A 41,754-nucleotide genomic window follows, 5' to 3' on the forward strand; every position below is an offset into this window, starting at 1 on the left:
CGCGGGCGCCCCCCCCCCCGCCGAACCGCCCGCCCCGGCGGCGCCCACCCCCCCGCCCCCGCCCGCCGCGGCGACGAACCCCCCGACCCCCGCGGCATCCGCCCTCAAGCCGATCGACCCGGCCGCCTTCCAGGCCGCCGCGGCCCGCGCCGCGAAGAAGCTCTCGGTGCCCGGCGCGGTCGTCCTGTTGCGGACCCCCCAGGGAACCTTCCGGGCGATCGTCGGCACGAGCGAACTCGGCGAGAACACCCCGCCGGACACGCGCGACCACTTCCGCATCGCCTCCAATACCAAGACGATGACGTCCGCACTGATCATGCTGCTGGCCCAGGACGGCGCGCTCCGGCTCACCGACCCGGTGTCCGACTACGTCCCGGGCGTGCCGAACGGCGCGCACATCACCCTCGCCGACCTGCTGAGGATGCGCAGCGGGCTCTACAACTACACCGACGCTCCCGAGCTCGCGGCGACCCTCGACGCCGACCCGGGGAAGGCGTGGACCCCCCGGGAGGTCCTGGACATCGCCTTCAGGCATCCGCCGAACTTCGCGCCCGACGCGTCCTTCGAGTACTCCAACACCAACTACGCCCTGCTCGGACTGGTCGCCGAGAAGGCCGGCGGTCGGCCCCTGGCCGAGCAGTTCCGGGACCGGCTGTTCGCCCCGCTCGCACTGGAGGGCACCAAGCTGCCGGACATCCACGACCGGTCGCTGCCCGCCCCCTTCGCGCACGGCTACATGTACGGCGGATCGTCCTACGCGCTGGTCGACAAGCCCTACCCCGCCGAGATGCGCGAGGCGGCGACGACGGGCAGGCTCCGGCCGATCGACTACACGTTCCAGAACCCCTCGTACGCCACCGCCGCCGGTGGGGTCGTGTCCACGGCGCGGGACCTGGCCAACTGGATCCGGGCACTGGTGTCGGGCAAGGTCCTGAACGCCGCGACTCAGAAGCAGTGGCTGGGCGGCCCGCGGTCCGAGGGCCCGGACGCGCACGGGCAGGAGTACGGCTACGGCATCGCGCACCAGCGGTTCGCCCCGAACGCCGCCATGTACTACCACGGCGGTGAACTCCCGGGGTTCAACTCCTTCATCGGGCACGACCCGGACAACGACGTCACGCTCGTGATCTGGACGAACCTGACCGTGGCACCCGACGGGCGGGCCACGGCCATCGCCCTGCTGCCCACGGTCCTCGACCAGGTCTACGCCGGGCTCGACCTGCCGACCGGCTAGCCCCGGGTCCGTGTGCGGCCCGCGCCCTAGTCCTTGTCCCGGTCCCGGTCCGTGTCCTTCTCGCGGTCCGCGTCCTTCTCGGCGTCCTTCTCCTCGTCCCGCCCCCTGGTGCGGTCCTGCTCCTCGCGCAGCGAGTTCAGGAACTCCGGGTTGTCGTCGGGCGCGACCCACTGCGTGCGGCGGGCCCGGCCGGCGGACGCCTGCCGCTTCTTGCCCGAGTACAGCCAGACGATCGCCCCGACGATCGGGAACAGCAGGATGATGAGGACCCAGACCACCTTCTGCAGGTGCTTGACCTCCTCCTCCGGCGTGTTCAGACAGTCGATGAAGGCATAGACGGTCAGCGCGATGAGAAGCAGGAACGGCAGATAGCGCAGCACGGTGCGGGACCGACTCCCAGGCAGTGGCGGCGGGGCCGCGTCGGGCCCCGGTGACGCTCCCAGGGTAGAGGGTGACGGATACTGGGCCCCATGGCTTACGACGATCTCCGCTCGCTGCTCCGGGCTCTGGAGCGGGAGGGCGACCTCAAGCGCATCAAGGCCGAAGTCGACCCGTATCTGGAGATCGGGGAGATCGTCGACAGAGTGAACAAAGCGGGCGGGCCCGCGCTGCTCTTCGAGAACGTCAAGGGCTCGGCGATGCCGCTGGCCATGAACGTCTTCGGCACCGACCGCCGGCTCCTGAAGGCCCTCGGCCTGAAGTCGTACGCGGAGATCAGCGAGAAGATCGGCGGACTGCTCAAGCCCGAGCTGCCCCAGGGCTTCATCGGCGTCCGCGAGGCCTTCGGCAAGCTCGGCTCGATGGTGCACGTGCCGCCGCGGAAGGTGAAGGGCGACGCGCCCGTCCAGGAGGTCGTGCTCACCGGCGACGACGTGGACCTGGACCTGCTGCCGGCCCTCTTCACCTGGCCCAAGGACGGCGGGTCCTTCTTCAACCTCGGTCTGACGCACACCAAGCACCCGGAGACGGGCGTGCGCAACCTCGGCCTGTACCGCCTCCAGCGCCACGACAAGCGCACCATCGGCATGCACTGGCAGATCCACAAGGACAGCCGCAACCACTACGCGGTCGCCGCGGCCCGGGGCGAGCGGCTGCCCGTCGCCATCGCCTTCGGGTGCCCGCCGGCCGTGACGTACGCGTCCACCGCGCCGCTGCCCGGCGACATCGACGAGTACCTCTTCGCCGGCTTCGTGGCGGGCAAGCGCATCGAGATGGTGGACTGCAAGACGGTCCCCCTCCAGGTGCCGGCCAACGCCGAGGTCGTCATCGAGGGCTGGTTGGAGCCGGGCGAGATGCTGCCCGAGGGCCCCTTCGGCGACCACACCGGTTTCTACACGCCGCAGGAACCGTTCCCCGCGCTGACGATCGACTGCGTGACGATGCGCAAGCGTCCGCTGCTCCAGTCGATCGTCGTCGGCCGTCCGCCGACCGAGGACGGTCCGCTCGGTCGTGCCACCGAACGCTTCTTCCTGCCCCTGCTCAAGATCATCGTGCCGGACATCGTGGACTACCACCTCCCCGAGTCGGGCGGCTTCCACAACTGCGCGATCGTCTCGATCGACAAGAAGTACCCCAAGCACGCGCAGAAGGTCATGCACGCCATCTGGGGCGCCCACATGATGTCGCTGACCAAGCTGATCATCGTGGTGGACAAGGACTGCGACGTCCACGACCTCCACGAGGTCTCCTGGCGGGCCCTGGGCAACACCGACTACTCCCGCGACCTGACCGTCGTCGAAGGACCCGTCGACCACCTCGACCACGCCTCCTACCAGCAGTTCTGGGGCGGCAAGGCGGGGATCGACGCGACGCGGAAGCTGCCCGAGGAGGGCTACACCCGGGACGGCGGCTGGCCCGACATGGTGGAGTCCGACCCGGCGACGGCGGCTCTCGTGGACAGCCGCTGGAAGGAGTACGGACTGTGAGCCCGATCGCGGTGGGCGGCCCCGAGCTCTTCATCGGGAACGACACCACCTACGTGGCGCTCGTGCGCCCGGAACTCGACGCGGCGGACGAGGCAGTCCGGGCGGCGGCCGAGCAGGCCGGCGTCTCGCCGGAGGAGTTCGCCGGCCCCGGGAACGTCTGGGCGCTGCTCACCGACGTCGAGGACGGCGAGGGCGACGGCTTCGAACTGCCGGGCCTGCGCGACATCGAGGCCGAGGACTTCGCGGAGCGGCTCCTCGCCGGCCTCGCCGGGGCCGCGCCGTTCACCGTCGAAGCGGGCGACGTGCTGCGCCTGGAGGGCCGCCCGACGGGCGACGACTGGGCCTTCACCGCCCACGTCACCCCGCCCGAGGGCCACGACGGGCCGGCGCAGACCCTGGAGACCGGGCCGCTGCCCGGCGCACGACTGCTGGCCGACATCGAAGCGTTCCGGAGGAGTCTCGTATGACCTCGGCAGCCGAAGGCGTCGTCGGCCCCGGCCCGGCGCCGCAGACCGGCAACAAGGCGAAGGCCTTCCTGCGCCTCGTGATGATCGAGCACTCGGTCTTCGCGCTGCCCTTCGCCTACATCGCCGCCCTGACCGCGATGTTCGAGCTCGACGGGACCGTGCACTGGGGCAGGCTGCTGCTCGTCACCGTCTGCATGGTGGGGCTGCGGACCTTCGCGATGGCCGCCAACCGGATCATCGACCGGGAGATCGACGCCCGAAACCCGCGCACCGCCGGGCGTGAGCTCGTCACCGGCGCCGTGTCGGTGCGGACCGCCTGGACGGGGGCCGGCGTCGCGCTGGTCGTGTTCCTCGGCTCGGCGGCGCTGCTGAACCCGCTGTGCCTGATGCTGGCACCGCTCGCGGTGGTCCCGATGGTGGTCTACCCGTACGGGAAGCGCTTCACGGACTTCCCGCACGCCATCCTGGGCCTGGCCCAGGCGATCGGGCCGATCGGCGCCTGGCTGGCGATCACCGGCGAGTGGTCCTGGGACGCGGTGATCCTCGGCCTCGCGGTCGGCGTGTGGATCGGCGGCTTCGACCTGATCTTCGGCTGCCAGGACGTGGCGGCCGACCGTGCGGAGGGCGTCCGCTCGGTCCCGGCCCGCTTCGGCATCCCGGCGGCCCTGTGGGGCGCGCGCGGGGCGCACGTGGTGACCACCGGCCTGCTGGCCTGGTACGCGGTGGCGACGGACGCGGGCCCGATCTTCTGGTTCGGCCTGCTGATCGTCGTCGCGGCCTTCGTCTACGAGCACACCATCGTGAAGCCGCACGACCTGTCCCGCCTGAACCGGGCCTTCTTCACGGTGAACGGCTTCATCGGCATCGCGCTGTTCGTCTGCGCGCTGCTGGACCTCGTGGTGCGGGGCCTGACGCTCTAGACCGCCTGGGGGAGCGCCGCGTGGCGGTCGGGGCGGCGGAGGAACAGGGCCGTGACCACGCCCGCCACGAGGCCGCAGAGGTGTCCCTGCCAGCTGACCCCGGGGGTCATGGGCAGGACGCCGGACAGGGCGGTGGCACCCCAGTAGAGGCCGATCGCCAGTCCCACCGCGATGCCGAGGACCCTGCGTTCGACGAAGCCGCGGACGACGACGTAGCCGAAGAGCCCGAAGACCACGCCGGAGGCGCCGGCGGTGAGGGTGTTCGGCGGTGAGATCAGCCAGGTGCCGAGGCCGTCGGCCGCGATGATCAGGGCGCAGACGGCCAGAAAGCGACGGATGCCCCCGAGGGCGGCGACGAAGCCGAACACCAGCAGCGGAACGCTGTTGGCCGCCACGTGATCGAAGCCGAAGTGCAGGAACGCCGCCAGGGGGACCCGCAGCAGGCTCCCCGGCTCGCGTGCCTCGATCCCGTACGCGTCGAGCGCGTGACCGGTGGCGAAGTCGACCGCCTCTATCAGCCAGAGCAGCGCCACCCATCCCAGCATCAACTGGGCGGCGGCCTTGGCCCGGTCGGTCCGGGTCCATGTCTCGTCCACGCTCGTGCTCACCGCTGCCCCCTCGTCCGCGCATCCCACCCCCTGGGACGTGCGGACACCTTATCGAGTGCCCGCGTGCCGTGGCCGGATAGTCTCGGAGGTATGACTGAGGGCAAGCGCACCCCGTGGGTGGTCGGGGTTTCCGGTGCGTCCGGGACGCCGTACGCGGCGGCGGTGATCCGGGGACTCCTCGCGGCGGGCGAGGGCGTGGACCTGGTGGTGAGCCGGGCCTCCCGGCTCACCCTGTTGGACGAGACCGGGATCGCCTTCCGCGACGCGCACTGGCGGGCCGATCTGGCCGAGTGGCTGGAGCGCGGGGCGGACGGCAAGCCGGGCACCTTCGCGGGGATCGACCTGGACGGCGTACGCCACTGGGCGGCGGGGGACCTGGCGGCCGGACCGAGCTCGGGCTCGTACCCCGTCAAGGGGATGCTGATCGTGCCGGCGTCGACGGCCTGCGTGGCGGGGGTCGCGCTGGGGCTGTCGAAGGACCTGCTCCAGCGGGTCGCGAGCGTGACGCTCAAGGAGCGGCGCCGACTGGTGGTCGCGGTGCGCGAGACCCCGCTGAGCGGACAGACGTTGAAGCAGTTGGTGGCGCTGGACGAGGCGGGCGCGATCGTGCTGCCCGCCTCTCCGGCCTTCTACGCGGGTGCGACGCACATCCAGGATCTGGTGGACTTCGTCGCGGGGCGAGTGCTGGACGCGGCAGGGGTGCCGCACCGGCTGTATCGCCGTTGGGAGGGGGAGCTGGGAGGCTCCCGCGCTCCCCAGGGGGCAGGCGGCGGTGACTAGCGCTTCTTGGCGCTGCGCGGCTTGCGGGTCTTGTCCACGCGGTGTGCGGCGGACGGCTGGTCGGTGCGGGATCGGTTGGCCAGCTCCTGGAGCTGTCGCATGTGCGCGTAGGCCATCTCGATCGTGTACACGGTGAAAACCACTCCTGAAGATCGTCATTGATCTGTTGAAAAGATTCACAGGGTGTTGACCCTGTGTGCCTTAGATTCTATACCTAGACTTGCAGGATCGCCGAATAATGGAAGGCTCCATACAAATGGACACGGTGGACAGGCAGCTCATCCAGGCACTCCGGGAGAACGGGCGTGCCTCGTACGCGGAGCTGGGCCGTCTCGTGGGTCTCTCCGGCCCCAGCGTCACCGACCGGATCAACCGCCTGGAGACCGCGGGCGTGATCACGGGCTACCGCGCGACCGTGGACTCGGCCTCGCTCGGTCTCGGCGTCACGGCGCTGATCGGCATCTCCCTCTCCGACGCCGCCGACCACGAGGACGTGGCGCGCCGGCTCAAGGACCTGCCGGAGATCGAGGACTGCTGGTTCATCGCGGGCGACGACTCCTTCATGTTGAAGGCGCGCGCCAGCGACGTGGACGGCCTGGAGAAGATCATCCGGAGGCTGTCCGGCACCAAGGGCGTCTCCCGCACCCGCACCACGATCGTGCTCTCCACGAAGTGGGAGAACCGGGTCGGGGAGCTGCCCGAGGAGGCCTGAGAGTACGGTGGGTCGCGGCGGTTGCAGGCAGTGCGGGACATGTAGTGCAGTGCAGGACACGTAGAGGAGACGACCGGGATGGACGCTGGGCTCAAGCGCGAGCTGGAGGAGAAGGTCCGCTCCGGCGAGCGGCTGACGCGTGAGGACGGCATCGCCCTCTACGAGTCGGACGACCTGGCCTGGCTCGGCGGCCTCGCCCACGAGGTGCGCACGCGCAAGAACGGCGACGTCGTCCACTTCAACGTCAACCGTCACCTCAACATGACGAACGTGTGCACCGCGTCCTGCGCCTACTGCTCGTTCCAGCGCAAGCCGGGCGAGAAGGACGCGTACACGATGCGCATCGAGGAGGCCGTCCGCCTGGCGAAGGCCATGGAGAACGACAACCTCACCGAGCTGCACATCGTCAACGGCCTGCACCCGACCCTGCCGTGGCGCTACTACCCGCGCTCGCTCTCCGCGCTCAAGGAGGCGCTGCCGAGCGTCTCGCTGAAGGCGTTCACGGCCACCGAGATCCACCACTTCGAGACGATCTCCGGAATGTCGGCCTCCGACATCCTGGACGAGCTGATCGAGGCGGGCCTGGAGTCGCTGACCGGCGGCGGCGCCGAGATCTTCGACTGGGAGGTGCGGCAGCACATCGTCGACCACCGCACCCACTGGGAAGACTGGTCTCGCATCCACCGACTGGCGCACTCCAAGGGGCTGAAGACCCCCGCGACGATGCTCTACGGGCACATCGAGGAGCCGCGCCACCGGGTGGACCACGTGCTGCGACTGCGCGAGCTCCAGGACGAGACCGGCGGTTTCCAGGTCTTCATCCCGCTGCGCTACCAGCACGACTTCGTGGACATGAAGGACGGCAAGGTCCGCAACAAGCTCCAGGCGCGGACGACGATGGCGACGGGCGCCGAGGCGCTGAAGACCTTCGCCGTGTCCCGACTGCTCTTCGACAACGTGCCGCACGTCAAGGTGTTCTGGGTGATGCACGGCGTGCAGACCGCACAGCTCGCGCTCCAGCACGGCGCGGACGACATGGACGGCTCGGTCGTCGAGTACAAGATCACGCACGACGCCGACAACTACGGCACCCCGAACAAGCTGGGTCGCGACGACCTCCTGGAGCTCATCCGCGAGGCCGGCTTCCGCCCGGTCGAGCGGAACACGCGCTACGAGATCATCCGCGAGTACCCGGGCCCGGAGGCGGGCCTGCGCGAGACGCCGCAGGCCATGCGCGTCTGACGCGCCGTACTCCGCATTCCGCGCCGCACTCCGCATTCCGCGCCGTACTCCGAGCCGCTTCGTCGGCCCGCCGCCAGGCCCCGGTCCCGCAAGGGATCGGGGCCTGACGCGTGTTCGGCCGTCAACCTCTTTGCCCGACAGTGCGTGTAATGGTTAAGCTTCCCTTATGGCCCTTACTTTCACCTTCGATCCCGTGATCGACACGGCCCTGCGCGACGGGATCATCGAGCTCTGGACCGACGTCACCAACGCCGGCGGCGCGGTGGGGTTCGTGCCGCCCGTGACCGCCGACGTCGTGCGGCCCGAACTGGTCAAGCACCTCGCGGCCCTCGCCGAGGGCCGGATGCGCCTCCTCGTCGGACGCGACGAGGACGGCCGCGTCGCCGCCACCGCGTTCCTCGCCTTCAATGCCCACCGCCTCCAGCGGCACTGGGTCTGGGCGTACACCGTGATGGTCGCCCCCGCCCTCCAGGGGCGGGGCGCCGGCCGGGAGCTGATGGCGGCCCTCGCCGACTCCGCGCGCGCCCTCGACGGCATCGAGGCCATCCGCCTCGGCGCCCGCGGCGGCCTCGGTCTGGAGCGCTTCTACGCGGCCTGCGGCTACAAGGAGGTCGGCCGCGTCCCCGACGCCATCCGCGTCGCACCCGGTGACGACCGCGACGACATCACCTTCCTGCTGCCGCTGCACTGATTCCCGCCGCCTCCGCCGTACTGACCCCGGCGGGCCGGGGCGGGGGCCCGGCGTGCTTCACTGGACGGGCACGTGCCGATGTACGAAGACGAGAGAGAAGGGGTCACCGTGTCCCTCAAGCCGAGCGCGACGATCCGCTACACCGCGATGCGCCTGGGCATCTTCGTCGGATGCCTCGTCCTCGTCGCCGCACTGGTGCGTCTGGGTTGGGTGCCCTCCGGGCTGGGCGACGCCAACGTCGCGTGGCTCGTGCTGCTCGCCCTCGTGCTGTCCGCGCCGCTCTCCTTCGTACTGCTGCGCAGGCAGCGTGACGAGATGTCCGTGCAGATCTCCGGACGCGTCGCGGGTGCGAAGGAGAAGCTGGCCGCGAACCGCAGCCAGGAGGACTCGGCCGATGACGCGGCCCGCGTGAGCTAGTCCCCGGGGGCTCGGGCCCCTGTTGGTTTCATCACACACCGAACCGCCCCAGCAACGGGAATACCGCCCGTAACGCTGGGGCGTTGGTGTTTCCCGGAACGGTCGGCGCGAGTCCCGCGCCGGCCTGGCTCAAAGGGCGCCTTTGAGAATCTCAAAGGCGAAGTGTTAGCGTGTTCAACATGTTGACCACAGCTGCGCACCAGATGACCGCGAGCGTCCCGCTCGTGGCGCGCCTGCACGTCGACCTCTGCCGCCGCGTGTCCGCGGCCTGTTGCTGTCGCTGAACCGTTGTCACCGAGTTGAGCTGAATCGATACAGCAGCGGTCCCGGCCGGCCCCCTTCTGGCTGCCGCACCGCATCACCGCAGAACCACCACCCCGTTTCCCTGTGCGTCCCCCGGAGAGTGTCCGTGTCCGAGACCCCCCAGGCCCAGGCTCCCGCCAAGGCCAGGTTCAAGTTCCCCTTCTGGGCGCAGATCGTCACCGGTCTCGTGCTCGGTGTCCTGTTCGGTTGGCTCGCCAAGAGCCAGGACGTCAGCTGGCTCAAGACCACCCTGGAGCAGGTCGGCGACATCTTCGTCCAGCTGCTGAAGCTGGCCGTCGCCCCGCTCGTCTTCTTCGCGATCCTGGTGTCCATCACCAACCTGCGGAAGGTGAACAACGCCGCCCGGCTCGCCTCCCGCACCCTTCTCTGGTTCATGATCACGTCGCTGATCGCGGTGGGCATAGGCCTCGCCATCGGCCTCCTGACCAACCCGGGCGCCGGCACCGGCCTCACCCCGCAGGACGGCAAGCTGCCCAAGCACCAGGGCTCCTGGATCGACTTCCTGACCGGCATCGTCCCCACCGACGTCATCACGCCGTTCACCGAGCTGAACGTGCTCCAGATCGTCTTCATGGCCGCCGTCGCCGGCATCGCCGCCCTCCAGCTCGGCAGCAAGGCGCAGCCCGTGCTGAGCCTCGCCGAGTCCGTGCTGGAGCTCCTGCAGAAGGCCCTGTGGTGGGTCATCCGCCTCGCGCCCATCGGCACCGTCGGCCTCATCGGCACCGCCATCGCCACCTACGGCTGGGACCTGATCGGCAAGTACGCCACCTTCACCGCCGACGTCTACATCGGCTCGGCGCTCGTGATGTTCGGCGTCTACCCGCTGCTCCTCGCCACGGTCGCCAAGGTCAACCCGATCCAGTTCTTCAAGGGCGCCTGGCCGGCCATCCAGCTGGCCTTCGTCTCCCGCTCCTCGGTCGGCACCATGCCGGTCACCCAGAAGGTCACCGAGCGCCTCGGCGTCCCGAAGGAGTACGCCTCCTTCGCCGTCCCGTTCGGCGCCACCACCAAGATGGACGGCTGCGCCGCGATCTACCCGGCGCTCGCCGCGATCTTCATCGCGCAGATCTTCGACGTGCAGCTGGGCATCAAGGAGTACGTGCTCATCGCCTTCGTGTCGGTGGTCGGTTCCGCCGCCACGGCCGGTCTGACGGGCGCCACGGTCATGCTGACCCTGACCCTCTCCACGCTGGGCCTGCCCCTGGAGGGCGTGGGCCTGCTGATGGCGATCGACCCGATCCTCGACATGATGCGCACCGCCACCAACGTGGCCGGCCAGGCCGTCGTCCCGGTCATCGTCTCGGCCCGCGAGGGGATCCTGGACAAGGAGGCCTACGCCACCGCGTCGTCCTCCCCGCTCGACGAGCCGTCCGAGGAGCGTGCCGACGAGCGCGCCGAGGCACCGGTTGCGGTCGCGGCCTGACCGCCTGACCGCTTGATTGCCGGATCCGTCCGGCCGTGCGGGTGCTCGCCGCTCGCAGGACGCGTACTCATCGCGGCCCCCGCCCCCGTCCGGGCGGGGGCCGCGGTGTTTTTCCCGTACCCGGGGGCGTGCCGGTGCTTCGTGTCCCGGTTGCTCGGCCGGTCGCCGGTGGCGGGTGCCCGCGGGGCTCCCGTCCGGGTGATTTCCCGAGGGTGTTTTGGGGTGATTGTCCCCACGAAAGGCCAGGTCGGAGCCGGATCTCGGTCAACCGGGACCTGGCGCGTCTGGACCCTTGTACTTCCAAGTACGGAGAGGGTGAAATGACCCCGACCAACCCTCCCGGCCTCCCGTCGCTCGGACGGGTGAACCATGCCAACCGGGCTGGATTTCGGTGGGGTTGCCTGACATATGCTCGCCGCGACAACTCCAGAACACGAGACGGCCCCCGCCGGGACTGGCATCCCGGACGAGGGCCTGACCATCAAGGAAGTAGCCCTTCCCCATGGATACGCGGCAGCTTAACGCGCCCCCGCGCGCGTCGTCCCGGGTTCGCCCGGCGACCCACCGATCCGGCGTCCAACACGTCACCACCCGACACACCTCGCGCTACACGGTGGTCGGCAACCACCTCGCCCAACACCGCGAACTCTCCGGGCTGGCACGCGGGGTCGGGCTCTACATCCAGTCGCTGCGCGCCGGTTCACCGGTCGGCATCAAGGAGCTGTCCAAGCACTTCCCCGAAGGGGTGACCCGACTCGCCTCCGCCCTGCGGGAGTTGGAGGCGCACGGGTACCTGGAGCGGAGTGTCGTCCGGCTGCCGGACGGGCGGATGGCCACCCTCACGTACTGGCACAACCAGCCGGGTGCGGTACCCGAGGCCACCGTCCGAGCCGCGCGACCGGCACGCTCTCCTCGTCCACCTCGGGCGTCCCGTCCGCCTCGGGCGCCTCGTCCGTCCCCGGTGGAGCGGGCGCCGGAGCCGGGGGTGTGCGGGCCGGTGCCCGAGGGGTTCGAGGAGTTCGAGGCGCCCGGGGGGTTCGAGGCGTTCGAGGAGTCGGGCCGGGAGCCCGCCGAGCCCGAGCCGGAGCCGGAGGTCGAGCCGGAGCCCGAGGCGCCCCTCGACCCGGTCGCCATCGACCTGTTGGCGGGGCTGCGTCGCGTCGACCCCCGGCTGTTGCTCTCCGAGGAGGACGTGCGTCGTCTCGCGCTCCGGGTCTCGGCCTGGTTCGAACGCGGGGTCCACCCGGAGGCGGTGGAGCGGGCGCTGACCTCGGACCTTCCGCACCCCCTGCGGCACGCGGCGTCCCTGCTCGCCTTCCGGTTGGAGAAGTCCCTGCCGCCCGTGCTCCCGCCGGCCCCGGTCCGACCGCGCCATGTCCCGCCGGACCCGTTGATCACCTGCGACGGCTGCGAACGCTGCTTCCGGTCAGCCGACCCGAAGGCGCTCTGCGGCGACTGCGAGCCCCTGCGCTCGCATCGCGCCATCGACCCCGCCGAGCACGAGGGCGCGTACGAGGACGAACACGGGGACGCGTACGAGGACGAACACGGCGACGCGCAGGGGGACATGTACGGCGACGCGCACGGGGGCGAACACGAGGCCGTGTACGAGGACGCGTACGAGGCCGTGTACGGCGACATGCGCGGGGACGTGTGCGGCGGCGCGGGCGGCTGAGGCGCCCGGCGCGTAATCGGGGCGCGGTGCGGCGGAGGCTGTGACAGCCTGGCGGGTCACCCGATCGCCCCCCCCGCCTCGGGGCGAGCCGTTCATCCACAGGAGTGACCCCGTGAGCCCATCCCCCGAGACCCCCTCCCGTGTGACCCCGCTGCTGGAGCAGTTCGAGTTCGCCCGCGAGCGCCTGTTGGGCCGGTTGGCCGGGCCCGTCATGGACAGCGGCGACGGGTCGGACACCGAGGTCGGCCCGATGACCGACGAGGAGTACTTCTGGGAGCCGGTGGCGGGCTGCTGGTCGGTGCGTCACCGCTCGGACGGGCCGGGAGCGCGGGCGACCCACCTGGCCGGCGCCGGCGAGTGGGGGCGGGACGCCGCGCCCTACCCGCACCCCGCGCCGCCTCCGTTCACCACCATCGCCTGGCGCCTGAGCCACCTCACCGAAATGTTGACGCTGCGGGCCGACCACGTGGCCGGCAGCCGGGCGCTGACCCGGGACGACTACCGGGTCAAGGGCGACGCCGCCACGGCGGTCGCGGACTTCGAGGCGGCCTCCGAGGCCTGGCGGAAGGCGCTCGCGGGCGTGGACGACGCCGCGCTGGACACCGTGGGGTACTGCACCTACCCGCACGGCAGCGACGTGGAGGATCCGTTCGTCGACATCGTCTGGTGGGTCAACCAGGAACTCCTGCACCACGGGGCCGAGATCGCCCTGCTTCGCGACCTCCACCGCGCCACCCGGGGGTGACGGCCCGACGGCCGCGCTCCCCGGGCGGGCCGGCGCGGCCCCCTCGGACGGCGGGTCCGTGGTGTGTGCGTGCTGTGTGCGAGGTGGGAATGTGCCGGTCGGAGCGTGTGCGGGGGGTGGTCAGCAGCAGTTACCCCTGCGTAAATTACCGGCGGTAACTCCTGCCGAACCGAAGGAGCGCGCGCCGTGAGCACTGTCGTGCAGCAGGCCGGGCCGAAACTCGTCGAACCCGTCAAGACCGTGATCGACGGTGTGGTGCGCGAGGTGGTCGTACCCGCGCTGGTGGGGCCGCCCCCGCACGGGTCACTCGGGGACATCCCCTTCGACAACGCCGCCCAGGCCCCCGCCGAGGCCGTGCTCGCCCGCAAGGGCCCGGACGGCGCCTGGCGGGACGTGAGCGCCGCCGAGTTCGCGGCCGAGGTCCTCGCCGTGGCCAAGGGCCTGATCGCGGAAGGGCTGCGCCCCGGGGACCGGCTCGCCATCATGGCGCGGACCACGTACGAATGGACGCTGCTGGACTTCGCGGGCTGGGCCGCCGGGCTGGTCACCGTACCGATCTACCCCACCTCCTCCGCCCTCCAGGCGCGCTGGATCATCCACGACTCCGGAGCCGTGGCCTGCGCCGTCGAGGACACCGTGCAGGCGCGGATCATCAGCGGCGAGCGCGGGAACCTGCCGTGGCTGGCGCACCTGTGGGAGTTCGACACGGGCGCCGTGGCCCGGCTCGTCAAAGCCGGGGAACACATCCCCGACGCGCTGGTGCACGAACGCAGAAGAGGCCGTACACCCCACGACGTGGCGACGCTCGTGTACACGTCGGGGACCACCGGGCAGCCCAAGGGCTGCGTACTGACGCACGGCAACTTCTTCGCCGAGGTGGACAACGCGGTCGAACTCCTGCACCCCGTCTTCCGGTCCAAGACCGAGGAACCGGCGGCCACCCTGCTCTTCCTGCCGCTGTCCCACGTGTTCGGGCGGATGGTGGCCGTCGGATGCCTGCGGGCGCGGGTGAAACTGGGCCACGCGCCGAGCATCGCCACGGAGGACCTGCTGGCGGACCTGGCCGGCTTCCGCCCGACGTTCCTCCTCGCCATCCCCTACGTGCTGGAGAAGGTCTACAACACCGCGCGCGCCACCGCCGAGCGCATGGGCCGGGCCTCGTCCTTCGACCGCGCCGCACGGATCGCGGAGCGCCTCGGCGAGGCGGTCGAGGGCAACCCCCCGGGCCTCGGACTGCGCACCGCCCGCGCCCTGTACGACCCGCTCGTCTACCGGCGGATCCGCGCGGCCCTCGGCGGCCGCGTCCGCTACGTCCTGAGCGGCGGCTCCCCCCTGGGGCGGCGGCTCGCCGCCTTCTACACCGGCGCCGGAGTCGAGGTCTTCGAGGGCTACGGACTGACCGAGACGACCGCCGCCTCCACCATCACCCCGCCGCTGAAGCCCCGGCTGGGAACGGTCGGCTGGCCGCTCCCCGGGACGGGGGTACGGATCGCCGACGACGGCGAGGTGCTTCTGCGGGGGCGCCACGTCTTCGCCGGGTACTGGAACGTGGCCTGGGCGGAGCCGGGCGCCTGGTTCCCCACCGGGGACATCGGCGAACTGGACCGGGACGGATACCTGACGATCACCGGCCGGAAGAAGGACATGATCATCACCTCCGGGGGCAAGAACGTCGCCCCGGCCCTCCTGGAGGACCGGCTGCGCGCCCACCCCCTGGTCGGCCAGTGCATGGTCGTCGGCGACAACCGGCCGTACGTGGCGGCACTGGTCACCCTGGAGCCGGAGGGGCTCGCGCACTGGCGGCAGATGCGGAAGAAGACCACCATGCCGATGCGGGAATTGGTCGAGGACGAGGAACTGCGGGCCGACGTACAACGGGCGGTGGACGAGGCGAACCAGCTGGTGTCGCGCGCGGAATCGATCCGACGCTTCGTCGTGCTGCCGGGCGAGTTCACGGAGGCGCGGGGCCACCTGACGCCGTCGCTGAAGCTGAAGCGGGGCGTGGTGTCGCGCGAGTTCGACCGCGAGATCAACGCCCTCTACCGCGGCCGAGGCTGAGCGGGGGCGGTGCCGGAACCCCGGGGGCCCCCGCCGGGCCCGAGCCGTCGACGGGCCGAGTCGGCGGGGCGCGGTTAGGGTGGGCCGGCAGGGTAGGGGGGTTGCCCGAGGAGGGCTCGTGCGCCGTACCCGTGGTTGGTTCCGTGCCGCCGTCGCGGCCTGCGGGCTCGTGCTGGTGTCGTTGGGGGCGACTCCGCCGGCGACCGACGGACCCGCGCCGCCCCGCATCCGCTGGGGCGACTGCCCCGAACGGCCGATACCCGACGGCATGCGGTGCGGGACGCTGGACGTGCCGCTGGACCACGCCGCCCCGGCGAAGGGCACGGTCACCCTGGCGGTGGCCCGGATACCCGCGACGCAGGGCGCGTCCCGCGGGCCGGTCCTGCTGAACTTCGGCGGCCCCGGCGGCCCCGGCATCGCCTCCCTCGCAGCCGACTCCACCCTCTTCGCCGACCTCGGCAAGCACCGCGACCTCGTCACCTTCGACCCCCGAGGCATCGGGCACAGCGAGCCCGTCTCCTGCGGCGGCTCACAGGAGACCGACCCCGCCCTCGCCCCGCACGACGCCGCCGGACGGCTCGCGGCCCTGCGGGCCGTGGCCCGGCGGTGCGCACTGCACTCCGGCCCGGTGCTCCCGTACATCGGCACCGTGAACGTCTCCCGCGACATGGACGTCATCCGCCGGGCCCTCGGCGCGGAGAAACTCGACTACCTCGGTTTCTCCTACGGCACCCGGCTCGGCGCCGTGTACGCCGCGCAGTTCCCCCGCACGACCGGCCGCATGGTCCTCGACGGGGTCGACACCCTCACCGAGCCGCTCGCCGAGCAGGCCCTGATGTCGGCGCGCGGGCAGCAGCGCGCCCTCGACCACTTCCTCGGCTGGTGCACCCGCCAGAGCGACTGCGTGTACGGCACGAACACCCGTACTGCCAAGCGGAAGGTCGACGCGCTCGTGGCCCGGCTCGACGAGGAACCGCTGGTCGGACAGGACGGTTCGCACTTCACCGGGCAGGACGTGGTCGCGTCCGTCGGCACCGCCCTGTACTCGCGCAAGCTGTGGCCCGCGCTCGCGGACGGCCTCAAGGAGGTCGAGCGCGGTGACCCGATCGGCCTGCTCCAATTGGGCGGCCCGATGGAGCCGCCCCCGCAGGACCAGGACGAGGACCAGGACCAGAACGAGGGCCGGGTGAAGGTGCCCGCCGACAACGGGTCGGCCGCGCAGACCGCCGTGAACTGCGCCGACGACCCGGACCGGGGCGACGACACGGCCACCCCGGCAGCGGTCCGCAAGGAGGTCGAGGGCCTGCGGGACGCGTTCCTCGCGGCATCGCGGATCTTCGGGCCGAACCAGCTGCTGACCGTCCTGTCCTGCTACGGCCGCCCGCCCGGCACGGACTTCATCCGGAAGATCGACGACCCCGGAGCCCCGCGCATGCTGCTCGTCGGCACGCGCGGCGACCCGGCGACCCCGTACGAGTGGACCGAGGAGACGGCCCGACGGCTGGGCTCGGCGGTGATCCTCGACTTCAAGGGCGACGGGCACACCGGGTACGCGGAATCCCCGTGCGTACGCGACTACGCGAACCACTTCCTGGTCGACGGCCGGCTTCCCGCCGGGACGCGGTCCTGCCCCGCCGGGCAGTGAGCGCCGGCGGGGCGGGAGCCCGGGAAAGCGGACCTGCCGACGCCACGGTCTCCCACCCCGGTTCGGCGGCGGGGGTGCCCGACCCCTCCACAACTGACGTGACATCAGATACACCGGTGTCATGACCGCAGAAGAGCAGGAGCACGCACCGGACACCCGCCCCGACGACTACGCCGCGCTCGCCGCCGTCGGCCCCTACGGAGTCCGCCCCGGCCACGCGCTGATCACCATGGTGGAGCCGCACCCCGGACACGAGTACGCGTACAACCGTTGGTACGAGGACGACCACTACTACGCGGGCGCCATGGCCATGCCCTGGATGTACGCCGGACGCCGCTGGGTGGCCACGCGGGACCTCCAAGAGCTGCGCTACCCCGAGAAGTCGGCGGTGGCGCAGCCGGTCGGCGCCGGCTGCTACCTCTCCACGTACTGGGTCACCCGGGGCCGCTACGACGAGCACATGAAGTGGACCGTCGGCATCAACAAGCGCCTCAACCGCGACGGGCGGGTCTACCAGGACCGCACCCACGTCTTCACCGCCTTCCAGGACCATGCGGCCACGGTCTACCGGGACGGCGCCGCCGGGCCCCGGGACTTCCACGCCCTCGACCACCCGTACGCCGGCCTGGTCCTCCAGGTCGTCGACGCCGACGGGCCCGAACAGCGGGCCGAACTGTTGGAGTGGCTGCGCTCGCGGGCCCTGCCGAAGCGGCTGGCGGGAGGGCCCGCGGCGATGGTGACGGTCTTCCGGCCTACACCGCTGCCCGGCGACCGGATGACGTACGTCAAGCAGGTCGAGGGGGTCGACACCCGGCTGACACTGCTGTGGTTCCTGGAGGCCGACCCGCGGACCTGCTGGGACCGGTTCCAGGGCTGGGAGACCGAGGTCGCGGAGACGGGACTGGGGCGGGTGGAGTTGGTCGCGCCGTTCATCCCCACGGTGCCGGGCACCGACCGGTACGTGGATCAGCTGCGCTGACCCGGGGCGCGGACACGACGGAGCCCCCTCGGCCAAGACGGCGGGTCGGTCGAGAGGGCTCCGATGGGTGGTGCGGGTGGTGCGGGTGGTGCTGGTGAATCTGGTGGTGCCTGTGGTGCCGGCGACGCGGGTGGTGCCGGCGACGCGGCGGTAGGGATCGTCGGGAAGGTCGCCTCGACGTTCAGACGAGGCGCCCCGGCCGACCCTCGACGACGTCCGAGACGAAGGAGTTCCAGGAACCCGGCGCGAAGGTGAGCGACGGCCCGTCCTGCACCTTCGAGTCGCGCACGGCGATGGATTCCATCACGGGGGACTTGACCTCGACGCAGGCGCCGTTTCCTCCGGAGTAAGAGGACTTGGTCCAGTTGTCCGTGGCACCCTGACGAATAGCCATGTTTTTCTCCGGTTCGGCGAGTAGTTCCGATGGCGTGTCGGCCACTTCCCCGGCCGACGTGATCGACGCTACCCGCACCTTCCGACGGCTGAAGGGGCCGTTCACTCGACCGAGTGGCATATTCAGGTCAGGTCTTATGTGGCCGGGGAGCGACGGTGTACCGTACGGCCTCCCTTGTCACCGGGACCGATTCCTCCCCATTTGTCGCTACTTGCCGGCGTAGTGCTTGATGATCTCCGAGATGAACTGCCGGGTCTGGTCGACGTTGAGAGCCTGGGCGCGAAGGTGCTCGTACATCACGCTGTACTTCTGAACGTCGTTGGCCTTCTCCAAGTACAAGTCGCTCGTGACACCCTCGATGTAGACGACCGTCGAGTCCGAGGCGTCGGGGAATTCCAGAATCGCGTACTGGCCGTTCACGCCGGGGTGCGCCCCCATCGAGAACGGCATCACCTGCACGGTGATGTACGGCTCCTCCGAACGCTCTATCAAGTACTCCAGCTGTCGGATCATCAACTGCGCGTCGCCCACGTGCCGGCGCAGCGCCGCCTCGTCGATGACCGCCCACAGGCGGAGCGGACCGACGTCCGGATTGTTGTTGTCCGTCTCGGACAGCCGCTTCTGGCGGTGCATCCGGACCTGGACGCGCTTCTCCACGTCCTGCGGCGCGGTCTCGGGCAACGCGCCGCGGATCAGGGCCTGGGCGTAGTCCGGGGTCTGGAGCAGTCCCGGGACCATCTGGGGCTCGTACGTGCGCAGGCTGGCGGCGTCCGTCTCCAGGCCGATGTAGACGCTGTACGGGATGTCGCCGAAGGCGTGCCACCAGCCCTGCTGGCGCGAGTCCTTGGCCATCTGCATCAGGGAGTCGACGAGTCGGCGGTCCTCGACCTCGTACACGTCGCACAGGTCGCGGACATCGCGCTGACTGATCGAGCGCCGACCGTTCTCCAGTCGGCTGATCTTCGACTGGGAGACGAGGAGGCGCTCGGCCACCTGCTCGGCCGTCATGCCCTTGTCCTCGCGCAACTTGCGCAACTCCATGCCCAGTCGGCGGCGTCGGACGGTGGGATTGACATTGGACGCCACGGAAACGGCACCTCCGCCTTCTTCTTCTCGTTCTGGCTCTGTTTCTGTCTCTCTGCGTGCCTGATGTTCAGCAGACTGCCACCGAAGGGCGTGGTGGCGCTGGGGAACGGGTGGGAAAGGCAGCCGCGTGGGAAAGACAGCCGCGCGGGAAGGCCGGACGTGCGGAAAAGACAGACGCGCGGGGTGGCGGGACCGGGTGGGCCGGCCCCGCCACCCCGCGCGCTGGCGGTTCCCGAACCGGGTCTTTGGGGGACGGCCGGTTCCGGCGATGGCGTTCGGTCGAGCGGTGCGCGTGTGGGCCGCGGATGGATCAAGGGGTGTCGCGGGTCCCACGGGTGGTGCCGGTGGTGCTGGTCGTGCGGGTTCTGCCGGTCCTGCCGTTCCTGCGGGTCCTGCTTGTCACCCGGCGGTCAGTGCGCGGCCGCACGGGCCATCGCACCTGTCCGACGCGGCTGCATCGGGACACCGCCCGCACCGGTCGCGGAGGTGGCCGAAGCCCGCGCGGCGGATGCCGGCGCAGGTGCGCGGTCACGACGTGGCTGTGCCGCCACCCCGTTCTGGACGTCCATGACGGCGTGCGCCACCAGACCGCCCATGGGGTCGTGCCGGATCAGGTCCCGCAACCGGGACCTGGACGACCGCCCCTCGTTGCCGGGGTACAGGTGCTTGCCGAGTCCGACCGCGTGGGCCAGTGCGGCGAGCGCCGCGGTCCGCGGGTCCGGCGGTACACCGGTGCGGATCGCACTGTCGAGCCGGGCACGGATCTCCCGGCTGATCGCCGTGTCGGTCGCCTGGTAGCGAGTCGTCGGCAACACCCCGCACATCTGTCCCGCGACGGCATGAACCATGCCGCAACGCTCCAGATGAGCGAGGTAAATCTGACGGAGCCCCAGTCGGGGTCCGCCGATCCAGTGGACGGCCCGAACCGGGCTGCCGCGCCTGCGCAGCAGTTCCAGTGCGGAGTCCAGAGTCGGATCTCCTGTCGGCCGTGGCATCACCACGGCGATACGATCCCCGTCAGGGGCTATCCGTCCTGCCAGAGCCAGCTCCACTAGCTGTGCCCCGGCCAGGCCGAGGTCGAGCGACTGCGGCTGCGCCGTGGTTCCCGTGGTCGGGTCCAAGGCGAGCAACAGAAGCTCCTCCGGAATTGTTCTGCGGCTCCTGCCCATCCATGCCTCCCCGCGTGGATGAGTGACAGGGTGACGCCTCTCACATTCATCTGTCGAGAGCGCCTGGTCGGTTTATGGGGGAACCTGCATCTATGTCGTTCTCGTCTAGCGGGTGGGCGATGCCCCCGAGACGGGACACTGTTAGACGGTTCGGACAGCGGCCGAACGTCGATCGAGGAGGAACTGGTGGCGGGCGAGTCCCCCGACAAGTCGGTAGATGAAGGTGCGTCGGGGGCGGCGGACACCGCCGCGTCCTCCGCGGAACGGGACCCGAGGCTCTCGGTCCTGCGACCGCGCGAGCCCGAGTCCGGCGACCGGGACCCTCTGAAGGTGGCCGTCGCGGCCTGGGTCGCGTCCAAGTCGGCGGACGCGGAGCGTACGGCGGAGGGCGAGGCCGGCGGCGACGCGGGCTCCGGCGGCACGGACGAGGGTGACGGCGAGGGCGAGGGCGACGGGGACACGCGCCCCGGTGCCGGTGCCGGTGCCGGTGCCGCGGCTGCGGCCGAGGCCGAGCCGGAGGCGGAGGCCGAGCCGGTCGAGGTTGCTCCCGAGCCGAAGGCGTCATCCGGTCGGGTGGGCTCGACCACCACGGCCGGTTCCGTCGATGCCGCAGCGGATTCCGAGTCCGAGACCGGTTCGGAGTCCGGTTCGGAGTCCGGTTCCACCTCGGGTTCCGGCGGGTCCGCGGGGGGTCCGGTGGCCGCCGACAGGCCCGCCGCCGCGGAACAGCGGACGACCGCGTTCGGGGTCGTGAAGCCCGCTCCGGACGCATCCGCCGAGAAGTCGACCGAAGCGGAGGGGCCCGCCGACAGCGAGCGCACCGCCGTGTTCCGGGCGTTCAGGAACGATGCCCGCGAGGCGCCGAAGACACAGCCGAAGCCTGAGCCCACGTCGGGGTCGAGGTCCGAGTCGCAGCCCGAGTCGAAGCCCGAGTCGGAGTCGAAGCCGGGTTCCGGTTCGGATTCCGCTTCTGCCGCGGGGCGGGGTGCGGCCGTTGACCCGCGTTCCGGTTCCGGTTCCGGTTCTGGATCTGGTTCCGGTTCGGCGGGGAAGTCGGCCGAGGACAGTGAGCGTACGGCCGTGTTCCGGGCCGTGAAGCCCGGTACCGCCCCCGCCACCCCCTCCGCGGCCAAGTCCGCGCAGGCCGACCGGCCCGCGCCCGCGAAGCCGGCCGAGGACGGCGAGCGCACGGCCGTGTTCCGTGCGGTGCGTCCCGGTGCCGCCGAGGCGCCGAAGCCGGCTGCCGGTTCCGGCCCGGCTTCCGGTTCCGGTTCTGTTCCGGGCTCAGGTCCCGCGTCTGGTTCCGGTTCCGGTTCGGCGGGGAAGTCGGCCGAGGACAGTGAGCGTACGGCCGTGTTCCGGGCCGTGAAGCCCGGTACCGCCCCCGCCACCCCCTCGACCACCAAGCCCGCGCAGGCCGACCGGCCCGCACCGCCGAGCGCCGCCGGCGGTGAGCGCGCCAGTACCTTCGTGCCGTTGCGCGGCGACAGCGCCCGGCCCGCCGCGCCCACCGCGCCGAAGCCGGCTCCCACCGCACCGGGGTCCGCCCCGAAGCGGGCGCCCGCGCCCGCCGGGCCCAGGCAGGACAGCGAGCGGACCACGCAGCAGCCGCTGCCGCCCAAGCCGCCGCTCGACATGCTGGCGGACCTCACGAACAACCCGCCCCCGCCGCCGAGCCCCCTGCGCACCTTCACGCGGCGGTTCAAGATCTACGCCCCGCTCGTCGCACTGCTGGTGATCATCCTCGCCGTGGTGCAGCTGGTGCGCCCGCTGCCCGAGCCGCAGCTCAAGATGACGGCGCAGAGCGCGTTCACCTTCGACGGATCCGCCCCGGTCCTGCCGTGGCCGAAGGAGGGCCAGGGCTACATGGCCGCCGCCGGCCTCGGCACCGTGGGCACCTTCGGGGAGCAGAAGCCGATCGCCATCGGCAGCGTCGCCAAGACCATGACGGCGTACGTGATCCTCAAGGACCACCCGATGAAGAAGGGTGAGAAGGGCGAGATGATCCCGGTCGACAAGACGGCCGTGGACGACGGCAGGAAGGACTCCGAGGGGGAGTCCACCGTCAACACCCTCAAGGAGGGTGGCCAGATCTCGGAGTACGACGCCCTCGCCGCGATCATGATCCCCTCCGCCAACAACATCGCGCGGCTGCTCGCGCGCTGGGACTCCGGCGGTGACCAGGAGGCGTTCGTCAAGAAGATGAACGACACCGCCAAGGAACTCGGCATGACCAACACGACGTACACGGACCCCTCGGGTCTGGACGCGACCACGGTCAGCACCGCCGAGGACCAGGTCAAGCTGGGTCTCAAGGTCGTCGAGATGCCCGAGTTGATCGCGATCACCAAGCTGCCGAGGTGGACCGACCCGTCCGGCAAGACGTGGCGCAACTACAACGACCTGATCCCCTACAACGACTCGCTCGGGATCAAGACCGGCTCCACCACCAAGGCGGGCGGCAACCTGCTCTTCGCCGCCCAGAAGCAGGTCGGCAAGACGAACCAGCTGATCGTCGGCGCGGTCCTCGGTCAGCACGGCGTGCCCATCCTCGATACCGCCATCGCGGCCAGCAAGGACGTCATGCTGGCCACGCAGAAGACGCTGACCGGCGCGAACGTCGTGAAGAAGGGCCAGGTCGTCGGGTACGTCGACGACGGGCTCGGCGGCAGGACCCCGGTCGTGGCCACCGCCGACGTCGAGGCGGTCGGCTGGCCGTCGCTCAAGGTCAACGTCAAGCTGGGTGAGGGCGGCGGCCCGCTGCCGCAGACCGCCAAGGCCGGTACGGAGATCGGTGTCCTGACCATCGGCGAGGGTGCCAGTCAGGTGAAGGTGCCCGTGGCCCTGAAGCAGGACCTGGTCAGCCCGAGCCTGGGCAGCAAGCTGACCCGCGTCGGCTGAGCCGCCCCGGGCGGGATCTACCGCCGGGGACGGGTTTCGTTCAGGCGCTCCGGGCAACCCCGGGGCGCCTGAGCACGTCTTGGATGCGAGTGCGGTACTCGCGCAGGTGTCGGGGAGAGAGCGTCGGTAGTGACCACCGCTGAGCAGTACGGGCAGGAGCGGGAGCAGCGCGGCCGGACCGCGGGCTCCGGCTCGACTGATGCCGAAACGTTCCCTGCGGACGGCTCCGATCCCCGTTCCGATCCCCGTTCCGATCCCCGTCCCGATCCTCGTTCCGGCTCACGTTCCGGTTCTCGTTCCGGTACGGGTGGCCCGCCGGCCATGGCGCGCCTCGCCCTGCGCTGGGCGCAGGGGCACCCCGTGGTCGTCACCACCGCCGTTGCGGCCGTCCTGCACGTCGTCTGGCTCTTCACCTTCGCCAACAGCGGCGGGGACCTCGCCGCGCAGGACGCCTGGGCCGAGTTCGTGGGCCGGCACCCCGACACGGCGTACAACCTCGCCTGGTACGGCGGGATGCACCCGGTCTCGTACAGCGTGGTGTCCCCGTACCTCATGCACATGCTCGGCGTCCGGACCACGATGATGATCGCCGGGACGGTGTCGGCCGGGCTCCTCGCGCTGATCCTGACGCGCTGCCGGGGCGCCGTCCGGCAGCCGCTGTGGCCGGCCCTCGCCGGGGTCTACGGGCTGCTGTGCAACGCCCTCTCCGGCCGGGTGACCTTCGGGCTCGGCGCGATGTTCGCGCTCGGCGCGGTCGCCGCGGTCTTCTGCTGGCCGCGCGGCTGGGCCGAGCGGCGATGGGCGAAGGCCGCCGTCGCGGCCCCGCTCGCCGGCCTCGCCACCGCCGCCAGCCCGGTCGCCGGGTTGTTCCTCGGGGTGATCGCGGCCGCGCTGTTCCTGAGTAAGCGGCGACCGGGCGCGTACACCCTGGGGCTGCCCCCGGTGGCCGTGGTGGGCCTGTCGGCCTGGCTGTTCCCCTTCTCGGGAACGCAACCGATGAAGCTGGGCTCCGCCTGGCTGCCGTTCGTGTTCGGCCTGGTCATCGTCTTCCTCGTGCCGAAGCGGTGGAAGACGGTCCGGATCGCCGCCGCCGTGTACGCGCTCGGGGTGGCCCTGACCTGGCTGATCGACTCCCAGGTGGGGTCGAACGTCACCCGGCTCGTCATGCTGTTCGGCGGGGCGGTGCTGCTCGCGGCCCTGCCGTACGAGGCCCCGCGCACGCGCCGCCGGTACGCGCTCCTGCTCGCCTTCGTCGGGCTGAACGTCTGGATCACCACCAACAGCGTCACCGACATCATCCGCACCACGCCGCTCGCCTCCTGGAACCGGGAGCTGGCGCCCCTCGTCGACCGGCTCCAGAAGGCCGGCGCCGACCGGGGGCGGGTCGAGGTCGTGCCCGCGAGCAGCCACCGCGAGTCCTCCGCCTTCCCCGCGTACGTCAACCTGGCACGCGGCTGGAACCGGCAGGCGGACCTGGAGCGCAACCCGCTCTTCTACGACGACACGCTCACCGCCGAGAGCTACCGGGCCTGGCTGGGCCGCTGGGCCGTGCACTACGTGGTACTGCCCGTGGACAAACCCGACGAGGGCGGCAAGGACGAGGCGACGCTGGTGCGCGGGGGTCTGCCGTACCTCCACCAGATCTGGGGCGACGAGAACTGGCAGCTCTTCCAGGTGCAGGCCCCCACCGATCTGGTGGCCGGACCCGCGACGGTGGTGCGCGCGGGCGCCGACCAGCTGGTCATCGACGTGAAGCAGGCAGGCCGGGTCAGTGTGCGCGTCCCGCACTCGCCGTGGCTGGGGCTGGTGGACGCCCAGGGCAAGGCGGTGGCGCCCCCGCAGGAGACGGCCGACTCCAAGGCGGGATCCTCGGCGAAGAAGCCCGGGCCGAAGCGGTTCGCCAACACCGCGGGGTGCCTGTTCAAGGCGGCCCCGGACGCGGTGGGCGACGTGTGGACCGAGCTGCTGGCGCCGACCCCGGGGGAGTACCGGGTCGCGGCGAAGTACCAGATCCCTCGGGGAACGCCCTGCCCGCAGGAACTGGTCGACGAGGTCCTGGAGCCGCGGGCGCCGGCCGATCCGTCCCGGCCATGATCGAGAGTTTTTACCCCCGGCCCGGGTGCGTGGGTCGATATATCTGCATACGATCCGAGTAGTCCGATTGGGTGCTTCCCGAGGGAGTTGACGGCGGGATGAGCAAAGAGCAGAAGCACGACGTCCAGGCAGTGATCGCGAAGGCGTCGGAGCAGGTACAACTGCCACGCACGCAGGGTCACGGCTTCGAAGGTCCGGTCCGCAGCAAGGTCAAGGGCGGAGCCCACACGAAGGCGGCCCTCAAGCGGGCCGGCACTCCGCAGGGCGACCGGATCGGCGAGCGCAGCAGAGGCCTGAGCTGACCCCCGTCGGTTGATCGCACGGCCCTCCCGGCCCGGCCGGGAGGGCCCATCCGTGCCCGCAGTGCGCGCAGTGCCCGCAGTGCCCGCAGTGCCCTGAGTGCTCGCACTGCCCGCAGTGCCCTCCGTCGCCTCCGTCGCCTCCGTCGCCTCCGTCCGCGTCGACTCACGCACCCCACACCGGACTTGGCCCCGTGCCCCCGGTGCCCCCGTACCCCGGAAACGACGAAGACCCCCGGCCGTGATCGGCGGGGGTCTCGCGTCGATGTGCCCTCGGCAGGATTCGAACCTGCGACACCGGCTTTAGGAGAGCCGTGCTCTATCCCCTGAGCTACGAAGGCGGGGATCTGTCGGAAAACGTGTCTGAAAGTCCGACGAGATCATCGGGCCGATCGGACTGCTTGGTGACAGGTGCGGTGGCAGCCCGTGAGGGCGTAGCCACCGCGGTCAGTGTAGCGGGTGGAGTCTGCTGCGCAGCAGAGTATCTGCACCCCTGCAGGCAGGGGTGAGGTGCCTCTGAGGGCGGAGCCGGGGCGAGCGCGAGAGCCAAGGGTGCGAGGGATGCGTCAGGTCAGGCTGCGGCCGGGGTCTTGAGCACAGCGCGTGCCATGGAGTTGCTGAGCCAGGCGTAGCCGATGTAGATGAGCAGAGCTGCGGTGGCGCCGTAGGCGGGTACCCGTTCGTGGGGGTAGCGCTGGTCGAACCGGGAGTGCAGGGATTCGCTGTCCTGGCGAAACCCTTTGAGCCGGCGTCCGGCGGGGGTGTCGGGTGGCACCTGTCGCAGGTGTTCCGTTCGGTTGAACCGCTTCTTGCCCGTTGAGGGGTCGGTTTGGCGGTCCTCTTCCGTCTCGTCAACCCGAATGTGCTCGGTATGCGTCTTGACGGGGCAGGGAATAGTGATCCGGTGGTAATAGCGGGTGGCCTTCTTGCCTTTCCTGCAGGCGAGTTCCTCGACAGGGAGGGGAGCGTAATGGTCCTTGCCGGTCTTGAGGTCGATGAGGCGCTCGCAAACGCGACCCTCGGCGACATACAGCTTGTGGTTGCAGGGACCTTCCTGGAAGAGAGTAAGGGATTCGGGTGAGAGCCCACTGTGCTGCGTTGTGAAGGCGACGAGACCGGCAGCGATCAGCGGAGCACGGTGAACTCCCCGCAGGGCGGTGTCGTAGGTGATGGCACGCAGATCAGGAGCCTTGGTGAGGAGGTGCTTGACCATTTTGACGAAGGCGGTTCCTTCGTCGTCGCGGTGAGGGTCGCGGGCGCGTGATTTGTGGCGGATTGATTCGATGTTGAGCACGATCCGGCTGTGCGGAGTGTCAGCGAGGCGTACGGCCATGGCTAGGAACTTGTTGCCGTAGACGCGGTTTCCTCCGCCCTCGACGCTGATGCCGGCGTCCGGATCGACGCGGTGGCGGCGAATCTCTCCAGTGACCTTGTCTGCGACCTCGTGGTGCCTTTGGGATGACGCGGGCCTGGCGACGGTGGCGTCAGCGTGGACGACTTGCTGGCGTTCGGGGTAAGCGCGACTGACGCGCTTACCGCTTTCCGCCATCATTCCGGAGTCGAGGGCCTGTTGGATCCACAGGTCGCGGCTGATGTCCCGGATTGTTGCGAAGGCAGGCTTGAGATGTTTTTGGAAGTAGTAGTTCCACTGGCTGCGGCTCGGGCCGACGGGAGGGAGGGTGTCCGCTGCTTCATCTCCCATGTGGCTGCGCAGGGCGTCGCGTACTTGATTCCACCAAATGGAGTCCTGGAGGTTGACCGCGGTGTAGCGGGCGGAATCGAAGATCGAGATGGAGCTGAGGAAGATCAGGTAGACGATCGGAGGGTAGTGGGCGGGGCGGCCGGTCCTGCTCTTGGCGGGCAGTGAGTCGGCTGCCGTGTAGAGGTCGGGGTTGTTCACCAGGTATGAGAACCGTTGGTTGAGCGAGATCGCGGGTGCTTCGGGGCCTTTGGGCGGCAGCGGGTCTCCGGCGGCACCGAATGCATCATCGGGGATGGGGCCGATGGTGTAGTCGGGCCTCTTCCTCTTGGCGGGTTTGCGCCTGGGGCGGGATTTGGGCGTGCTCATGCCGTACCGCCTGCGCGGGGGGTCTTCCACTGGAGCCCGGCAAGGCCTGCCGCGCTGTCGAGGGAGGACAGGCCCAGGCGCCGGGCCACCTCGGAGAGCGAGCCCGATTCCCTGAGGATCTGGCGGGCGAGGAACCGCGTGACGTCGCGGGGTTCGACCTTGCGTGTGGTGGTGGACAGTCCGCAGCGCCGGACGATCTCACCGAAGGCGGATCCGACGCTGGCCTGGGCGACGTGGGCGGCAGAGCGAGGGTTGGCGACAAGCAGTCGCTGTTCAGGGGGCTTGCCGGCCAGATGGGTGAGACGCAGGCCGAGCACGTAGCGGGCCCAGTCGGACAGCGGGCAGGTGCGGGCTTCGGTGTAGGTGGCGCCGCGCGTGGTGATTTCACCGGCGTCCAGATTGAGGTCGGTGGTGCCTGAGGCCGCGATCTCGGCGCTGTGCAGGCCGGTCAGGAGAAGTGCCAGTACTGCGGCGTTGCGGGTCGCGGGCATGCCGCGTTCGGAGTGGAACTTCAGCAGCTCGATCTCTTCGATGCTGAGGCCGGCGCCCGCTTTGCGAGGACTGCGGTGGATGCGCTCCGCGTCCACGAGCGGGACGCACTGGGTCAGGCCCAGGGCGCGAGCGTAGGTGTAGAACGATGCGATGCCGGAGCGGCGTTGGCGGCGGGTGCCGTCCTCGGGGGTGACGATGATGTTGCCGTGGCGGTCGTGTCCGGGAGCGCGATCGAACGCTGTCACCAAGTCCGCGGTGACCTCGTCGATCAAGGTGATGCCGTGGGCTTTGCCGAAAACCAGCAGCTCTTCCGCGGCCCTGGTGTAGAGCTTGGCGGTTTGCGGGCTCATCAGCCCGGTGTCCACTTCATGCGACCAGGCGCGGCTGACCTGTACGACCGCGCTTCTCAGCGTGACCGCAGCGCGCGCTGTGCGCTTGGTGGGGGTCTGCTTTGCTGGTGGACGGTGTGTGCGCCCGTCGGCGGGCACGCTACCGTGGGCGGTGTTCCTTGCCTTGCGTGAGGACATGCCGAAGCCCCTTCCGCGCGGCCCAGCCGCGCCGGATGGTCGGTGGAGGTGGGGTCCGGCAGCGCCATCCCGGCCAAGGGAAGAGGGCGCTGCCGGACCTGCTTTGTGTGAGGTGTTGCCTACCTGACGGGGCCGCTCCGAAGTTTCGTGGTGATCTCGGCGAGGCCGCGCAGGTGGCCGTGGAGGGCCAGCAGGTCCTCGGCGGACAGGCGGGCCAGATCTGCCAGGAGAACCGGTGGCAGCAGCAGCGCGAGCAGGTCCAGCTCCGGTGCCGGCCCGCCGTTCGTTGCCGTCGGCGTCTGCTCACGGCGCGGCCGGGGAACCGACGGACCGAAGGAAGCACCGGCTTCGCCGCCGACTCCCGAGGGCGGATCGCCTTCGAGGGCGGGTACCGGGCCGGGCTGCTGCTGCGTCTCCTTCTGCGGTCCGCTCTCCGGGGCGGACCGGCTGCTGCCGCTCGGCTGCTGGTCCTGCCGCTGGAGCGGATCGAGGTCGAGCGCACCTCCGGGCCAGCTCAGCCGGCCGTCCCCTTCGGGAACGAGCATGCCCACGGCCACGAGCAGGTCGACAAGGACATGGACCTGGCTCATACGCTTCTCGGGGGCATGAGCGGCTTGGCAGAGCTCGAAGACCAAGAACTGGCGGGATCGCGGCCCTTCGCCCAGGCACTGCATCACCGTGCGGGTGAACCACTCGTCCTTCCACGCCTCACGGAGTGCCTTCAGGCCGGCCTGCTCTCCCTCGGCCCAGGCGCGGCCGACACTCTGTCCCAGCTCCGTCGGAACGTAGCCAGAGCGGGCCGGACCCTTCGTGATCAGCCCGGTGGCGAGGAGGAACACGGGAACGAGCCCGCAGCGCCTCTCGGGGACGGCGGTCAGCTCATGGAGGACGGCCGCGGTCAACGGCTCGTCTGCCATGCAAAGAGCCCTCATCACGGTCAGCTGCCGGTCGGCCCGGAGCCTGTCGCTCGGCAAAATCCGTTCACCGGACCCCAGCAGGGAGCGTCCCACTGTCATACCTCTCCACCTCCGATCGTCCAGAGACCGCCTGGGGGCCTGCTGCGCCGACCTGACGCGGCAGTACTCATCTCACAAACACAGCCTTGCTGCTTTGATAGCATCCCTGGTGGGGGTGCGCCTCTCGGCACCCCGTCCTTCACAATGGGCGCATGACCGGAGGAACGTGGCGTGCGAAAAAGCCGTGGGAGTACGCCGTGGCCGGTGAATGGCCGTACGCGGTGATGGACGGCTTCCTGCCGGCTCAGGTGGGCCAGGCGGTCGCCCGCGCCTTGGCCGAGGCCATGGAACGGCAGAAGTTCAGTGCGAACTCGCTGGCGGCGGCCTCGGGAGTCAATCGGCAGGTCATCTCGAACGTCCTGGCCGGCACCGTGTGGCCCGACTTGATGACGATGGTGCGCCTGGAAGAGACGCTCGGCGAAATGCTGTGGCCCCGCCACCTCGACTGGCCCACCGATGAGAACGGAGTGCGTCAGCAACCGCTCCCGCCGCAGGAGCAACGCGACCTCGACTAGAGGATCTTCGATCCATATCGGTGTAAATGGGTATGAAGAAGGCATGGGTGTAGGCCCTTCCGATGGAGGGAAATGGCCGAACACCCCGCGAACGTGGGTGTGAACCGCTAGCTTCGGAGGTGGCGGCCTTGCCGCGTTGGGAGACCGCCGCCCCAGGCGTGGCCCAGGTGTCCAGCCGGGAGGCCACGGTGTGGGGCGGCGGTCCGCTTATGTGGGCCTGCCTAGGCGGCCTCCCAGGCCGCGGTGAGCCGGTAGAAGGTCTGCTTGCCGTCGGGCCCGATGGTCTTCGTCACGACCTCGCGCTTACGTAGGCCATCGAGCAGGGCCCGAGCTCGGTCCATCGAACCGTCAGCGCCCGCTTCGAGTTCCATCGCGACGGCCTTCGGGGTCCACTCCCGCTCCGGGTCGCGCGAAAGGATTTTCAGGACCGCCAGTGTGCGCTCGCCCGCAATCCGGACAGGGTGCGTGGCGGGCTGTGGCTCTGGTGCAGGGCGCGTCGCTGTGGCCGAGGTGGGGTCGTGTTCGGGTGAGACGGCAACGAGCCGAGTCTGGGCGGGTTCGGAAGCCTGGCGAAGGCCTATGCCCCGTGCCAGAACGGTGCGGAGGTCCTCGAGTACCTGCTGGGCCTCCTGGAGCTCGGCCGCGGCCTGTTGCTCCTGCGCCGTAACCTCTTGGACTTCGGCGTTCAGCTTGGCGATCATCGCCTCGAGTCGGGCCCGGTGCTCACCGTGTGATGCGACGCGGACATCGCGTTCACGGATCATCGCCTCCAGATCTGCGGCAACGTAGGCCGCAGACTGATTGAGGCCCTCGGGCAGGCTCATGTCGCCACAGTAGAGCGACAGTTCGGTGCATGTCTGCCGATCCAAGGAGTGAGTACGCAGCAGCTGAATCTCTGACCACATATGTCTGTTAAATGATCACCTCTGAGGGTGCATCTGAGTACCTCCTCCGTACCTGTTGCGCCGCTTTTGCGGAGACCTAGGCGGGCAGGGGTCTGTGCACAGCTCACATCAGGGCATCTGAGTGACTCTTAAGGCTTACGACATCGCATCACGACGTCGTAAGCCTTAAGAGTCACTCAGATGCTGAGTCTTGGATGCGGATGGGGACTCCTTGAGTGTCACGTTCGTAGATGCGGGCCTTGTTCTTGGTGCGCTTGCGTTCCACTCCTTCCTGCAGGCCGATGCCGTTGGGTGAAGACCCCGGCCTCTTTGAGGTCGCCGACGCCCTGTGCACGGCCCTGGCGATCGGGGCCCCGGTGTACGCCATCATCGAGGGCAACGAGCGCGGCTGGACCAAGCCGGAAGTCGTCATCGCCCTGTCCGTCACCGGGCTCGCCTTCGCGGCCTACGCCGACCTGGGACTAAGCACCGACCAGCCCCTGCTCGCAGTGGCATCCCCTCCCACCGGTGGCTTCCCCGCCCCCGGCCCCGCGCACGTGCCCGGGCCGCGCATCTACGATGACTGCTTGCCCAGCCGCTCGAACCGATTGGCGATGAAGTCGCCCCAGGCGGGGGATCGGACGACGAACATGCTAATGCGAATTCGCTCATCATCCTTTCCGTCTTGTCGCCGATCCAGGGGACCTCGAATGCCATGAATCCCCAGTCGGTGAGCTGGGAGGTGATCGCCGTAGCGGCGGCCCTCACGTCCCGTTCGGGCTCGTCGATCCGTATGGTCGGAACAATGCCGCTGAGCCCATGGGGGTTACGTACATGAGAGGTACGATCTTTCCTCCTGATCGAGTCCGGCCATAGCCGGACCGCCCCCCTATGAGATCCGTTCCTCAGGGTGAGTTCACGTGACTACACTGTGCGGCATGACCGACTTGAACGACCTGGACAAGGCAATCCACCGCTCGATCGACGGTGAACCGGCCGCCCTCGTGGCGCCCGGTGCAGGCCTGAAGGAGTTACCTGAAGCCCTTGTGAACCTGACGTCGCTCCGCAGGATCGATCTCGACGGAAATGATCTGGAGTTCTTGCCAGCGTCGATCTCGAACCTGTCGCAGCTGACCAGTCTCACACTCTATGCGAATCAGCTGGAGGAAGTCCCGGAAGAAATCGGGAGACTGGCCTTGCTCCAGCATCTGAGCCTTGGCCGGAACCAGCTGGCCTCTGTACCTGACAGCCTCTGGGAGCTGACCGGACTCCTTTCGCTCAACCTGGCCGAAAACAAAATTGCCAACATTCCGGACGCTGTCAAGAATCTGAGTGCGCTCAAGATGCTCGATCTTGGGCACAATTGTTTGGGTCGTGTACCGGATGCCATCGGAGATATTCCGAACCTCACCGACTACCTGTATCTCAGTGACAACGGGATCGCTTCGGTTCCCCCCGCCCTCGGCCGGCTGAACCTCCTGGGATATCTGAATCTCACCGACAACCTGCTGACCACGCTCCCTCCGGAAATGGGCGGCATGGCGGCCCTCCGCGAGCTACGCCTCTATAACAACCGGATCGACCGATTGCCGGACGAACTCGGAGACCTCTCGAACCTGCGCGAGCTGCACCTCATGAACAACAGGCTCGCCACTCTGCCGGAAACCCTCGGAAACCTGAGCGAGCTACGTCATCTCGACGTCCGCAACAATCCGCTCCGTGAGCTACCGGAGTCGATCGGGCGGCTGGAGCGGTTGACCCACCTGGACCTCCGGGCTAGCCGGCTGACCGAACTGCCGGAGAGCGTGGGGTCACTGCCGCGGCTGGAGAAGCTCGACCTGCGGTGGGTGAAGCTGGACCGGACCCCCGCCTGGATCGGATCACTGCGTGAGCGTGGATGCGTGGTTCTCCTGTAGTGCGCCGACTCACTCGGCTGGGATGATCCCCAGCCGAGCCGCCACGAGGGCCACCTCCGTGCGATTCGTGCAGTTGAATTTGACCAACAGGTTGGAGACGTGGCGTTTCACCCCGTGGATTGAAATGCCCATGGCGCGGGCTATCTGATGATTGCTGAGGCCGTTCAGCAGATGACCCAGAACCGTGTACTCGCGCTCGGTGAGCCTGGCGATGCCCGGGGCCCCTATGCGGGTGGCCCCGGGGTCCCCGATGTTCGCGATCTGTTGGACAACCGGTTCGGGTACCGTCGACTCACCGCGTAAGAGGCGTTCGAAGACTCCGGGCAAAGAGTCGGCATTGACGTCCCGGCGTAGCAGGTATCCGTCGACCGCGTGCAACTGGGCGAAGGAGGCCATGGCCTTCACCTCGTCGACGCCGACGGTCACCAGCACTTTTGTCGGAGCCCGCGCGGGGGCTGCCCGCGTGACCTCCGTGTACATTCCGATCGGGATGACCAAGATGTCGAAGCGGTTGTTCCCGATCAACCTCTCGGCATCGTCCACGGTACGCCCGATTGTCGAGCGTGACACGAGCGGGATCTCTTTGAGGAGGAAGGGTAGACCGTGGTACGAGACGTCGTCCTCGGCCAGCCAGAACACAGATAATTCGTTCCGTGCGCCGTTCTCGTCGTTCTGCTCTTCATAAGCGGAGGCGGATATCCCGACCTCGCACTCACCGTCCCATGTGCGGCTTACCATCGCAGGGTCCTCCCAACTGGAACCGATTTTGTGGGTGGGGGCGACGCTGTCAGGCGAAGGAGTGCCTGGCCCTTCCGCCCGGCCGAAATACAGCGGATGTGTGGCTGCTGAACGGAAGCATGAAAGTTCACGCTATCCGAGGCATCAATCCGCTCGAACCGATCATTCGGCCAAAGGGGGGGCGGTTCAGGCCAACCTGGTGACATGTGACAGAAGAATGTGCGAGGTGGGGAGCGGTAGGGCGGAGCAGATTTCCGTACTAAGGGATTGCAGATCATCAAGGTGTTGCTTCCCGACCTGGGGCTCGTTGGTCTGGTATGCGCATCCCGGACGAGACCCGTGACCAACTCTGTGCGAAGTTCGCGGTGTTGTTCCCGCATCTGGACGAGCGGCAGCGACGGCTGTTGATGGGGGCCGAGGCCCGGCTGCTGGGGCATGGTGGCATCCGCGCTGTCGCTCGGGCGGCCCGGGTCAGTGAGACGACGGTCCGCGATGGCGTGTTCGAGCTGGAATCCGGCGACGAGCCGTTGGGGCGGGTCCGGCGTCCCGGCGGAGGACGCAAACGGGTCGCCGATCTGGACCCGGGGCTGCGGCCGGCACTGCTGGCGCTGGTCGAGCCCGATGAGAGAGGCGACCCGATGTCGCCGCTGCGGTGGACTGTGAAATCGACCCGTACGATCGCGGCGGAGCTGGCCCGGGCCGGGCACCGGATCAGCGCCGATACCGTGGGCGACCTGCTGCGGGAGGAAGGCTTCAGCCTGCAGGCCAACGCGAAGACGCTCGAGGGTAACCAGCATCCGGACCGGGACACCCAGTTCCGTTACCTCAACGAGCAAGCCCGCAACCACCGGGACGCCGGCCAGCCGGTCATCAGCGTGGACACCAAGAAGAAGGAACTCGTCGGCGACTTCAAGAACAGCGGCCGCCAGTGGCGTCCCGCCGGCGAGCCCGTCCCGGTCAGCGTCCACGACTTCGCCGACCCGCAGCTGGGCAAGGCCGTCCCCTACGGGATCTACGATCTGACCGCGAACACCGGCTGGGTCAACGTCGGCACCGATCACGACACCGCCGCGTTCGCCGTGGAATCGATCCGCCGCTGGTGGCACGACCAGGGCCAGGCTGCCTACCCGCGAGCGACACGGCTCCTGATCACCGCCGACGCCGGCGGATCCAACGGCTACCGCACCCGGGCATGGAAGCTCGAGCTGGCTCAACTCGCCGCTGAAACCGGGCTGACGATCACTGTGTGCCACCTACCACCGGGCACTCAATGCCGTTGCTTAACTCAGCGAACTATCGCGGGGTGCAGTGTGATGACCTTGGGTGTGACCCGCCGTGTTGGTTGCCGGTCCCGGGTGTTGATCCGGTAGGAGAGCTTGGAGGAGTACTTCGAGTCCGGTCGTTTGAGGTGTCGGTCCGCCTCGCGCAGGCGCCTGGCGCCGTTGTCGAGCTTGCGGTGCACCTTCGCCGCCAGCACCGCCAGGAACTTCTTGATCTTCTTGGGCGTATCCGCACACTGGCGGACCACGCTGCGCCGTGTGTGCTTGAGGACCTTGACGAACGAGACCCGGTCCGGGTTGATGCCGTTGTCGTCGGCCAGACACATGATGACCCGCGTGAGGCAATGGTGCACGACCAGGTGCGCCCAGACCTCCTGCCGCACCAGATCCGGGTCTCCCGAGCGCAGGACCTCAGCCGGCCCGCGCTGGAAGGTCTTGATCTGCCGGAACGCCGACTCCGCCTCCCAGCGCTCGTGGTAAAGGGCCGCCAGTTCCGCGACGGGGTAGGCCTCGACATCCGTCAGGTCAGTCAACAGCCTGATCACCTCGCCGCCGTCGACCTGGTACTCAATCACCCGCACGGTCACTCCGCCCGGATGCGATGCTCGTTGGCCGGCCAGGCTCATCCGGCCCAGGTAGGTCCCGTCGGCCAGATGCTCGATCGGCAGGTGTGCCACCGGCGAGCGAGCCCGGATCAGCAGATGGGCCTCGGCTCCGAGATAGGCCTTCCATAACTCGACCCCGGGGAAGCCCCGGTCCATGATGACGAGCATCTTGCTCGCCGAGGCCGCCAGAGCGATCGCCAACTCCCTCTCACCGCCGTTGAATCCGCCCACCGCTGCGTCGATCTGGGCATGCGTGCCGCACTCGGTCAAGGTCACCACCCGTACCTGCGGAAACCCCGCCGACTGGCCGTTCTTGACCGGCCCGCCGAACGCGGGCCGGTTGGCCGGTGTGTCCGGTGCGTCCAGCACGAACCCGTCCACCGCGGCCAGCCGCATCCCTCGATAGAAGGCGCCCTCCAGCCCGACCGGAGCCAACGGGCCGGCCAGCTCCCGAAACACGGACTCCAGCACCAGCGGACCCAGCCGCCCACGCGCCCGCGTAAACGACGACTTGTTCGGAATGCTTGCACTCAGCTCCGGGACGCTGCCGACCAGGTGTTCAGCGACATCGTCGTAGGAGTCCTGCTGGAACAGTGCCAGCGCAAGGGTGAAATAGACCATGAACCCAGCGGGCAGCGCGCCGGGCTTCTTGTCCCGGACTCGGCACTTCTCCAGCACCCCGGCGACGAGTTCCGGAGTCACCCATCGGGTCACCACCCCCAGCCGCACATGATCGGACAACCCCACCCAAGGATGCATGCCCGGCCCAACGACCCCGCCCCTCCAGCATCACTGCGAACTGCTTGACGAGTTCAAGCAACGGCATTGACCGGGCACTTCGAAGTGGAACAAGATCGAGCACCGGCTGTTCTCGCACATCACCATGAACTGGAGCGGCCGCCCGCTGACCAGCCACGAAGTCATCGTGCAGTCGATCGCCGCGACCACCACCCGCACCGGACTGCGCGTGAGGGCCGAACTCGACACCAACACCTACCCGACCGGAGTCCGTATCAAAGACGCGGAGATGGCCGCCCTGCCGCTGACCCGGCACGCGTTCCAGGGCGCCTGGAACTATGCACTGCACCCCCAGCCATCACCTGTAATCCCGGCGGCCCGGGCCCCGCAGACGCCGGATCCGGAGTGGAACCAGGCCTTGCTCTCTGATCCCGCACTGACCGGGATGACCGTCCAGCAACTGAACGACCTCACCGAGACCCTGGCCCCGGACGGGGATATCCGGCGCGGCCCGCCCGCCCGGCTGGCCTTCCCCGACCAGGTCCTGGCCACCGTGCTCCACCTACGGGCCGCCCTGGCCGCGGAACCCCTCGCCGTGCTGTTCGGCACGAGCCGCACCGCAATGCACCGCACCTTCTTGAAGAACCGGCGACTGCTCGAGACACACGGCATCACCATCCCACCGGCGACAACCCCACCCACGGCCCTCGCCGCCCTTCAGGCCCGGGTCCAGGCACAGACCAGCGAGGACAACAAGATCAAGACGACGTGTTAATGATCTGCAAGCCCTAAGGGTTGTCCCGTAAATGATCTTTGAGTCGCCTCGGTGGGGTCGGTCGCTGTGTGGTCGGCTTGCCTATCCGGCGATGGCGAGGTTGTGCATCCGGGCGATGCCGAGCATGGCGTGGTGGACTCCGTCGCCTTTGAGGCGGCAGTCGCGGAGGATCTTCCAGGCTTTCATGCGGGCGAAGGTGTGCTCGACGCGTGCGCGGACCCGCTTGTGGGACTTGTTGTGTGCTTCCGTCCAGTCGGGCAGGTCTTCGCCCTTGCGTCGGCGGTGGGGCATGACGAGTTCGGTGCCGGGATAGCCGCCGTCGGCGATCGTGGTGGTCTTGCCGACGGCGGCTTTGGCGCCGGATTCCTCCCATGCCTTGCAGTCGTTGCGGTTGCCGGGCAGGGGCTGGCCGACCACAACAATCAGCGGGTGTCGGCGTCGATGACGACCTGGTGGTTGGTCGAGTACCGGTAGTTCTTGGGCTGCTCCGCCACGGCGTGGTCCCGGGTCGGGACCAGGGTGCCGTCCACGATGAGCACGGTGTCCTTGGCGAACCGCTTGCGGGGTTGGAGCGCGAGCAACGGCCCGATGTGGTCGATGATGCGGTCCGCTGCCGACTTGGACACCCCGAAGAGCGAGGCTAGCTGGCGCATCGTCAAGTTCGTGCGCCAGTACGCGTGACCAGCTGAGCCCGGTCCTCCAGCGGGAGACTCCACGGCCGGCCCTTGCGGACCGCATCAGCACCCTCGCGCCGCAGTACGGTCACCAACTTGCCGAACAGGCGAGGGCTCAGCCCGGTGAACGGGGCTATCCAGGACGGCTCCGAAGCCGTGATCACACCAGACACCGCGAGATCATCTCACTCGTCACCGAGTGTCCCGTTCACGGCAGTTCTGAACCTTGAGCGGCGCTCTTCACTGGGCCCGGTGACCTGAGTCAGTCGAAGAGGGCAACGAGTCCATTCACCCAGATCGCGAGGAACAGAAGGGTCGCCACCAGGCAGCCGACGCCCGCCAGCACACCGCCGACCGTCCACGGCTCGGAGGGCGCCTCGTACTCCTCTTCCAGGTCGTCCCGGTAGGAGGCGGGGTCGTCCCAGTCGACGGGGTGCCCCACCTCCTCAGTGCAGGCGGTCCGCACCGCGACCAACTGCCCCTCCGCGAAGGCGGTGGCGGCCTTCGCCTCGGGGCCGTGCCAGGCGAGGGCCTTCATCCGCCACCCGGGAGACCCGTACCGCGCCTCGAAGGCGGCGGTCTCGTCGGCGTTCCGGTCCTCTTCAAGGTACATCCAGCGTCCGGCCTCGGCGGCGTCGCCGTAGAGCCGGTACACCTCGGCCAGACGACGGCGGAGCGTCAGGTCGTGCGGGAAGGACGAGATGAGACCGCGCAAGCGCTGGCGCGCGACGGGAACCTGGCCGGCGGCCAGGTCTGCATCGACTCGGGCAAGGGCCTCGTTCAGGGGCATGAACGCATGACCGGGTACCGCACTGACCTACGTCGACCTGCTTTTGTCGCTCAGCACTCGCTCGCTCTCAACGGCATCGGCTGAACCCCACTGAGACGGGACACCGTCAGTTACGGGACAGCCCTTACGAGCTCGTGCATGGTTGGCGGTGGTGCGTCGAAAGGTGCAGGTCGGCCCGATGGTCACTATGGCTGACGGGCTCCGCGGGTGGCGGTCTGCTGGTGTGAAAGCAGTCCGGCGATGGCTTGGATCGTGTCGCTCAGGTGCTCACGTCGGCCGTGGTGGCGGGCGAGGGCCCGCCAGTTCTTGAGGTGTGCGATGCCGTGCTCGACCCGGATCCTGCGTGAGGAGTGCGCTTTGCGTTGGCGTTCGTAGATTTCCTCGTACCAGTCCGGCGGGTTCTTCTTGAACTTGCGGTGTGGTGGTGTCACCACGCGGCCGCCGGTCTCGGCGCCCAGGCCCTGGTAGCCGGCGTCGGCGAGGATCTCCACGGCCACTGGGCTGGCGGTCAGGTGCTTGACCAGGCCTAACTGTCGGGCGTGGGTGATGTCGGCACAGCTTGCCGGCTGGGCTGGACTGCAGAACAGGAGCCTGCCGCTGGCGTCTGTGAGGATCATGGCCTTGACCGCGTTCTGCTTGTTCTTGCCGGAGATGAACGTCTCCCGGTCCTTGCGGCCGACGGCGGGTCTGCGGACCCGGATCTCGGTGCCGTCGATGATCCCGGTCTGCCCGCTGGTACCAAGGTGGTCGATGACCTCGGTGAGGGTGCGGAGCCGGATGCCGGATGCGATGGTGCAGCCCCGGGCCGCGAGCAAGGGCTTCACCTCGCCGATCGCCCTGGTGATCGTGGAGCGGTCAACGCCGAACCAGCAGGCCAGCACGTCGTGAGTAGCACCGTGGCGAAGGTGGACAAGCGTGGCCAGCAGCCGGTCGATGAAGACCAGCCGGTGCTTCGCGCCAGCGCCGACGGCCCGTTTCCGCGGCCTGGCCTCCAACCTCGCCTGGTGCCGTTCGTGCCATAACGGACCTACCTCGGCAATGAGTTCGGCGATCACCTCGGGCGTGAGCCCTGTGATCCGCCGGTCGCTGACGATCGCTGCACGAGACCCATTCCCCACCACACGAACATGATCAGGGATCACGATCCAGCGTCGAACCGCCAACCATGCACGAGCTCGTTAGCCGTCGATATCTCGCCTTCCGCTTCCCGCCGAAACCGTGATCAGTGCCTCCTCCAGAGTGAAGGCCTTGGCGTACAGGGCCTTGCCGACGATCGCGCCCTCGACGCCCAGCGGCACCAGCGTGGACAGCGCCTGCAGGTCGTCCAGGCAGGAGATGCCACCCGCGGCGACGACGGGCCGGTCGGTGGCGGCGCAGACGTTCTTCAGCAGCTCCAGGTTGGGGCCGGCGAGGGTGCCGTCCTTGCTGATGTCGGTGACGACGTACCGGGCGCAGCCCTCGGGGTCCAGGCGCGCGAGGGTCTCGTAGAGCTCGCCGCCCTCGCTGGTCCAACCGCGGCTCTGGAGTGTGGTGCCGCGTACTTCGAGGCCGATCGCGATCTTGTCACCGTGCTCGGCGATGGCCTTGGCGGCCCACTCCGGGGTCTCCAGGGCAGCGGTGCTGAGGATGATGCGCGTACAGCCGGTGGCGAGGGCTGCGGCGAGCGAGGCGTCGTCGCGGATGCCGCCGGAGAGCTGGACCTTGATGTCCATGGCGCGGGTGATCCCGGCGGTCAGGTCCCGGTTGTCACCGGTGCCAAAGGCGGCGTCGAGGTCGACCAGGTGCAGCCACTCGGCACCCGAGCGCTGCCAGGCGAGGGCCGCCTCCAGTGGGGAGCCGTATGAGGTCTCCGTGCCCGACTCACCACGGAGCAGTCGGACGGCCTGCCCGCCGCGGAGATCGACCGCGGGCAGCAGCTCGAGTTCCTTCGTAGGGGTCACAGGGCCTCGATCCAGTTGCTCAGAAGGTGGGCTCCGGCGTCGCCGGACTTCTCTGGATGGAACTGCGTCGCCCACAGGGCGCCGGCCTCCATCGCCGCGACGAAGGGCTCGCCGTGAGTGGCCCGGCTGACCCAGGGCACACCGCTGCGGGGACTGGCGGATTCCGGGTGCTGGTCGCGCACAGCGTGCGAGTGCACGAAGTAGTACCGCGCCCCCGGGTCCGCGCCGGCGAAAAGACGGCTGCCGGCGGGCGCGTCCACCACGTTCCAGCCCATGTGGGGGATGACCGGGGCCCTCAGCGGCCCGACCGTTCCGGGCCAGGCGCCGAGCCCCTCGGTCTCCACCCCGTGCTCGATGCCGCGATCGAAGAGGATCTGCATGCCGACGCAGATGCCCAGCACCGGGCGGCCGTCGGCGAGACGGCGCCGGATGACGAGGTCACCGCGGGTCTGGTTGAGGCCCTCCATGCAGGCGGCGAAGGCGCCCACGCCGGGGACGAGAAGGCCGTCGGCGTCCATTGCCTGGTCGTAGTCATGGGTGATCTCGGCGTCCGCACCGACCCGCTCCAGGGCTCGCCGGGCGGAACGGACGTTGCCGAAGCCGTAGTCGAAGACAGTGACCTTCTTACCCGCCATCAAGGGCACTCCTTTATCGTGCCGTGACGCATGTCAACTGCACCCGCTGGTCGAGCCGCAGCCCTCGCAGACATAGCACGAGCCCGTCGGCCGCATGGTCGTGCCGCAGGTCAGGCACAACGGCGCGTCCACTCTGGCCTCCTGGGTCATGAGCCGCAGGGCGGAGCTGCTAGCACGGGGGCGGTGAGCGCGAGTCTCCCGGTCGTCGAGGGGCTCGTAGGAACCGGTGTCGAGGTGCCGCTGACGCTCCTCGGCGGAGTGGATGCCGAGGGCGGAGCGGGTCTCGAAGGGCAGGAAGTCGAGCGCCACGCGACGGAAGATGTAGTCGACGATCGACTGCGCCATCCGCACGTCCGGGTCGTCCGTCATACCG

Annotated in this window: 36 protein-coding genes, 1 tRNA gene and 4 pseudogenes; 22 read left to right on the plus strand and 19 right to left on the minus strand. The window is 69.3% G+C overall.

Translation table 11 applies throughout. The annotated features are described in order from the left end of the window. On the plus strand, window positions 1-1,234 hold a 1,234-nt coding region (locus ADK55_RS27325), incomplete at its 5' end, for a serine hydrolase domain-containing protein (protein ID WP_199826634.1). Window positions 1,235-1,260: 26 nt separating this feature from the next. On the opposite strand, the gene ADK55_RS27330 is transcribed toward ADK55_RS27325, so the two are convergent. Further along, window positions 1,261-1,614 carry a PLD nuclease N-terminal domain-containing protein gene (locus tag ADK55_RS27330; RefSeq protein WP_053682483.1) on the minus strand — a complete coding sequence of 118 codons (354 nt, stop codon included), beginning with the start codon at window positions 1,612-1,614 and terminating at the stop codon, window positions 1,261-1,263. Between the two features lie 90 nt (window positions 1,615-1,704). Here ADK55_RS27330 and ADK55_RS27335 point away from each other — a divergent pair, with 90 nt between their 5' ends. From ADK55_RS27335 to mqnP, 3 genes are read left to right on the plus strand one after another with little or no spacing between them, the layout of a single operon-like run. Next, entirely contained in the window at window positions 1,705-3,159 is a 1,455-nt protein-coding gene (locus tag ADK55_RS27335; RefSeq protein WP_053682484.1) for a menaquinone biosynthesis decarboxylase, read from the plus strand. Then, window positions 3,156-3,626, plus strand: a complete 471-nt coding sequence (locus ADK55_RS27340) for a hypothetical protein (protein ID WP_053682485.1) — start codon at window positions 3,156-3,158, stop codon at window positions 3,624-3,626. The genes ADK55_RS27335 and ADK55_RS27340 overlap by 4 nt, the downstream gene beginning before the upstream one ends. Continuing rightward, window positions 3,623-4,546: a menaquinone biosynthesis prenyltransferase MqnP gene (gene mqnP / locus ADK55_RS27345; RefSeq protein ID WP_053682486.1), complete on the plus strand. Its 924-nt coding sequence runs from the start codon at window positions 3,623-3,625 to the stop codon at window positions 4,544-4,546. Before ADK55_RS27340 ends, mqnP begins: the two co-directional genes overlap by 4 nt. Here the strand turns inward: mqnP and ADK55_RS27350 are convergent. Further along, complete coding sequence (locus tag ADK55_RS27350; RefSeq protein ID WP_053682487.1) at window positions 4,543-5,154, minus strand: rhomboid family intramembrane serine protease; 612 nt, start codon at window positions 5,152-5,154, stop codon at window positions 4,543-4,545. The two genes, mqnP and ADK55_RS27350, sit on opposite strands and share 4 nt — an antisense overlap. A 90-nt stretch (window positions 5,155-5,244) precedes the next feature. On the opposite strand from ADK55_RS27350, the gene ADK55_RS27355 reads away from it, so the two are divergent. Next, window positions 5,245-5,934: a UbiX family flavin prenyltransferase gene (locus ADK55_RS27355; protein WP_053682488.1), complete on the plus strand. Its 690-nt coding sequence runs from the start codon at window positions 5,245-5,247 to the stop codon at window positions 5,932-5,934. Here the strand turns inward: ADK55_RS27355 and ADK55_RS40555 are convergent. Next, window positions 5,931-6,065: a hypothetical protein gene (locus ADK55_RS40555; protein ID WP_266947896.1), complete on the minus strand. Its 135-nt coding sequence runs from the start codon at window positions 6,063-6,065 to the stop codon at window positions 5,931-5,933. The two genes, ADK55_RS27355 and ADK55_RS40555, sit on opposite strands and share 4 nt — an antisense overlap. Window positions 6,066-6,190: 125 nt before the next feature. Here ADK55_RS40555 and ADK55_RS27360 point away from each other — a divergent pair, with 125 nt between their 5' ends. The 10 genes from ADK55_RS27360 to ADK55_RS27405 all read left to right on the plus strand — a co-directional run bounded on the left by ADK55_RS27360 (window position 6,191) and on the right by ADK55_RS27405 (window position 17,845). Then, window positions 6,191-6,646: an Lrp/AsnC family transcriptional regulator gene (locus ADK55_RS27360; RefSeq protein ID WP_053682489.1), complete on the plus strand. Its 456-nt coding sequence runs from the start codon at window positions 6,191-6,193 to the stop codon at window positions 6,644-6,646. A 78-nt stretch (window positions 6,647-6,724) separates the two neighbouring features. Then, window positions 6,725-7,888 (plus strand): aminofutalosine synthase MqnE, encoded by a 1,164-nt coding sequence (gene mqnE / locus ADK55_RS27365; protein ID WP_053682490.1) that lies wholly within the window; start codon window positions 6,725-6,727, stop codon window positions 7,886-7,888. A gap of 166 nt (window positions 7,889-8,054) precedes the next feature. Then, entirely contained in the window at window positions 8,055-8,579 is a 525-nt protein-coding gene (locus ADK55_RS27370; RefSeq protein ID WP_053682491.1) for a GNAT family N-acetyltransferase, read from the plus strand. Window positions 8,580-8,657: 78 nt separating this feature from the next. Beyond that, a complete protein-coding gene (locus ADK55_RS27375; protein WP_053682513.1) occupies window positions 8,658-8,996 on the plus strand; it encodes a DUF4229 domain-containing protein in 339 nt (112 codons plus the stop codon). A 403-nt stretch (window positions 8,997-9,399) separates the two neighbouring features. Continuing rightward, window positions 9,400-10,743 carry a dicarboxylate/amino acid:cation symporter gene (locus tag ADK55_RS27380; RefSeq protein WP_053682492.1) on the plus strand — a complete coding sequence of 448 codons (1,344 nt, stop codon included), beginning with the start codon at window positions 9,400-9,402 and terminating at the stop codon, window positions 10,741-10,743. Between the two features lie 502 nt (window positions 10,744-11,245). Beyond that, on the plus strand, window positions 11,246-12,418 hold the full coding sequence (locus ADK55_RS27385) for a hypothetical protein (RefSeq protein WP_053682493.1): 1,173 nt from the start codon (window positions 11,246-11,248) through the stop codon (window positions 12,416-12,418). A 112-nt stretch (window positions 12,419-12,530) separates the two neighbouring features. Continuing rightward, window positions 12,531-13,163: a DinB family protein gene (locus tag ADK55_RS27390; RefSeq protein ID WP_053682494.1), complete on the plus strand. Its 633-nt coding sequence runs from the start codon at window positions 12,531-12,533 to the stop codon at window positions 13,161-13,163. 186 nt (window positions 13,164-13,349) lie between these two features. Continuing rightward, window positions 13,350-15,221, plus strand: coding sequence for an AMP-dependent synthetase/ligase (locus tag ADK55_RS27395; RefSeq protein ID WP_053682495.1), 1,872 nt, complete (start codon window positions 13,350-13,352; stop codon window positions 15,219-15,221). A 118-nt stretch (window positions 15,222-15,339) separates the two neighbouring features. Then, window positions 15,340-16,866 (plus strand): alpha/beta hydrolase, encoded by a 1,527-nt coding sequence (locus ADK55_RS27400; RefSeq protein WP_078999482.1) that lies wholly within the window; start codon window positions 15,340-15,342, stop codon window positions 16,864-16,866. Window positions 16,867-16,987: 121 nt separating this feature from the next. Continuing rightward, on the plus strand, window positions 16,988-17,845 hold the full coding sequence (locus ADK55_RS27405) for a hypothetical protein (protein ID WP_053682496.1): 858 nt from the start codon (window positions 16,988-16,990) through the stop codon (window positions 17,843-17,845). A 181-nt stretch (window positions 17,846-18,026) separates the two neighbouring features. On the opposite strand, the gene ADK55_RS27410 is transcribed toward ADK55_RS27405, so the two are convergent. The 3 genes from ADK55_RS27410 to ADK55_RS27420 form a co-directional block, all read right to left on the minus strand. Further along, window positions 18,027-18,239, minus strand: a complete 213-nt coding sequence (locus ADK55_RS27410; RefSeq protein WP_053682497.1) for a DUF397 domain-containing protein — start codon at window positions 18,237-18,239, stop codon at window positions 18,027-18,029. Window positions 18,240-18,446: 207 nt separating this feature from the next. Beyond that, window positions 18,447-19,325, minus strand: coding sequence for a helix-turn-helix domain-containing protein (locus ADK55_RS27415; RefSeq protein ID WP_053682498.1), 879 nt, complete (start codon window positions 19,323-19,325; stop codon window positions 18,447-18,449). 410 nt (window positions 19,326-19,735) lie between these two features. Next, window positions 19,736-20,494: a GOLPH3/VPS74 family protein gene (locus tag ADK55_RS27420; protein WP_053682499.1), complete on the minus strand. Its 759-nt coding sequence runs from the start codon at window positions 20,492-20,494 to the stop codon at window positions 19,736-19,738. A 186-nt stretch (window positions 20,495-20,680) separates the two neighbouring features. On the opposite strand from ADK55_RS27420, the gene ADK55_RS40560 reads away from it, so the two are divergent. The 3 genes from ADK55_RS40560 (at window position 20,681) to ADK55_RS27435 (ending at window position 25,791) form a co-directional block, all read left to right on the plus strand. After that, the gene (locus ADK55_RS40560) at window positions 20,681-23,395 is read left to right on the plus strand and encodes a D-alanyl-D-alanine carboxypeptidase family protein (protein ID WP_063839631.1); all 2,715 of its coding nucleotides are present in this window, start codon (window positions 20,681-20,683) and stop codon (window positions 23,393-23,395) included. 129 nt (window positions 23,396-23,524) lie between these two features. Beyond that, window positions 23,525-25,489: a hypothetical protein gene (locus ADK55_RS27430; RefSeq protein ID WP_078999485.1), complete on the plus strand. Its 1,965-nt coding sequence runs from the start codon at window positions 23,525-23,527 to the stop codon at window positions 25,487-25,489. 98 nt (window positions 25,490-25,587) lie between these two features. Then, entirely contained in the window at window positions 25,588-25,791 is a 204-nt protein-coding gene (locus ADK55_RS27435) for a hypothetical protein (protein WP_234350270.1), read from the plus strand. Between the two features lie 265 nt (window positions 25,792-26,056). On the opposite strand, the gene ADK55_RS27440 is transcribed toward ADK55_RS27435, so the two are convergent. The 4 genes from ADK55_RS27440 to ADK55_RS27455 form a co-directional block, all read right to left on the minus strand. Further along, window positions 26,057-26,129 (minus strand) — tRNA-Arg (locus ADK55_RS27440). A gap of 230 nt (window positions 26,130-26,359) precedes the next feature. Further along, a complete protein-coding gene (locus ADK55_RS27445; protein WP_234350271.1) occupies window positions 26,360-27,856 on the minus strand; it encodes a hypothetical protein in 1,497 nt (498 codons plus the stop codon). Continuing rightward, window positions 27,853-28,875: a tyrosine-type recombinase/integrase gene (locus ADK55_RS27450; RefSeq protein ID WP_234350272.1), complete on the minus strand. Its 1,023-nt coding sequence runs from the start codon at window positions 28,873-28,875 to the stop codon at window positions 27,853-27,855. The genes ADK55_RS27445 and ADK55_RS27450 overlap by 4 nt, the downstream gene beginning before the upstream one ends. 119 nt (window positions 28,876-28,994) lie before the next feature. Next, entirely contained in the window at window positions 28,995-29,792 is a 798-nt protein-coding gene (locus ADK55_RS27455; RefSeq protein WP_159041565.1) for a hypothetical protein, read from the minus strand. Between the two features lie 251 nt (window positions 29,793-30,043). On the opposite strand from ADK55_RS27455, the gene ADK55_RS27460 reads away from it, so the two are divergent. Then, window positions 30,044-30,406, plus strand: a complete 363-nt coding sequence (locus tag ADK55_RS27460) for a helix-turn-helix domain-containing protein (protein WP_199826635.1) — start codon at window positions 30,044-30,046, stop codon at window positions 30,404-30,406. A gap of 221 nt (window positions 30,407-30,627) precedes the next feature. On the opposite strand, the gene ADK55_RS27465 is transcribed toward ADK55_RS27460, so the two are convergent. Then, window positions 30,628-31,230 (minus strand): hypothetical protein, encoded by a 603-nt coding sequence (locus ADK55_RS27465; RefSeq protein WP_159041566.1) that lies wholly within the window; start codon window positions 31,228-31,230, stop codon window positions 30,628-30,630. Window positions 31,231-32,228: 998 nt separating this feature from the next. Here ADK55_RS27465 and ADK55_RS27475 point away from each other — a divergent pair. After that, on the plus strand, window positions 32,229-33,206 hold the full coding sequence (locus ADK55_RS27475; RefSeq protein ID WP_107089324.1) for a leucine-rich repeat domain-containing protein: 978 nt from the start codon (window positions 32,229-32,231) through the stop codon (window positions 33,204-33,206). Window positions 33,207-33,215: 9 nt separating this feature from the next. Here ADK55_RS27475 and ADK55_RS27480 read toward each other — a convergent pair whose 3' ends face one another. Then, the gene (locus tag ADK55_RS27480) at window positions 33,216-33,944 is read right to left on the minus strand and encodes a helix-turn-helix transcriptional regulator (RefSeq protein WP_078999486.1); all 729 of its coding nucleotides are present in this window, start codon (window positions 33,942-33,944) and stop codon (window positions 33,216-33,218) included. Between the two features lie 317 nt (window positions 33,945-34,261). On the opposite strand from ADK55_RS27480, the pseudogene ADK55_RS27485 reads away from it, so the two are divergent. After that, window positions 34,262-35,212 (plus strand): annotated as a pseudogene (locus tag ADK55_RS27485) (ISAzo13-like element ISStsp1 family transposase); the annotation flags it as partial. Window positions 35,213-35,229: 17 nt separating this feature from the next. Here ADK55_RS27485 and ADK55_RS27490 read toward each other — a convergent pair. Continuing rightward, entirely contained in the window at window positions 35,230-36,576 is a 1,347-nt protein-coding gene (locus ADK55_RS27490) for an IS4 family transposase (protein ID WP_159041567.1), read from the minus strand. Window positions 36,577-36,658: 82 nt separating this feature from the next. On the opposite strand from ADK55_RS27490, the pseudogene ADK55_RS27495 reads away from it, so the two are divergent. After that, a pseudogene (locus ADK55_RS27495) lies at window positions 36,659-37,342 on the plus strand (ISAzo13-like element transposase-related protein); the annotation flags it as partial. An 81-nt stretch (window positions 37,343-37,423) separates the two neighbouring features. On the opposite strand, the pseudogene ADK55_RS27500 reads toward ADK55_RS27495, so the two are convergent. From ADK55_RS27500 to ADK55_RS27525, 6 genes and pseudogenes are all read right to left on the minus strand, one after another. Next, window positions 37,424-38,189: pseudogene (locus tag ADK55_RS27500) on the minus strand (transposase). An 89-nt stretch (window positions 38,190-38,278) separates the two neighbouring features. Continuing rightward, window positions 38,279-38,806 carry a DUF6584 family protein gene (locus tag ADK55_RS27505; protein ID WP_053682508.1) on the minus strand — a complete coding sequence of 176 codons (528 nt, stop codon included), beginning with the start codon at window positions 38,804-38,806 and terminating at the stop codon, window positions 38,279-38,281. A 185-nt stretch (window positions 38,807-38,991) separates the two neighbouring features. Continuing rightward, window positions 38,992-39,969, minus strand: coding sequence for a transposase (locus ADK55_RS27510; RefSeq protein WP_234350273.1), 978 nt, complete (start codon window positions 39,967-39,969; stop codon window positions 38,992-38,994). A 15-nt stretch (window positions 39,970-39,984) separates the two neighbouring features. Further along, window positions 39,985-40,746: a bifunctional 1-(5-phosphoribosyl)-5-((5-phosphoribosylamino)methylideneamino)imidazole-4-carboxamide isomerase/phosphoribosylanthranilate isomerase PriA gene (priA, locus tag ADK55_RS27515; protein WP_053682509.1), complete on the minus strand. Its 762-nt coding sequence runs from the start codon at window positions 40,744-40,746 to the stop codon at window positions 39,985-39,987. Beyond that, window positions 40,743-41,381: an imidazole glycerol phosphate synthase subunit HisH gene (gene hisH, locus ADK55_RS27520; RefSeq protein WP_053682510.1), complete on the minus strand. Its 639-nt coding sequence runs from the start codon at window positions 41,379-41,381 to the stop codon at window positions 40,743-40,745. The genes priA and hisH overlap by 4 nt, the downstream gene beginning before the upstream one ends. Before the next feature lie 33 nt (window positions 41,382-41,414). Then, a pseudogene (locus tag ADK55_RS27525) lies at window positions 41,415-41,754 on the minus strand (vitamin B12-dependent ribonucleotide reductase); the annotation flags it as partial.

The organism is Streptomyces sp. WM4235 (genome assembly GCF_001279725.1).
In the GTDB taxonomy this organism is placed as follows: domain Bacteria; phylum Actinomycetota; class Actinomycetes; order Streptomycetales; family Streptomycetaceae; genus Streptomyces.

What these genes read in the sequence shown, in the direction of transcription:
- mqnE (WP_053682490.1), top strand. Translation starts at nt 6,725, where the DNA reads ATGGACGCTGGGCTCAAGCGCGAGCTGGAGGAGAAGGTCCGCTCCGGC.
- ADK55_RS27460 (WP_199826635.1), top strand. Translation starts at nt 30,044, where the DNA reads ATGACCGGAGGAACGTGGCGTGCGAAAAAGCCGTGGGAGTACGCCGTG.
- ADK55_RS27445 (WP_234350271.1), bottom strand. Translation starts at nt 27,856, where the DNA reads ATGAGCACGCCCAAATCCCGCCCCAGGCGCAAACCCGCCAAGAGGAAG.
- ADK55_RS27405 (WP_053682496.1), top strand. Translation starts at nt 16,988, where the DNA reads ATGACCGCAGAAGAGCAGGAGCACGCACCGGACACCCGCCCCGACGAC.
- ADK55_RS27480 (WP_078999486.1), bottom strand. Translation starts at nt 33,944, where the DNA reads ATGGTAAGCCGCACATGGGACGGTGAGTGCGAGGTCGGGATATCCGCC.
- ADK55_RS27370 (WP_053682491.1), top strand. Translation starts at nt 8,055, where the DNA reads ATGGCCCTTACTTTCACCTTCGATCCCGTGATCGACACGGCCCTGCGC.
- ADK55_RS27375 (WP_053682513.1), top strand. Translation starts at nt 8,658, where the DNA reads ATGTACGAAGACGAGAGAGAAGGGGTCACCGTGTCCCTCAAGCCGAGC.
- mqnP (WP_053682486.1), top strand. Translation starts at nt 3,623, where the DNA reads ATGACCTCGGCAGCCGAAGGCGTCGTCGGCCCCGGCCCGGCGCCGCAG.
- ADK55_RS27450 (WP_234350272.1), bottom strand. Translation starts at nt 28,875, where the DNA reads ATGTCCTCACGCAAGGCAAGGAACACCGCCCACGGTAGCGTGCCCGCC.
- ADK55_RS27385 (WP_053682493.1), top strand. Translation starts at nt 11,246, where the DNA reads ATGGATACGCGGCAGCTTAACGCGCCCCCGCGCGCGTCGTCCCGGGTT.
- ADK55_RS27420 (WP_053682499.1), bottom strand. Translation starts at nt 20,494, where the DNA reads ATGGGCAGGAGCCGCAGAACAATTCCGGAGGAGCTTCTGTTGCTCGCC.
- ADK55_RS27505 (WP_053682508.1), bottom strand. Translation starts at nt 38,806, where the DNA reads ATGCCCCTGAACGAGGCCCTTGCCCGAGTCGATGCAGACCTGGCCGCC.
- ADK55_RS27355 (WP_053682488.1), top strand. Translation starts at nt 5,245, where the DNA reads ATGACTGAGGGCAAGCGCACCCCGTGGGTGGTCGGGGTTTCCGGTGCG.
- ADK55_RS27475 (WP_107089324.1), top strand. Translation starts at nt 32,229, where the DNA reads ATGACCGACTTGAACGACCTGGACAAGGCAATCCACCGCTCGATCGAC.
- ADK55_RS27410 (WP_053682497.1), bottom strand. Translation starts at nt 18,239, where the DNA reads ATGGCTATTCGTCAGGGTGCCACGGACAACTGGACCAAGTCCTCTTAC.
- ADK55_RS27335 (WP_053682484.1), top strand. Translation starts at nt 1,705, where the DNA reads ATGGCTTACGACGATCTCCGCTCGCTGCTCCGGGCTCTGGAGCGGGAG.
- ADK55_RS27465 (WP_159041566.1), bottom strand. Translation starts at nt 31,230, where the DNA reads ATGAGCCTGCCCGAGGGCCTCAATCAGTCTGCGGCCTACGTTGCCGCA.
- ADK55_RS27360 (WP_053682489.1), top strand. Translation starts at nt 6,191, where the DNA reads ATGGACACGGTGGACAGGCAGCTCATCCAGGCACTCCGGGAGAACGGG.
- ADK55_RS27435 (WP_234350270.1), top strand. Translation starts at nt 25,588, where the DNA reads ATGAGCAAAGAGCAGAAGCACGACGTCCAGGCAGTGATCGCGAAGGCG.
- hisH (WP_053682510.1), bottom strand. Translation starts at nt 41,381, where the DNA reads ATGGCGGGTAAGAAGGTCACTGTCTTCGACTACGGCTTCGGCAACGTC.
- ADK55_RS27455 (WP_159041565.1), bottom strand. Translation starts at nt 29,792, where the DNA reads ATGGCAGACGAGCCGTTGACCGCGGCCGTCCTCCATGAGCTGACCGCC.